The sequence below is a fragment of the Zoogloea sp. GDB6 genome, assembly GCF_056724105.1.
The window spans coordinates 513,623-571,293 of the sequence record NZ_CM161497.1 but is presented as its reverse complement, the minus strand read 5'-3'; the positions used below and the strand labels follow the sequence as shown (position 1 = coordinate 571,293).

48 protein-coding genes and 1 riboswitch (2 of these 49 running past the window's edge) are annotated in these 57,671 nt (G+C 65.4%); of the genes, 30 read left to right on the top strand and 18 right to left on the bottom strand.

What is annotated here, in order from left to right; all coding sequences use genetic code 11:
* The 4 genes from AC1PQG_RS02580 to AC1PQG_RS02565 form a co-directional block, all read right to left on the bottom strand.
* Nucleotides 1-84, bottom strand: the start of a protein-coding gene (locus AC1PQG_RS02580; protein ID WP_481121114.1) for a sensor domain-containing diguanylate cyclase. The gene continues 1,521 nt to the left of window position 1, outside the view; only the first 84 of its 1,605 coding nucleotides appear in the window; its start codon is at nt 82-84; the stop codon falls past the left edge of the window.
* Nucleotides 85-164: 80 nt separating this feature from the next.
* A complete protein-coding gene (gene argA, locus AC1PQG_RS02575; RefSeq protein ID WP_481121113.1) occupies nt 165-1,514 on the bottom strand; it encodes an amino-acid N-acetyltransferase in 1,350 nt (449 codons plus the stop codon).
* A gap of 54 nt (nt 1,515-1,568) precedes the next feature.
* The gene (pap, locus tag AC1PQG_RS02570) at nt 1,569-3,056 is read right to left on the bottom strand and encodes a polyphosphate:AMP phosphotransferase (protein WP_481121112.1); all 1,488 of its coding nucleotides are present in this window, start codon (nt 3,054-3,056) and stop codon (nt 1,569-1,571) included.
* Nucleotides 3,049-3,789 (bottom strand): 16S rRNA (uracil(1498)-N(3))-methyltransferase, encoded by a 741-nt coding sequence (locus AC1PQG_RS02565; protein WP_481122958.1) that lies wholly within the window; start codon nt 3,787-3,789, stop codon nt 3,049-3,051. The genes pap and AC1PQG_RS02565 overlap by 8 nt, the downstream gene beginning before the upstream one ends.
* A gap of 133 nt (nt 3,790-3,922) precedes the next feature.
* Here AC1PQG_RS02565 and AC1PQG_RS02560 point away from each other — a divergent pair, with 133 nt between their 5' ends.
* Together AC1PQG_RS02560 and AC1PQG_RS02555 are read left to right on the top strand one after the other, a co-directional pair.
* Nucleotides 3,923-4,732, top strand: coding sequence for an inositol monophosphatase family protein (locus tag AC1PQG_RS02560; protein WP_481121111.1), 810 nt, complete (start codon nt 3,923-3,925; stop codon nt 4,730-4,732).
* Between the two features lie 141 nt (nt 4,733-4,873).
* Nucleotides 4,874-5,749 carry a phosphoribulokinase gene (locus AC1PQG_RS02555; protein ID WP_481121110.1) on the top strand — a complete coding sequence of 292 codons (876 nt, stop codon included), beginning with the start codon at nt 4,874-4,876 and terminating at the stop codon, nt 5,747-5,749.
* Nucleotides 5,750-5,871: 122 nt separating this feature from the next.
* On the opposite strand, the gene AC1PQG_RS02550 is transcribed toward AC1PQG_RS02555, so the two are convergent.
* Both AC1PQG_RS02550 and AC1PQG_RS02545 read right to left on the bottom strand, forming a co-directional pair.
* Nucleotides 5,872-7,629 carry an MORN repeat-containing protein gene (locus tag AC1PQG_RS02550; protein WP_481121109.1) on the bottom strand — a complete coding sequence of 586 codons (1,758 nt, stop codon included), beginning with the start codon at nt 7,627-7,629 and terminating at the stop codon, nt 5,872-5,874.
* A gap of 4 nt (nt 7,630-7,633) precedes the next feature.
* Complete coding sequence (locus AC1PQG_RS02545) at nt 7,634-9,016, bottom strand: hypothetical protein (protein WP_481121108.1); 1,383 nt, start codon at nt 9,014-9,016, stop codon at nt 7,634-7,636.
* A gap of 169 nt (nt 9,017-9,185) precedes the next feature.
* Between AC1PQG_RS02545 and tkt the strand changes: the two genes are divergently transcribed.
* From tkt to AC1PQG_RS02505, 8 genes are all read left to right on the top strand, one after another.
* Nucleotides 9,186-11,216: a transketolase gene (gene tkt / locus AC1PQG_RS02540; protein ID WP_481121107.1), complete on the top strand. Its 2,031-nt coding sequence runs from the start codon at nt 9,186-9,188 to the stop codon at nt 11,214-11,216.
* Nucleotides 11,217-11,310: 94 nt separating this feature from the next.
* On the top strand, nt 11,311-12,339 hold the full coding sequence (gene gap, locus AC1PQG_RS02535) for a type I glyceraldehyde-3-phosphate dehydrogenase (RefSeq protein WP_481117321.1): 1,029 nt from the start codon (nt 11,311-11,313) through the stop codon (nt 12,337-12,339).
* 67 nt (nt 12,340-12,406) lie between these two features.
* Entirely contained in the window at nt 12,407-13,591 is a 1,185-nt protein-coding gene (locus AC1PQG_RS02530; RefSeq protein WP_481121106.1) for a phosphoglycerate kinase, read from the top strand.
* Nucleotides 13,592-13,765: 174 nt separating this feature from the next.
* On the top strand, nt 13,766-14,926 hold the full coding sequence (locus AC1PQG_RS02525) for a diguanylate cyclase domain-containing protein (RefSeq protein WP_481121105.1): 1,161 nt from the start codon (nt 13,766-13,768) through the stop codon (nt 14,924-14,926).
* Nucleotides 14,927-15,050: 124 nt separating this feature from the next.
* The gene (locus tag AC1PQG_RS02520; protein WP_481121104.1) at nt 15,051-16,388 is read left to right on the top strand and encodes a (Fe-S)-binding protein; all 1,338 of its coding nucleotides are present in this window, start codon (nt 15,051-15,053) and stop codon (nt 16,386-16,388) included.
* 19 nt (nt 16,389-16,407) lie between these two features.
* Nucleotides 16,408-16,977 carry an alpha-ketoglutarate-dependent dioxygenase AlkB family protein gene (locus AC1PQG_RS02515; RefSeq protein WP_481121103.1) on the top strand — a complete coding sequence of 190 codons (570 nt, stop codon included), beginning with the start codon at nt 16,408-16,410 and terminating at the stop codon, nt 16,975-16,977.
* A gap of 217 nt (nt 16,978-17,194) precedes the next feature.
* Complete coding sequence (locus AC1PQG_RS02510) at nt 17,195-18,292, top strand: flavin monoamine oxidase family protein (protein ID WP_481121102.1); 1,098 nt, start codon at nt 17,195-17,197, stop codon at nt 18,290-18,292.
* A 6-nt stretch (nt 18,293-18,298) separates the two neighbouring features.
* On the top strand, nt 18,299-18,784 hold the full coding sequence (locus AC1PQG_RS02505) for a hypothetical protein (RefSeq protein ID WP_481121101.1): 486 nt from the start codon (nt 18,299-18,301) through the stop codon (nt 18,782-18,784).
* 48 nt (nt 18,785-18,832) lie between these two features.
* Here AC1PQG_RS02505 and ubiD read toward each other — a convergent pair whose 3' ends face one another.
* The 9 genes from ubiD to AC1PQG_RS02460 all read right to left on the bottom strand — a co-directional run bounded on the left by ubiD (nt 18,833) and on the right by AC1PQG_RS02460 (nt 31,046).
* Nucleotides 18,833-20,305: a 4-hydroxy-3-polyprenylbenzoate decarboxylase gene (gene ubiD, locus AC1PQG_RS02500; protein WP_481121100.1), complete on the bottom strand. Its 1,473-nt coding sequence runs from the start codon at nt 20,303-20,305 to the stop codon at nt 18,833-18,835.
* 74 nt (nt 20,306-20,379) lie between these two features.
* A complete protein-coding gene (locus AC1PQG_RS02495; RefSeq protein ID WP_481121099.1) occupies nt 20,380-21,696 on the bottom strand; it encodes a TolC family outer membrane protein in 1,317 nt (438 codons plus the stop codon).
* A 21-nt stretch (nt 21,697-21,717) separates the two neighbouring features.
* Nucleotides 21,718-22,041 (bottom strand): rhodanese-like domain-containing protein, encoded by a 324-nt coding sequence (locus AC1PQG_RS02490; RefSeq protein ID WP_481121098.1) that lies wholly within the window; start codon nt 22,039-22,041, stop codon nt 21,718-21,720.
* An 11-nt stretch (nt 22,042-22,052) separates the two neighbouring features.
* A complete protein-coding gene (locus tag AC1PQG_RS02485) occupies nt 22,053-22,706 on the bottom strand; it encodes a protein-L-isoaspartate O-methyltransferase family protein (RefSeq protein WP_481121097.1) in 654 nt (217 codons plus the stop codon).
* Between the two features lie 83 nt (nt 22,707-22,789).
* On the bottom strand, nt 22,790-25,969 hold the full coding sequence (locus AC1PQG_RS02480; protein ID WP_481121096.1) for an efflux RND transporter permease subunit: 3,180 nt from the start codon (nt 25,967-25,969) through the stop codon (nt 22,790-22,792).
* The gene (locus AC1PQG_RS02475; RefSeq protein ID WP_481121095.1) at nt 25,966-27,099 is read right to left on the bottom strand and encodes an efflux RND transporter periplasmic adaptor subunit; all 1,134 of its coding nucleotides are present in this window, start codon (nt 27,097-27,099) and stop codon (nt 25,966-25,968) included. The genes AC1PQG_RS02480 and AC1PQG_RS02475 overlap by 4 nt, the downstream gene beginning before the upstream one ends.
* The gene (locus tag AC1PQG_RS02470; RefSeq protein ID WP_481121094.1) at nt 27,096-27,758 is read right to left on the bottom strand and encodes a TetR/AcrR family transcriptional regulator; all 663 of its coding nucleotides are present in this window, start codon (nt 27,756-27,758) and stop codon (nt 27,096-27,098) included. The genes AC1PQG_RS02475 and AC1PQG_RS02470 overlap by 4 nt, the downstream gene beginning before the upstream one ends.
* Nucleotides 27,759-27,876: 118 nt before the next feature.
* Nucleotides 27,877-29,241, bottom strand: a complete 1,365-nt coding sequence (locus AC1PQG_RS02465; RefSeq protein ID WP_481121093.1) for a sigma-54-dependent transcriptional regulator — start codon at nt 29,239-29,241, stop codon at nt 27,877-27,879.
* On the bottom strand, nt 29,238-31,046 hold the full coding sequence (locus AC1PQG_RS02460; RefSeq protein ID WP_481121092.1) for a sensor histidine kinase: 1,809 nt from the start codon (nt 31,044-31,046) through the stop codon (nt 29,238-29,240). The genes AC1PQG_RS02465 and AC1PQG_RS02460 overlap by 4 nt, the downstream gene beginning before the upstream one ends.
* Before the next feature lie 6 nt (nt 31,047-31,052).
* On the opposite strand from AC1PQG_RS02460, the gene AC1PQG_RS02455 reads away from it, so the two are divergent.
* From AC1PQG_RS02455 to AC1PQG_RS02420, 8 genes are all read left to right on the top strand, one after another.
* Nucleotides 31,053-32,120 carry a hypothetical protein gene (locus tag AC1PQG_RS02455; protein WP_481121091.1) on the top strand — a complete coding sequence of 356 codons (1,068 nt, stop codon included), beginning with the start codon at nt 31,053-31,055 and terminating at the stop codon, nt 32,118-32,120.
* An 8-nt stretch (nt 32,121-32,128) separates the two neighbouring features.
* Nucleotides 32,129-32,602, top strand: a complete 474-nt coding sequence (locus AC1PQG_RS02450) for a type 2 periplasmic-binding domain-containing protein (protein ID WP_481121090.1) — start codon at nt 32,129-32,131, stop codon at nt 32,600-32,602.
* A 204-nt stretch (nt 32,603-32,806) separates the two neighbouring features.
* Nucleotides 32,807-33,505: a thermostable hemolysin gene (locus AC1PQG_RS02445; RefSeq protein WP_481121089.1), complete on the top strand. Its 699-nt coding sequence runs from the start codon at nt 32,807-32,809 to the stop codon at nt 33,503-33,505.
* On the top strand, nt 33,502-35,010 hold the full coding sequence (locus AC1PQG_RS02440) for an AMP-binding protein (RefSeq protein WP_481121088.1): 1,509 nt from the start codon (nt 33,502-33,504) through the stop codon (nt 35,008-35,010). Before AC1PQG_RS02445 ends, AC1PQG_RS02440 begins: the two co-directional genes overlap by 4 nt.
* Nucleotides 34,994-35,653: an iron-containing redox enzyme family protein gene (locus tag AC1PQG_RS02435; protein WP_481121087.1), complete on the top strand. Its 660-nt coding sequence runs from the start codon at nt 34,994-34,996 to the stop codon at nt 35,651-35,653. The genes AC1PQG_RS02440 and AC1PQG_RS02435 overlap by 17 nt, the downstream gene beginning before the upstream one ends.
* On the top strand, nt 35,650-36,456 hold the full coding sequence (locus tag AC1PQG_RS02430; RefSeq protein ID WP_481121086.1) for an SDR family oxidoreductase: 807 nt from the start codon (nt 35,650-35,652) through the stop codon (nt 36,454-36,456). The genes AC1PQG_RS02435 and AC1PQG_RS02430 overlap by 4 nt, the downstream gene beginning before the upstream one ends.
* A 9-nt stretch (nt 36,457-36,465) precedes the next feature.
* On the top strand, nt 36,466-37,128 hold the full coding sequence (locus tag AC1PQG_RS02425) for a tetratricopeptide repeat protein (RefSeq protein ID WP_481121085.1): 663 nt from the start codon (nt 36,466-36,468) through the stop codon (nt 37,126-37,128).
* Nucleotides 37,125-37,265 (top strand): hypothetical protein, encoded by a 141-nt coding sequence (locus AC1PQG_RS02420; protein WP_161493228.1) that lies wholly within the window; start codon nt 37,125-37,127, stop codon nt 37,263-37,265. The genes AC1PQG_RS02425 and AC1PQG_RS02420 overlap by 4 nt, the downstream gene beginning before the upstream one ends.
* A 13-nt stretch (nt 37,266-37,278) precedes the next feature.
* Here AC1PQG_RS02420 and AC1PQG_RS02415 read toward each other — a convergent pair whose 3' ends face one another.
* Nucleotides 37,279-38,499: an MFS transporter gene (locus tag AC1PQG_RS02415; protein ID WP_481121084.1), complete on the bottom strand. Its 1,221-nt coding sequence runs from the start codon at nt 38,497-38,499 to the stop codon at nt 37,279-37,281.
* A 292-nt stretch (nt 38,500-38,791) separates the two neighbouring features.
* On the opposite strand from AC1PQG_RS02415, the gene AC1PQG_RS02410 reads away from it, so the two are divergent.
* Together AC1PQG_RS02410 and AC1PQG_RS02405 are read left to right on the top strand one after the other, a co-directional pair.
* Nucleotides 38,792-41,392, top strand: coding sequence for a response regulator (locus AC1PQG_RS02410; RefSeq protein WP_481121083.1), 2,601 nt, complete (start codon nt 38,792-38,794; stop codon nt 41,390-41,392).
* Between the two features lie 401 nt (nt 41,393-41,793).
* Nucleotides 41,794-43,071 carry a putative O-glycosylation ligase, exosortase A system-associated gene (locus tag AC1PQG_RS02405; RefSeq protein WP_481121082.1) on the top strand — a complete coding sequence of 426 codons (1,278 nt, stop codon included), beginning with the start codon at nt 41,794-41,796 and terminating at the stop codon, nt 43,069-43,071.
* A 264-nt stretch (nt 43,072-43,335) separates the two neighbouring features.
* Here the strand turns inward: AC1PQG_RS02405 and AC1PQG_RS02400 are convergent, their stop codons facing one another.
* A complete protein-coding gene (locus AC1PQG_RS02400) occupies nt 43,336-44,730 on the bottom strand; it encodes a carbonic anhydrase (RefSeq protein ID WP_481121081.1) in 1,395 nt (464 codons plus the stop codon).
* Nucleotides 44,731-44,979: 249 nt separating this feature from the next.
* Nucleotides 44,980-45,081: riboswitch (TPP riboswitch) on the top strand.
* 39 nt (nt 45,082-45,120) lie between these two features.
* Between AC1PQG_RS02400 and thiC the strand changes: the two genes are divergently transcribed.
* From thiC to AC1PQG_RS02375, 5 genes are all read left to right on the top strand, one after another.
* Nucleotides 45,121-47,037, top strand: coding sequence for a phosphomethylpyrimidine synthase ThiC (thiC, locus tag AC1PQG_RS02395; RefSeq protein ID WP_481121080.1), 1,917 nt, complete (start codon nt 45,121-45,123; stop codon nt 47,035-47,037).
* A gap of 115 nt (nt 47,038-47,152) precedes the next feature.
* Entirely contained in the window at nt 47,153-47,536 is a 384-nt protein-coding gene (locus tag AC1PQG_RS02390; protein WP_374487221.1) for a DUF6394 family protein, read from the top strand.
* Between the two features lie 5 nt (nt 47,537-47,541).
* Entirely contained in the window at nt 47,542-49,278 is a 1,737-nt protein-coding gene (locus tag AC1PQG_RS02385) for a potassium channel family protein (protein WP_481121079.1), read from the top strand.
* A 33-nt stretch (nt 49,279-49,311) separates the two neighbouring features.
* The gene (locus tag AC1PQG_RS02380) at nt 49,312-49,680 is read left to right on the top strand and encodes a VanZ family protein (protein ID WP_481121078.1); all 369 of its coding nucleotides are present in this window, start codon (nt 49,312-49,314) and stop codon (nt 49,678-49,680) included.
* Between the two features lie 2 nt (nt 49,681-49,682).
* Nucleotides 49,683-50,072 carry a cupin domain-containing protein gene (locus tag AC1PQG_RS02375; RefSeq protein ID WP_481121077.1) on the top strand — a complete coding sequence of 130 codons (390 nt, stop codon included), beginning with the start codon at nt 49,683-49,685 and terminating at the stop codon, nt 50,070-50,072.
* A 110-nt stretch (nt 50,073-50,182) separates the two neighbouring features.
* Here the strand turns inward: AC1PQG_RS02375 and AC1PQG_RS02370 are convergent, their stop codons facing one another.
* On the bottom strand, nt 50,183-50,638 hold the full coding sequence (locus AC1PQG_RS02370; RefSeq protein WP_481121076.1) for a hypothetical protein: 456 nt from the start codon (nt 50,636-50,638) through the stop codon (nt 50,183-50,185).
* 258 nt (nt 50,639-50,896) lie between these two features.
* Between AC1PQG_RS02370 and AC1PQG_RS02365 the strand changes: the two genes are divergently transcribed.
* From AC1PQG_RS02365 to AC1PQG_RS02345, 5 genes are all read left to right on the top strand, one after another.
* Nucleotides 50,897-51,529 (top strand): glycoside hydrolase family 19 protein, encoded by a 633-nt coding sequence (locus AC1PQG_RS02365; protein ID WP_481121075.1) that lies wholly within the window; start codon nt 50,897-50,899, stop codon nt 51,527-51,529.
* Between the two features lie 116 nt (nt 51,530-51,645).
* Nucleotides 51,646-52,050 (top strand): VOC family protein, encoded by a 405-nt coding sequence (locus tag AC1PQG_RS02360; protein WP_481121074.1) that lies wholly within the window; start codon nt 51,646-51,648, stop codon nt 52,048-52,050.
* A gap of 622 nt (nt 52,051-52,672) precedes the next feature.
* Entirely contained in the window at nt 52,673-55,558 is a 2,886-nt protein-coding gene (locus tag AC1PQG_RS02355) for a tetratricopeptide repeat protein (protein ID WP_481121073.1), read from the top strand.
* A 592-nt stretch (nt 55,559-56,150) separates the two neighbouring features.
* Nucleotides 56,151-57,008 (top strand): hypothetical protein, encoded by an 858-nt coding sequence (locus tag AC1PQG_RS02350; protein WP_481121072.1) that lies wholly within the window; start codon nt 56,151-56,153, stop codon nt 57,006-57,008.
* Between the two features lie 172 nt (nt 57,009-57,180).
* A protein-coding gene (locus AC1PQG_RS02345; RefSeq protein WP_481121071.1) for a primase-helicase family protein crosses the window boundary here: on the top strand, nt 57,181-57,671 show its beginning. Its footprint extends 883 nt past the window's final position; 491 of the gene's 1,374 nt are visible here — the first part of the coding sequence; it begins with the start codon at nt 57,181-57,183; its stop codon lies beyond the right edge, outside the window.

The window sequence follows — 57,671 nt, the reverse complement described above, 5'->3', positions numbered from 1 at the left end:
CAGCCCCGCGGTCAATGTCACCACCGGCGACTCCATGCCCGGCGGCAACGCCGCATGTACAGGCAGTGCAGCCATGCCGAGCATGAGAGCCAACCAATGCCGTGCAGGCCGCAGACCTAGCAAAGGACGGATTCGAAGCTCGATCCGCGGCATCGACCGCATCGTCACAGGGCCTTCATGAAAACCTTGGAGCGGCGGCTGACGTCGTACATTTCAAGTTTCGGTCGCGGCAACTCGGCCGGAGGCGCCTCGTGGAAGCCCCGCTCGCGGAACCAGTCCGCAGTCCGCGTCGTCAGCACGAACAAGCGCTCAACGCCAAGCGCGCGCGAGCGCATCTCGATCCGGCGCAACAGCATTTCACCCAGCCCCGCGCGCCGATGCTCCGGCACCACGGCAACACAGGCCATCTCGGCCGCGCGTTCGTCCGTGAAGGGATACAGCGCAGCACACCCCACCAGCACGCCGTCGTACTCGACGACGGTGAAGCGCTCGATCTCCTGCTCCAGCCGCTCGCGGCTGCGCCGTACCAGCGTGCCGTCGGCTTCCATCGGCGCGATCACGCTGCCAAGCGCCCCCACGTCCTCGATGGTCGCCTCGCGCAGACGGAACAGGGGGTCGCGGGTCAGCACGGTGCCTACCCCCTGGGGCGTGAAGAACTCCAGCAACAAGCCACCGTCCTTGTCCCGGTCGATCAGGTGCGCCCGCCCAACCCCCTGGCGCACCGCACGGATCGCGCAGGGCAGGTAAAGGTCGAGATCCTCGGTCAGCCCTTCACCGGCGTTCAGCATGGCTTCCGCATCATCGGCAGTGATGGCCTCGATGAGCCCGCCCTTCGCATCGAGCAGGCCGGGCGCATCACACAGGTAGATCAGCTTCTCGGCCTTGAGGGCGATCGCCACCGCTTCGGCCACCGCTTCCATGCTCATGTTGAAGATCTCGCCGGCCGGCGACACGCCGAGGGACGACATCAGCACCACGTTCTGCTGGTCCAGGTCGGCGGCGATTTCCTCGGCGATCACCTTGCGCACCGCGCCGGTGAAGCCGTAATCCACGCCATCGACGACGCCGACCGGCTTGGCGGTGACGAAATTGCCACCGGTCACGCGCATGTAGCTCCCGGCCATCGGGGTGTTCGGCAAGCCCTGCGAGAGCTGCGCCTCGACCTCCAGGCGCGTTACCGCCACGGCTGCCTTGACGCACTCCAGCGCTTCCCCGTCGGTGACGCGCAAGCCCTTGTGGTAGCGCGGCGTCAGGCCGCGCCGGAGCATCTCGGCCTCGATCTGCGGACGCGCACCATGCACGAGCACCAGCCGGATACCCAGCGCCGCAAGCAGATTGCAGTCGTAAGCCAGCTTCTCGACCAGGTGGGCGCCTGCCACCTCGCCACCGAAGCCCAGCACGAAAGTCTTGCCGCGGAAGGCATGGATGTAGGGTGCCGCCGCGCGCACCCAGGCGACGAAACGCTGGGAGAGCTGCTCGGCGCGCTCTGCGGAAACGGTATCAGGGGAATTCACGGACACTCCAGCCCATCGGGGTTGAGCAATGCAACATTTTATTTTGCACTTCTTTCATTTCTGCAATGCGACCTCCAGCTTGTCCACCAGGGTCTGCAGCACTTTTACCCTAGCGTAATATTTATTATCCGCTTCGACCAGAGTCCAGCCAGCATTTTCCGTACTCGTGCGATCGATCATGTCGCATACCGCGGGTTCATAAAGCGGCCATTTTTCCCTGTTCCGCCAGTCCTCCTCGGTGAGCTTGTAACGCTTGAAGGCCTGCTCTTCACGGGCCTTGAAACGCCGCAGCTGCTCCTCGTCGCTGACCGACAGCCAGAACTTCACGACGATGGCCCCTGCCGACACGAGCTGATCCTCAAAATCATTGATCTCCGCATAGGCACGCATCCAGTCCGCCTCCGAGCAGAAACCCTCGACACGCTCCACCAGGACCCGGCCATACCACGAGCGATCGAATATCGCGACCCGCCCCTGCCGCGGCAGATGGCGCCAGAAGCGCCACAGGTAAGGCTGCGCCCGCTCTTCCTCGCTCGGTGCGGCAATCGGCGTGATGTGGTACTGGCGCGTATCCAGGGCCTGGGTAACCCGGCGGATCGCCCCGCCCTTGCCCGCCGCATCCATGCCTTCGAACACCAGCACCAGACTTCGGTTCGCGAAAGCCTCGCTGCGCATGGCCAGGGCCAACCGCCCCTGCAACCTTTCCAACTGCTTGTCGTAGTCCTTCTTGTCCAGCGGCTGGTTGAGTACCAACGCATTCAGCAGGTTCCGTTCATCCACCGGCGCGGCCAGCGGCGCCGCCGTCTGGCGGGTCCGATAGCCCCGCGCGGCGTGCTCGCAGCGGCGGCGCAGGCCTTCCAGCAGCGTCCGACCGACCTGCACTGCACGGTATTGCGGATCGGAGCCGTCCACAATCACCCACGGCGCGATGCCGGTGCTGGTCTGACGCAGCACGTGCTCCGCCACATCCTTGTAGCGGTCGTATTCCTTGTAGACCTCCCGGTCCGTGTCCCGCACCCGCCAGCGGGTTTCCGGATTCGCCTCCAGCGCGTTCAGGCGCTTTTTCTGGGCCTGCTTGGACAGATGGAACCAGAACTTGACCAACAGCACGCCCTCGGCCGCCAGCATCGCCTCGAAGCGGTTGAATTCGGCCAGTTGCTGATCGAGACGTGCCTTCTTGATACGCCCGAACGCGCGGTCCCCGATGGCCTCGGAATACCAGTTGCCGAACAGCACACCGATCTTGCCGCGCGGCGGCAGCGCCCGCCAGAAGCGCCACAGGAAGGGGCGCTCACGCTCCTCGTCGGTGGGCTTGTCAAAGGCATGCACCTCGATGTGGCGCGGGTCCATCCACTCGTTGAGAAGATTGACCGTCTCGCCGCGCCCGGCCCCGTCGATGCCGTTGATCAGGATCACTGCGGCAAAGCCCTTGTTCTCCAGTAACTCGAACTGCACGTCCAGCAGGTCGGTGCGCAGCTGCGGTTCGATCGACTCGTAGTCGGCCTTCGACAGCTTGTGGCCCAGCTCGGCGGATTCAAACATCGCCCTCTCCCGGGAAATCACCCCACAGGGTCTGCAAGGCGGCCATTGCCGCCAGCCCGGCGGTCTCGGTACGGAAGACGCGCGGCCCCAGCGCCAGCGGCTCGCAGCCGGCCCGTTCGGCGAGGATCAGCTCGGCGGGCGACCAACCGCCCTCCGGGCCGATCAGCACGCTCAGCGGCCCGTCCGGAGGGGACTTACGGGCCAATGCGCCCGCGGCGCCCGGTGCCAGGATCAGCCGACGCCCTTCCGCCGCCTGCGCCAGATACTTGTTGAGAGGCAGGATCTCGGCGATCTGCGGCACGCGGTTGCGCCCGGACTGCTCGCAGGCCGACACCGCCACCTGCTGCCAGTGGGCCACCCGCTTGGCGGCCCGCTCGCCGGACAGCTTCAGCACCGAACGCTCCGCCGCCACCGGCTGCACCGCCACCGCGCCGAGCTCCACCGCCTTCTGCACGATCCAGTCCATCTTGTCCCCGCTTGCCAACGCCTGCACCAACGTGATCGCCAGCGGCGACTCCCGCTCCACCTCCAGGCGCGGGCCGAGACGGGCCACGGCTTGCTTGCCGAGGGCCAGCAGGGTCGCGGCGCATTCACCGCCACGGCCGTCGAAGAGCACGATTTCATCGCCGACGCTCAGCCGCAGCACGCGCTCGGCGTGATGGGCAACATCGGCAGGCAGGGGCATGTCGCTGTTGGGAGCGAGCCCGTCGGGGCAGAAGAAGCGTGGATTCATCATGCTATTATCCGCAAAACCGCGTGTTTAAACGGGATTGAAACAAAATGCCGATCCGTCTCTCCACGCTTCCGATCATTGCACTGCCCACCTTGCCGGGCAGTGGCACCCTCACCATCCGACGGGCCGCCCGATGACCACCAGTGCCCAACGCCTCGAACTCGCCCGCTCCCTGGCCACCCTGGTCCGCCAGATGGCCGGCGAAACGATCCTGCCCCGCTACCTGCGTGCCGTACGCGAGCACAAGGCCGACGGCAGCGTGCTCACGGAAGCCGACCTGGCCTCCCAGGCGGCCCTCGTCGAGCGTTTGCCGCAGCTCATCCCGGCTCCGGTGCTCGGCGAGGAGATGACCGCTGAGGAACAGGGCCGCGTATGGCAGGCCGGCGTAGACGGTCTGTGGGTCATCGACCCGATCGACGGCACCACCAACTTCGCCAACGGCATCCCCTTCTTCGGCGTGGCCGTAGCCTACCTGGTCAATCACAAGACCCAGCTCGGCGTGGTGTACAACCCGGTCACCGACGAAGCCTTCTACGCGGGCCGCGGTGCCGGCGCGTGGCTCAACGACGTGTCGTTGCCACTGCGCAGCCCGACCACCCGCCTCAAGGACGCGGTGGCCGGCGTGGACTTCAAGCGCATCAGCCACCACCTCGGCGACGAACTGGCCGTCCGCCCGCCCTATTACTCCCAGCGCAACTTCGGCTCCAGCGCCCTCGAATGGTGCTATGTGGCCGCCGGCCGCCTGGACGTTTACATCCACGGCGGCCAGATGCTGTGGGACTATGCCGCCGGCCGGCTGATCCTCGAAGAAGCCGGCGGTTGCTACAGCACCCTCGGCGGCACACCGCTGACCGCCGGCCCGGCCATCAAGCGCTCCGTAATCGCCGCCGCCAGCCCGGCCCTGTTCGACCAATGGCGGGTCTGGCTCAACACCCATTCCTGAGCCGAGCCGGACCTCCTGAAAGGAGGCCCGGTTTTTGCTGCAACACCGCTGAATTAGGCTTCACTCCGGAAACTGAGCGCTTTTGGCACAGGCCATAGCCCCGTGCCCTGTGCCAAAACCATTCACTTTCGAGAGCAACCCATGTCCATGAAGCACCCGATCATCGTGGTGACCGGCTCGTCAGGCGCCGGCACGACCACGGTGAAGCACACTTTCGAAGGCATCTTCTGGCGGGAAAAGGTCAATGCTGCGGTCATTGAGGGCGACAGTTTCCACCGCTACACGCGGGAGGAGATCCGCGACCTCATCATCGAGGCGGAAAGCCAGGGCCGGCGCGGCATCAGCCACTTCGGCCCGGAGGCCAATCTGCTCGAAGATCTGGAACAGTTGTTCCGCACCTACGGCGAATCGGGCGGCGGCAAGCGGCGTTTCTATCTCCACAGCGCAGAGGAAGCCGCCCGCCGCGCCCTCAGGATGGGCGACTTCACGCCTTGGGAAGAACTTCCGCCGGACACCGACTGCCTGTTCTATGAAGGACTCCACGGCGCGGTGATCACCGACAAGGTCAATACCTGCCGGCACGCCGACCTGCTGATCGGTGTCGTTCCAATCACCAACCTGGAGTGGATACAAAAGATCCACCGGGACACCAAGACCCGCGGCTACTCACTGGAGGCCGTGCAGGAGACCATCCTGCGCCGCATGCACGACTACGTGCATTACATCGTGCCGCAGTTCTCCCACACCCACATCAACTTCCAGCGGGTGCCGATGGTGGATACCTCCAACCCCTTCATCGCCCGCGACATCCCGACCGCCGACGAGTCGATGGTGATCATCCGTTTCCGCGACCCGCGCGGCGTGGACTTCCCCTACCTGCTGCGCATGATCCACGACAGCTTCATGTCCCGCGCCAACACCATCGTGGTGCCGGGTGGCAAGCTGGATCTGGCGATGCAGCTGATCCTCACGCCGCTGATCTGGAAGCTGATGGAACGCCGCCGCCAGTGGGTTTGAGACTGTGAGCTGAAAATGGGCCAGGCTCGGCGGACGCATCACGTCGCCCCTGCAAGCCGCCCACAAGACCAGCCCCGCAGACGATTAACCATGGAGCCAGCCTGGAACGCGCTGGCCCCCGCTCAATGCGCGGCTACTGCGATGTTCTGACCTGATTCAGTCTTCAGGTCGTCGCGGAACTCGCCCTCCCAGGCGTCACCGGAAGCCCAGGTCAGGCGGCCGCGGCCATGCTTTTTGCCGAGGTTCCACGCGCCGTCGTAACGGTTGCCGTTTTTCCACGCATAGCTGCCCTGGCCGTGGAAGAGGCCACGCACGAAGTCACCGGTGTAGCGATCCCCCGACGCGAAGACCAGCGTACCGCGACCAACCGGCTCTCCATCCACCACCGCACCTTCATAGCGATTGCCGCCCGGAAACTGGATGATGCCGTAGCCGACCGCCCGGTCGTCGGCCCAGTCACCGTCATACCACTGGCCGCCCACCCAGTTGAAGCGCCCCTTGCCCTGACGTCGCCCGTCGACCAGGGTGCCGCTGAAGCGCTCGCCATTGGCCCATTCGACGGTGCCCGTGCCACTCACGATGCCGCTCTTCGGATCCATCGCGAAATGGCCCTTGTAGGTGGTATCGCCGGCGACCAGCGTGGCTTCGGTCGGTGCTTCCTTGCGGACGGTTGCCGCCGGCACTTCGGCCACTTTGCCAACCGGCGCCGGAACGACGGGCACCAACGCGGTCGTTGCAGCTCCCGCCTTGATCGCGTCCTTGACAACCGGGAGCGCTGCAGCCGCAGTTGCCGTCGCGGCAGTCGCCGCGGACGTCTTGACCGCCACCGGCTCGACAACCGGTGTCGGCCTGCGCGTCCCGTACAAAGCCTGCGCGTTCGCCGGCAGCGGCGTGCCCCGCTCCCGGGCCAGCGCATCCGCGTTGCTGCGCGCCAGATTCTGCGGACTGCCATGACACTGGCCGGCCGCATCGCGCCAGGCCACCTCGGCCCTCATCGACAGCTGGTCCTTCTCTGTCGCCGACACACCATTGCCGGCGCTCTTCACGCGCTGGCTCAGATCCGTCGCGCTGTCCCACAGCGGACCACAGAACTCGGCGTTGTGCGCATCGATCTGGGTTTGCTCCACCTTGCGCTGGGCCTGCAGCTGCCTCGTGCCGGAACACTTGTCGGCAGCACCTTCCCAGGCCATCACGGCCTTGCCGTAGAGCATTGCCGCATCGTCCCAGCGCTTGTCCCGCCACGCGCCCTTGGCGTAATCGATGAGCGCTGTCGCGTTCTTCCAGGCCGCATCACAGGCCGGGCCGGCGCTGAGCAGCTCGGCGTTGGCGGTGCGAACCTTGACCGTCGCGGCCAGACTCTTCTCGGCCTTCTCCCGATGCGGCGACTGACACACCGCCACCGCCTCCCGCCACGTCGTCTCGCCCTCGGCGAGCAGGCGCTCGACTTCCGCCGGGTCCCCCTTGTCCGACTTGGCCGCGGCGGCACGGAGATCCAGGTCCAGTGCCTTGTCGAAGCGCGGCAGGCATTCGCTCTGGTGGCTGATGGCAGCTTCGACCAGCTTCAGTTCCGTCGTGGCCCGGTCCCCTTGCCGGTTGGCCTGCGCGGCAACGGTCGGACAGGCCGCCGCCACCTTCAGGAATTCGCCACTGGCGCTGTGCAACAGCGGCTGCGCCTCCTTCCAGCGTTTGGCTGAAGCTGCCTGGTGGCCCTGCTCGAAATGCGCCTCGGCCTCCTGCAGCAACACCGGGCAATCTGCTGCGGGGCCACCCGACGTCTCAGGCATGCCACCGGACGCTTCCGGCATGGCCTGCTGGGCGCCAGCCCCGCCAACTAGAAAGAGCAGGCACACAGCCAGCCCGCGACGATGCATCGTATTCATCAACTCAGTCCCCGCCCGATTCCAAAGGCATTCTCAGCATCGCATCGATCAGCCCACCCTGCCCTGCACCGCCAGCAAGCGGCACATCATCGCTGGCCATCTGCAGGGCCATCTGCCCGCTCTCATCCGAGGCGCTCTGCAGGTCGCCGATCTTCAGCGCAAACACATCCAGGGATTCGCCCTTCAGCACTGCCGCCAGCATCTCCTCCCGCTGGGTCTGGCGGGCCAGTGCCGCGTAGCGCTGCAGACGGTCCTCATCGAAAACGAAAGGGTTGGCAATCGCATTGGCATCAAAAAGCTTCTGATGCAGCGTCGCGCCGGCAAGCGGATCACCACCGAGTTTCCCAATGCGGTCATAGGCCCAACGGTCCGCATCGTCGAACGCCGTCGTCGCCACCCACGACAGGCTGGACACCGACATGCCGACCCGCGCCATGAAGCTGTCCCGCAACACGCCGCCGAGCTGACGCCCTGCCGACTTGGCGATCTCCTCACCCACTTTCTGCGCGTATTCCTTGCCGGCCTGCTCGGCGATACTGCGGGCTGCGTCCTGCAGAGCCTGCTTCGCGATCGCCTCACCCGCCGATTTTGCCGCCGCCGCGGCCGCGGCCTGCGCCGCCTGATCGACCGCCACCTTGGCGGCCTGCGCCGCGGCGTTGAGGCCGGTTGCCAGCGTGGCGATCTCAAACAGCGTCGACACGATCTCTTTGGTGTAGTGATAGGCCTTCATCCGCCCCCCGCCCTCCTCGGACAGCCCCTGGGTCCACAGCACGATCCACAGGGCTTCATCCGGGGTGATCTGCGGGCCGAACACATTGAGCGGATAGATGCTCATCAGCCAGTGGTAATCCTGGTAGGTCGGCGTGACTGGCGGGGCCAGGCGTGCATAGCCGCGGCACACCTGCAGCGGCTTGACCGTCACGGTCTTGCCAGCCGCGGTCTTGACCGGGAAGGGCTTGCCGTCGTCGCGCAATTCGGCCAGTTCGGCCAGCATCTTGTTGGCGTCCCGGCGGCTGTAGCCCTTCAGCTCGACGAGCTTGTCGCCGACCTGAAGCCCGGAATCCGGCGCGGCACCGACGACGGTGAGACGCTCGTCCACCTGCAGCGCCCGCACCCACGCCACCCGGTCGTCCTCAGCCCATTCATAGCTGGTCGCCACGCTGAAGGGCAGCTCCCACTGATGGCTGCAATCCGGATCCTTCAGCGCAGCCGTGCGCACGATGGCCGGCCGCAACGCGCGTTCGCCATGGCCGAGCAGGCGCAGGTTGGCGAGCAAGGTTTCATTCACCTTGCGGCCGTCATCGACGGTGTATTTGACCGAACTACATCCGCTCAGGGTCAGCGCCACCCACGACAGGGCAGCCACGGCAAGGAGGCGCAAGAACATCGACGAGACGAATGTAAGTAAATGTGGGCGCCCGATTATGCCGCAGTTTTCACGCCCCCGTACGCCCCGCCCCGGATCGCACTTATCCCCCCGCGAGGCTACCCAAGTGCCCGGAAATCAAAGATAATTACGGTCTTTGCGCGCCGCTCCCCCGGCCGAAGGTTCTTCGATGTCTTCTACGCGTAACGTCAAGCTGCCCGTCTTCAACCCCCTGACTGGCGCTATCCGCGCGCTGGCCATGGATGCTGTCCAGAAGGCCAACTCCGGCCACCCGGGCGCCCCGATGGGCATGGCCGAAATCGCCGAGGTACTGTGGCGCCGCCACCTGCGCCACAATCCGGCAAACCCGAAGTGGGCTGATCGCGACCGCTTCGTGCAGTCCAACGGCCACGGCTCGATGCTGATCTACGCCCTGCTGCACCTGACCGGCTACGACCTGTCCATCGACGACCTCAAGAACTTCCGCCAGCTGCACAGCCGCACCCCGGGTCACCCGGAAGTCGGCTATACCCCCGGCGTCGAAACCACCACCGGTCCTCTGGGGCAGGGCATCACCAACGCGGTCGGCATGGCGCTGGCCGAGAAGATCCTCGCCGCCGACTTCAACCGTCCCGGCCACGAGATCGTCAACCACCACACCTACGTCTTCCTCGGCGACGGCTGCCTGATGGAAGGCATCTCCCACGAAGCCTGTTCGCTGGCCGGCACCTGGGGCCTGGGCAAGCTGATCGCCTTCTACGACGACAACAACATCTCCATCGACGGCCACGTCGACGGCTGGTTCACCGACGACACCCCGAAGCGCTTCGAAGCTTACGGCTGGCACGTGGTGCGCGACGTACAGGGGCATGACCCGGTCGAGATCGAGGCCGCCCTCAAGGCCGCCCAGGCCGAAACCGGCCGCCCCAGCCTGATCTGCTGCAAGACCATCATCGGCGCCGGCGCCCCCAACAAGCAGGATAGTCACGACGTACATGGCGCCCCGCTGGGCAACGCGGAAATCGAGGCCGCCCGCGCCTACATCGGCTGGAACCACCCGCCCTTCGAAGTGCCGGCCGACGTTTACGCCGCCTGGGACGCCAAGGAAAAGGGTGCTGCGCTGGAAGGCGAGTGGAACACCCGTTTCTCCGCCTACGCCACGGCCTTCCCCGAACTCGCCGCCGAATTCACCCGCCGCATGGCCGGTGAACTGCCCTCCGACTGGAGCGCCCACGTGGACGCGGTACTGGCCAAGGTCGCCGAGAAGGGCGAGACCATCGCCACCCGCAAAGCCAGCCAGAACAGCATTGAAGCCTTCGCACCGAAGCTGCCGGAACTGCTCGGCGGCTCCGCCGACCTGGCCGGCTCCAACCTGACCCTGTGGTCCGGCGCCAAGGGCGTCAGCAAGACCAGCGGCGGCAACTACGTGTACTACGGTGTGCGCGAGTTCGGCATGGCTGCCATCGCCAACGGCATCGCCCTGCACGGCGGCCTGGTGCCCTACACCGCCACCTTCCTGATGTTCAGCGAATACGCCCGCAACGCCCTGCGCATGGCGGCGCTGATGAAGGTGCGTCAGATCTTCGTGTTCACCCACGACTCCATTGGCCTTGGCGAAGACGGCCCGACCCACCAGCCGGTCGAACAGACGGCCTCCCTGCGCCTGATCCCCAACATGGACGTGTGGCGCCCCTGTGACACCACTGAATCGGCGGTGGCCTGGGCTGCAGCGGTCGAACGCACCGAGGGTCCGAGCTCCCTCGCCTTCTCCCGCCAGAACCTGCCCTTCCAGCCGCGCAATGCCGAACAGGTCGCCGATATCCGCCGCGGCGGCTACGTGCTGTCCGATTCGGGCACTGGTTCACAGGCCGGCGGCGCGCAAGCCGTTATCATAGCGACCGGTTCGGAAGTGGCGCTGGCACTGGCCGCCCAGAAGCAGCTTGCCGAAGAAGGCATTGCCGTGCGGGTGGTCTCCATGCCCAGCACAAACGTCTTCGACCGCCAGGATGCCGCCTACCGTACTTCCGTGCTGCCCAAGGGCCTGCCGCGGGTTGCGGTGGAAGCTGGTGTGACCGATGGCTGGCGCAAGTACGTCGGGCTGGAAGGCGAAGTCATCGGCGTAGACCGCTTCGGCGAATCCGCTCCGGCCGGCGAGCTGTTCAAGTATTTCGGCGTCACCGCCGACGCCGTGGTTGCCGCGGTCAGGAAGGTCCTCGCCTGACCGGCTGCGCGCCCCAAACGATACATGCGGTGCCGCAGGGCACCGCATGTCAGTGATTTTCGGTTTCGTGCATTTACACTAGGGAGAAGAGTCGATGAGCATCAAAGTTGCCATCAATGGTTTCGGTCGTATCGGTCGCTGCACGCTGCGCGCCATTTACGAGCAGGGTCTGCAAAACGAGTTCGACGTGGTCGCCATCAACGCCTCCGGCGATCTGGCCACCAATGCCCACCTGCTCAAGTACGACACCACCCATGGCCGCTTCGCCACCTCCGTGGAAACCGAAGGCGACAACGTCATCATCATCGACGGCAAGAAGATCCCGTTCTACTCCACCAAGGATCCGAAGGGCGTGAACTGGGGCGCCCACGGCGTGGACGTGCTGCTGGAATGCACCGGCGCCTACACCACCAAGGCCAAGGCCGCCGCGCTGCTCGAGCAGGGCGCCAAGCGCGTGCTGATCTCCGCCCCCGGCGGTGACGACGTGGACACCACCATCGTCATGGGTGTGAACGAAGAGGTCCTGAAGGGCGACATGACCGTCGTCTCCAACGCCTCCTGCACCACCAACTGCCTGGCCCCGGTCGCCAAGATCCTGGCCGACAGCGTCGGCATCAAGCAGGGCCTGATGACCACCATCCACGCATACACCAACGATCAGGTGACCGTGGACGTCCGCCACAAGGACCTGCGCCGCGCCCGCGCTGCTGCCGCCAACATCATCCCCACCAAGACCGGCGCCGCCAAGGCCGTCGGCCTGGTGCTGCCGCAACTGGTCGGCAAGGTCGACGGCTTCGCGCTGCGCGTCCCGACCATCAACGTGTCGCTGGTGGACCTGACCTTCACCGCCGAGCGCGCCACCACCAAGGAAGAGATCAACGAGCTGATGACCGCTGCGGCCAACGGCCCGCTGAAGGGCATCCTGGCCGTCAACACCGAGCCGCTGGTGTCCTCCGACTTCAACCACACCACCGTATCCTCCACCTTCGACGCCACCCAGACCCGCGTCATCAAGGGTGAAGACGGCTCCGTGCTGGTCAAGGTGCTGGCCTGGTACGACAACGAGTGGGGCTATTCCTGCCGCATGCTCGACGCGGCCCGCGCCTTCGTGAACGCCAAGTAATTCCGCCGTATCGACGCCCCGCCCCGTGCGGGGCGTTTTCACATCCGACGACACGTAGAACATCATCATGCAAGTCAAGAAACTCACCGACCTCGACGTCAAGGGCAAGAAGGTCTTCATCCGCGCCGACCTCAACGTGCCCCAGGACGACGCCGGCAACATCACCGAAGACACCCGCATCCGCGCCTCGATCCCGTCCATCGAGTACGCCCTCAAGGGTGGCGCCGCGGTGCTGGTCACCTCCCACCTGGGTCGCCCGACCGAGGGTGAGCTGAAGGCCGACGACACGCTGGCACCGGTGGCCGTACGCCTCGGCCAGTTGCTCGGCAAGCCGGTTCGCCTGATCCAGAACTGGGTGGACGGCGGTTTCGACGTCGCCCCCGGTGAGGTCGTGCTGCTCGAGAACTGCCGCTGCAACAAGGGCGAGAAGAAGGACAACGAAGAACTCGCGCGGAAGATGGCCGCCCTGTGCGACGTCTACGTAAACGATGCCTTCGGCACCGCCCACCGCGCCGAAGCCACCACCCACGGCATCGCCAAGTTCGCGCCAGTCGCCTGCGCCGGCATCCTGATGGGCGCCGAGATCGACGCCCTCGGCAAGGCCCTGCACGCCCCGGCCCGTCCGCTGGTAGCCATCGTCGGCGGTTCCAAGGTGTCCTCCAAGCTGACCATCCTCAAGTCACTGGCCGACAAGGTTGACCAGCTGATCGTCGGCGGTGGCATCGCCAACACCTTCCTGCTGGCCTCCGGCAAGCGCATCGGCGAATCCCTGGCCGAACCCGAGCTGGTCAAGGAAGCCCAGGCCATTATGGACATCATGAAGGCCCGCGGCGCCGAAGTGCCGCTGCCCGAAGACGTCGTCGTTGCCGACGAAGTCTCCGCCATGGCCCGCGCCAACAAGGTCTCCGTCGATGAGGTCGGCCCCCACGACCGCATCCTCGACGTCGGCCCGAAGGCTGCCGCCAAGCTGTCCCAGATCATCGCCAACGCCGGCACCATCGTCTGGAACGGCCCGGTCGGCGTCTTCGAACTGCCCCAGTTCGCCGGCGGCACCAAGATGATGGCTTCGGCCATCGCCCACTCGGAAGCCTTCTCCATCGCCGGCGGCGGCGACACGCTGGCCGCCATCGCCAAGTTCCACATCGCCGACGACGTGGGTTACATCTCCACCGGCGGCGGCGCCTTCCTGGAGTTCCTCGAAGGCCGGACCCTGCCCGCCATCGCGGCGCTGGAAGCCCGCTTCAACGACTGAACGGTTCTTCCCCGGCACACCAGAATGCGGCCCATCCGGGCCGCATTTTTGTTTTTTGCCGCCAGTGGTCGCCTTCCCTGATGACACACGTCAGAATGGGCACTCATTGACAATAATTCATCCACTACCCATTTGTATTGACGCCCCTCCCTGCATAGACGAAAGACACGATCCATGCCCATTCCGGTAAGCGCCCTGCTCGGATCGCCCCGCCGCCTGGTGGCAGCCATCGTGATGTTCGTTGCCCTCGACCTGACGGTGCTGCTGATCAACCTGTGGATCGCCGACCAGGTTGCCCGCGACGCGGTAGCCATCAATCTGGCCGGCCGCCAGCGGATGCTGTCCCAGCAGACTACCAAGGCCCTGCTGCTGGCCACCGCTCCCAACGCCAGTTCCGACACCGCACACCAGGAGTTCAACGAGGCCTTCGGACTGTTCCGGCGGACGCTGAACGCGTTTGCAGAAGGCGGGGACACCCTCGGCGGCGATGGCAATCCCCTGCGGCTGGACAAGGTTGGCGACGCCGGAGCCCCAGCGGTGGAAACGGCCCGCAAGCTCATCGCTCCAGTCGAAGGCATCGCCTTTCAGGCCGCCCAGCCCCGCGCCGATGCGAGCGAACTCTCCTTAGCGGCGGACTACATGGTGCGCCACAACCGCGAGATCCTGGATCTGATGAACACCCTGACCTCGGTGCTCGAGCAGGAATCCGTGCGCCGCACCCACGAACTGCGTGCGATCCAGACCGGCGCCTTCGTACTGGCGCTGGCCAATTTCCTGCTCATCATCTTCGGCATGCTGGATAAGTATCGCAGCGTAGAGGCCGACAGCCGCCGTTGGCGGGAGATGGCTCGCCACGATCCACTGACTGGCATCGCCAACCGCAAGGCGTTTGTCGAAGCCGCCGAAGGCATCCTGTCGCGAGCCCGCATCGACAGCCAGGCCGGCACGCTGCTGCTGCTCGATCTGGACGGCTTCAAACCGATCAACGACAGCTTCGGCCATCTCGCCGGTGACCAGATCCTGATCAGCCTGGCCGACAGCTTCGAGAGCGCAGCCCGCGCCACCGACATCGTGGCGCGGATCGGCGGCGACGAATTCGTGATGCTCTGCCCCGCACTGCACGGGAACCGAGATATCGCGCTGTTCTGCGAACGGATCATCGCCAGCGTGGTAGCAGTGCCCGGCAACGACTTCCCCAGCTGCCGGCTCGGCATCAGCATCGGCGTATCCTGCTACCCGGACAACGGTTACGACCTGAACCATCTACTGGCCCTTGCCGACCAGGCCATGTACAAGGCCAAGGGCGCGGGCGGCAACCGTTGGCATACCGCCTGAGTGCCGGCCTCGCCATGCCTCACTTGTCGCAGATGCGACACAAGCATCCAAGACAACCCATTGATCCATAAACAAAAGAAGCCTGGCACCCAGCTTGCTTGCTCTCTCCGGTACGGAGAGAGCAATGAAACATCAACTGGACTGGTCATCCTATGAGACCGCCGGACAAGGCGACGCCTATGCCGGGATTCCGGCCAGCGGCGGCAATTTTGCCAAGGCCGTCGCGGTCTGCATCAGCGACCGCCTGTGCCAGCGCAAGCCGAAGGGCGTCATGTGCCCCAGCTTCCGCGCCACCGACGCCCCTGGCCAATCTCCCGGCGGGCGCGTCCTGCTGCTGAAGGCCACCCTCAACGGCGAGCTGGGCGAAGCGTCGTTCACCGATCCCCGCCTGGCCGCCGCAATGGACCTGTGCGTCGGCTGCAAAGGCTGCAAACGCGAATGCGCCAACCAGGTGGACATGGCGGCGATCAAGATCGAATATCAGGCCCAGCGCAACCTGGCCCTCGGCACACCGCGCCGCGACAGGCTCTTCGCCGCGCTGCCGCGGCTGCTGGCGCAGCATGGCGGGCTGCTCCGCCAACTGGTGAAGCTACGCAACCGCCTGCCGCTGCTGGCCCGTCTCGGTGAACGCTGGCTGGGCATCTCGGCCCGGCGCACGCTGCCCGAGCCCAGCCCGGAAGCCTACCAGCCACCTGCCGCCGGCAATGCCGAAGGGCGGGAGGTCATGCTCTTCGTGGATACCTTCGCGCGCCACTTCGACCCGGCCATCGCCCGGGCCGCCCACGCGGTCCTCAGCGCCGCCGGCTATCGCGTCATCAGCCTGGAGCCTTCTGCCGACGACGTCGCCCCCTCACGCCCCCTGTGCTGCGGCCGCACCTACCTGTCCCTGGGCCAGATCGAGGCAGCCCGCGCCGAAGCCCAGCGCATGCACACGGCCCTGCGGCCAGCCCTGGAGGCGGGAATTCCGATCGTCGGACTGGAACCCTCCTGCATCCTGTCGCTGCGTGACGACCATCTCAAACTGGGCCTCGGCACCGACGCGGAAAGGCTCGCCAAGCAGGTTTACCTCTTCGAGGAATTCATCGCCCGCGAACACGATCGCAAGCAGCTGCAGCTCAAGCTCAAGCCCCTGCCGGCCGGCAAGACCCTGGTGCATGGCCACTGCCACCAAAAGGCCGTCGGCGCGATGAAGTCCCTGCGCAAGGTACTGCGCCTGATCCCCGACTTCGAATTCGAGTTCATCGAAGCCAGCTGTTGCGGCATGGCCGGCAGCTTCGGCCTCGATGCCGAGCACCGGGACATCTCCTTTCAGATGGCCGAACTCGACCTCCTGCCGGCGCTGCGCAGGGCCCCCGACGCGATGGTGCTCGCCAACGGCTTCTCCTGCCGCCACCAGATCCTTGAAGGCGTGGAGCGGCAGGCGCAGCACGTGGCGCTCCTGCTCGAACGCGCACTGGCCTGACCGCATGCTGCTCACCGCGATGCGGACGCTCCCGCTGCTGCGTATCGGCCGCCTGTTCGACGAGGCGCAGGCGGATCAGCGGTTCCACCAGCTGCTCGCCGAAACCTCGTGGAACGACGGCTACTACCTTGCCGCCGGCCGGCGCTTCGCGCTGCCCCGCCTGCAGGCCTGGTATGCCGATCCCGGCATCGACTATCGCTACGCGGACAACCTGCACAACTCCCACGCCTGGACACCCACGCTGATCGCCCTACGCGAGCAAATCGAACGGGTTTCCGGACTGAGTTTCAACGCCGTCCTGCTCAACCTCTACCGCAACGGCCAGGATGCCGTGGGCTGGCATGCCGACGACGAGCCCGATCTGGGCCCCTCTCCGGCCATCGCGTCCCTGAGCCTGGGCGCCACCCGCAGCTTCTCGGTCCGCCCCCGCCCGCTGGGTGAGGCGCAGCATGTCCCGCTCCCCTCCGGCACCCTCCTGGTCATGGACCCGCCTTTCCAGCAGGACTGGGAGCATGCTGTCCTCGCAGATCCGCTCGTCATTCCGCCGCGCCTCAACCTGACATTCCGCCTGGTACGCCCGGAGGCATGACATTCGCGCACCAATCGCAGAGGCAGATCAACCTACAACGGTGCGGAAATGTCATCTGAAGGCACAAACCCGACACAATAAAAGGGTTTTTAAAAATATCAGCCCTTGAAACAATAATTATTAGATTCATGTACTTAACAATAAATCGCAATTTTTTCAAGGACATGGAACAAAGCTTGCTGCACGTTTGACCATAACGATCATCCGGAGCAGCAGCATGTTGGATACGGTCATAGTTGGCGGTGGTTTATGCGGGCTGGCGATTGCCAACGGCCTCGCGTCGCGCGGCGAAGAATTCGCCCTGTTCGAAGCCCGCACGCGCCTCGGTGGTCGCATCATGTCCAGCGACAACGCCACGCCAGGCTTGCCCGCCGATCTGGGCCCCACCTGGTTCTGGCCGGATACCCAACCCCGCATCGCCCGGCTGATCGCCGACCTGGGATTGCGCCAATTTGCCCAGGCCGACGGCGAGACCGTACTGCACCTCAAGGAGCCCAGCGCCGGCCCGGTCACCCTATCCGCCGGACCGGTGCACGGCGGTGCTCGACGGGTCTCCGGCGGCGTCGGTGCGCTGATCACAGCCCTCGCCAAACGCCTGCCGCGGCATAGCCTGAATTTCGGCCACGTGCTGATGGCCGTCCGTAATTGCGACAATCACGTGGAACTGCACTTTCTCCGCGGCTACGAACCGATCACCGTAAAGGCACGCCACGTGGTGCTGGCCGTTCCACCGCGCCTGCTCGAAGAGAGAGTGGATTTCTCGCCGGCCCTCTCCGCTCCGCTGCGCCAGATCCTGCGCGACACGCCCACCTGGATGGCGGGCAGCGCAAAGGCGATATGCGGTTTCGAACGCCCTTTCTGGCATGACGCCGGCCACACCGGCAACGCCTTCGTCACCCATCCGCAGGCGGTGCTGGCCGAGGTCTTCGATGCCAGCGACGAGCCGGCCGGTCGCGCCGCCCTAGGCGGTTTCGTCGCCATGCCACCGGCGCTGCGGGAGTCCTTCCGCAGCGGCCTGCCGATGCTGGTGCGCAGTCAGCTCGTGCAACTGTTCGGCGCCGCAGCGGAGCGCAGCACGCCGTTCATCCAGGACTGGGCATCGGAAGCCTACACCTGCAGCCTCCTCGACCACACCCCGCCGGATGGCCATCCGGAATACGGGAACCGGGCGCTGCGCCTGTCCCACTGGAACGACAAGCTCTACTTCGGCGGCTCGGAAACGGCCAGCTACGGCGGCGGCTACATGGAAGGCGCCCTCGAGGCAGCCGGCCGCATCCTCAAGGAACTGGCCCTCGACCGGGCCCTGATGAACTGAAACATCATGAGCATCGGAACCAACGACCTGTGCATCGCCCGCTTTTCGGCCTGGGTTGCCAAACAGCGCAAGCAGAGCTTCGACCGCTACCGGATCACCCTGCATCGGAACCTGTCGGCCCAGCGGCGCCAGCACCTGACCCAGCAAGCCATTCTCGACACGGCCGCCGTCCTTTTCCGCGAAGCGCTGGAAATGCTCTACGAACTGCCCTTCGACAGCCGCGGGGTCCGCGTGGAACGTGGCTGGTCGGCCCTCACGCTGCGTATCCTGGAGCCCTTCCAGGGTTTCTGCGAAGCCCTGCTGGACGACGCGCTGCGCTTCAACCGCAGCTCCTGCGCAATCTCCAACTTCGCCGAAGAGCACCTGCCCAGCGTGGATTACCAACTGGAAATGCGCCGGGAACTGGCCGCCGCCTGGAAGGATTTCGCGCTGACCGCCAACGACCTGCTAGTGGATACCGGCAGCCACGCGATGGCGGGCGTGGCCGCCTGAACGCGAGCGGCACACGCACCATGGAACCATTGGCGGAATCCCCGGCCGTCAGAGCCCCAGCTCGCTCCACATCGCATCGACCCGCGCCTTGACGGCCGCGTCCATGACGATGGGCGTGCCCCATTCCCGCTGGGTTTCGCCCGGCCACTTGTTGGTCGCGTCGAGGCCCATCTTCGAGCCCAGGCCTGCGACCGGACTGGCGAAGTCCAGGTAATCGATCGGCGTGTTGTCCACCAGCGTGGTGTCCCGCGTCGCATCCATGCGGGTGGTCAGCGCCCAGATCACTTCCTTCCAGTCACGAATATTCACATCGTCGTCCACGACGATGATGAACTTGGTGTACATGAACTGGCGCAGGAAGCTCCAGATGCCGAACATCACGCGCTTGGCGTGCCCCGGGTACTGCTTCTTGATGCTGACCACGGCCAGGCGGTAGGAACAGCCCTCCGGCGGCAGGTAGAAATCGACGATCTCGGTGAACTGCTTCTGCAGCAGCGGCACGAAGACTTCATTGAGGGCCAGGCCCAGCATCGCCGGCTCGTCGGGCGGCTTGCCGGTGTAGGTGCTGTGATAGATCGGGTCGCGCCGGCTGGTGATGCGCTCGATGGTGAACACCGGGAACTCGGCCTGCTCGTTGTAGTAGCCGGTGTGGTCGCCGTAAGGCCCTTCGAGGGCCGTTTCTCCGGGATGGATCACGCCTTCCAGCACGATCTCCGCCGAGGCCGGCACTTGCAGGTCGGAGCCCAGGCATTTCACCAGCTCGGTCTTGGCACCGCGCAGCAGACCGGCGAACTGGTATTCGGACAGGCTGTCCGGCACCGGCGTCACCGCGCCGAGGATGGTCGCCGGGTCGCAGCCCAGCACCACCGCCACCGGGAAGGGCTGGCCCGGGTTCGCCAGCTGGTGGTCGCGGAAATCCAGCGCGCCGCCGCGGTGGGCCAGCCAGCGCATGATGACCTTGTTGGATCCGAGCACCTGCTGGCGGTAGATACCCAGGTTCTGGCGGGTCTTGTTGGGGCCGCGGGTCACTACCAGGCCCCAGGTGATCAGCGGCGCCACGTCACCCGGCCAGCAGTGCTGGATCGGCAACTCGGCGAGGTTCACGCCCTTGCCTTCCTTCACCACCTCCTGGCAGGGCGCCGACGACACCGTCTTCGGCGACATGTTGAGCACCTGACGGAACACCGGCAGCTTGTCCCAGGCATCCTTCAGGCCCTTCGGCGGCTCCGGCTCCTTCAGGAAGGCCAGCAGCTTGCCGACCTCACGCAGAGCCCCCTGCCAGTCCTCCCCGCTCACGCCCATGCCCAGCGCCACCCGCTGCGGCGTGCCGAACAGATTGGCCAGCACCGGCACGCGATGGCCCTTGGGATTTTCGAAGAGGATCGCCGGCCCGCCGGCGCGCAGCACGCGGTCGCAGATCTCGGTCATTTCCAGGTGCGGATCGACTTCCGCCTTGATCCGCTTGAGCTCGCCGAGACGCTCCAGTTGGCTGATGAAATCCCGCAGGTCTGTGTATCGCATGGAAGGAATGGCTGGAATGGTTGAAAAGCGAACGGCCGCTGCTGCGGCCGTTCCTCGCCCGGATGCCGGGTAGTTCAGTCCAGCAAGGCGTTCACCGCCTTGATGTCCTCGTCACCGAGGGTACCCGCCGCCGCCTTCAGACGCAGCTGGGCGAGCAGCGTATCGTAGCGGGCCTTGGCCAGCCGCTGCTGGGTATCGTAGAGCTGGCTCTGGGCGTTCAGCACATCGATATTGATGCGCACACCAACGTCGTAGCCGAGCTTGTTGGCGTCGAGAGCAGAGCTGGACGACACCAGCGCCGCCTCGTAAGCCTTCACCTGGGCCAGGCCGCTGGTCACACCGAGATAGGCCTGACGGGCGCTCTGTGCCGAGTTGCGACGCGCGTTGTCGAGATCGGCACCGGCCTTGTCACGCAGCGCCATCGTCTCGCGGACGCGGGAGCTGGTCGCCCCGCCCTGGAACAACGGCACCGCTACCTGCACGCCGACCACCGTCGAATCGATGTCGTAACGCACCGGCGCAGTGGGCAGGATGGCCGCCGTCGAGGACACGGTATTGCCATGGCTGGCCACCAGGTCCACCGTCGGCAGATGGCCGGCGCGATTGCGCTCCACCTCCCGCCCAGCCAGTTCCGCCCCCAGCTGGGCCGCCTGTACGGACAGGTTGCTGCCTTCCGAGGCCGTGACCCAGGACTGGATGTCACCCGGCTCCGGCCGGCTCAGCGTGACGCCCTTGCGCATACCCTTGAGGCCATCGGTGTCCTTGCCGGTCAGCACCGACAACGCATGGCGCTTGACGGCCAGATCGCTGTCGGCTGCGATCATCTGTGCCGACGACAGGTCGGCCCGGGACTGGGCCTCGTGGACGTCGGTGATGGTCACGGTGCCGACCTCGAAGCTCTTCTTCGCCAGTGCGAGCTGCTGGCTGTTCGCTTCGTGCAGCGCGGTTGCCGCGGCCAGGACATCCTGGGCGGACAGTACGTCGAAATAGGCCTGGGCAGCACGCAAGGCGAGATCCTGACGCGCCTGGCGATATTGCACTTCGGCCAGCGCCACCTGGATTTCACCCTGCTTGAACTGCACCCAGTTCTGCCAGCGGAACAGGGGCTGGGTCAGCTGCACCTGCCAGCCGTGGCTGTTGAAGCCAACCGAGGAGCCCGCCGGACGGCGCGGATCCATGTCGTTCCAGGTGGTGTTGCCGGACAGGCCGATGGACGGTAGCAGCCCGGCACGCCCCTGCGGCAGTTTTTCCTGCCCCGCAGCGAGGGAGGCCCGGGCCGCGGCCAGCGGCGCATCGTAGGCCAGCGCATCGCGATAGACCTGTTCCAGATCTGCCGCCGACGCACCTGCCGCCAACAGCCCCGCTACCATCGCCACCGCCAGACGCTTCATCCCGTGCTCCGTCCCTGTTGCTCAGTACTGGGGCATGCTCGGGTTGACCTGGGCCGCCCACTGGGCCACGCCCCCTGCGAGGTTGATCAGATTGGTGAAGCCCTGGCGTTCCAGGAACATCGCCACCTGCATGCTGCGGCCGCCGTGATGGCAGATCACCACGATCTCCGCATCCGGCTCCAGTTCCTGCATGCGCGCCGGCACGCTGGCCATCGGCATCAGCACCGAGCCCGGAATGGCGCAGTACTGGAATTCGGAAGGCTCCCGGACATCGAGCAGGAAGGGCGACGGACGAGTCTCGTCCTGCAGCCATTCGGCCAGTTGCGGAGGGGTGATGTGATTCATCGCGGCTGTGCTCAGAAAGTGAAGTGGCTCTTCTGCGGCGCGTTGCGCATCATCGGAACCAGGTTTTCAAACAGGGACTCGGTGCGGAACTGGCTTTCGGACACACGGGTCACCAGCGTCGCGGTCATCAGCGGGGCTTCGCCGACGAAGGCAAACAGACGGCCGCCGACCTTGACCTGCTCCAGCAGGGAGTCGGCAATCCGCGGCACGCCGCCGGACACCACGATCAGGTCGTAAGGGGCATTGCCGGCCCAGCCGCTCACCGCATCGCCTTCTTCGACGATGACGTTCTCGACGCCATAGCGCTTGAGGTTGTCGTGGGCCATGTTGACCAGCGCCGGCTCGATGTCGACGGTGCGCACCCAATCGGCCTTGGCGGCGAGCAGTGCGGCGAAGTAACCGGAGCCGGCGCCGACCTCGAGCACCTTGTCGGAACGCTTGACCTGGATGGCCTGCAGGATCTTGCCTTCGATCACCGGGACCAGCATGCTGCCGCCGTGTCCGAGGGGGATCTCGGCTTCCGACAGGGCCAGAGACTTGTACGCTTCCGGCACGAACTCTTCACGGCGAACGCTCATCAGCAGGTCGAGGACGCCGAAGTCCAGAACCTCCCAGGGGCGGACCTGCTGCTCAACCATGTTGAATCGTGCTTGTTCGAAATTCATTGTGTGACTCCCGGATAAATATTAGCACAAGCTAATATTGATGATCTGCATGCCTGAATTGGTTGCGAAAAAACTTTCGAATTTTAGCTCAGTTGTGCACTGCGCAGATCATCCGTAGCACTCCCGCCCGGCGGCACCGGCTTCACCCGGTACCACGCGGCGTACAGCGCCGGCACGAACAGCAAGGTCAGCAGCGTGGCAACGATCAGGCCACCCATGATCGCCACCGCCATCGGCCCGAAGAAGGCGCTGCGGGTCAGCGGGATCATCGCCAGCACCGCCGCCGCTGCGGTCAGCGCGATGGGGCGCAGACGGCGCACCGCCGATTCGACGATGGCGTTCCAGGCCGGCAGGCCCTTGTGCATGTCCTGCTCGATCTGGTCCACCAGGATCACCGAGTTGCGCATGATCATGCCGAACAGGGCAATCGTACCGAGCATCGCGACGAAGCCGAAGGGCTGGTTGAACAGCAGCAGGAACAACACCACCCCGATCAGCCCCAGCGGCGCGGTCAGCACCACCATCGCCGTCCGCGAGAAGCTGTTGAGCTGCACCATCAGCACCGTAAGCACCACCCCGAGGAACAGCGGGAAGCCGGCATTGACCGAACTCTGCCCCTTGGCGCTCTCCTCCACCGCGCCGCCGGTCTCGATACGGTAACCGGCCGGCAGGCGCGCCTTGATGGGCTCAAGCAGCGGCTCCACCTGGGCGGTGACGGTCGGCGCCTGGACACGGCTGTCGTAGATCTGGCCACGCACGGTGATGCTCGGCTCCCGGTTGCGCCGCCACACCAGGCCCTGCTCGAAGGCGTAGCTGACCGTCGCCACCTGCCCCAGCGGCACCGACTTGCCGGTCCGCGTCGGAATCGACAATTCGGCGACAAGGGATAGCTTGTCGCGTTCGAAAGCATCGCCGCGCAGTACCACGTCGATGGACTCGATGCCTTCCCGATAACTGGTGGCCGCCAGGCCGCGCGACGAAGTGTTCAGGAAGTTGGCCACGTCCTGCGTGGACAAACCCAGCAGGCGCGCCTTGTGCTGATCCACCTCGACCTTCAGCACCTTGGACTGCTCGTCCCAGTCGAGTTGCACGTCGGACAGGCTGGCATTGCCGCGCATCACCCCGGCCACCTCGGCCGCGTAGTGGCGCACCGTCGCGATGTCCGGCCCGTTCACACGGAACTGCACCGGGAAGCCCACCGGCGGACCGTTCTCCAGACGCGTGATGTTGGCGCGCAGGTTGGCGAAATCCCGCTTGAAGAGTTCGATCATGCGCTCCCGCAGCGCCTCCCGGGCCGGGATGCTGTCGGTCAGGATCACGAACTGCGCGAAATTGGCGGCCGGCAGCTGCTGGTCCAGCGGCAGGTAAAAGCGCGGGCTACCGGTACCTACATAGGCCACGTAGTTCTGGATGCCCTCTTCCCTGTCGAGGATGCGCTCCAGCCGCTCCGCCTCGGCCTGGGTCGCACGCAAACTGGCACCCTCAGGCAGGCGCAGGTCGATGAGCAGCTCCAATCGCGTGGAGTTCGGGAAGAACTGCTGCTGCACGAGGCCGAAGCCGACGATCGCCACAATGAAGATCCCCAGCGTCGTGGCGATCACCACCCAGCGCTTGGCCACGCACCAATCCACAACGGCGCGGAAGCGGTTGTAAAACGGCGTGCGGAACACCGCGTCCTCGTCCCCTTCCACGTGCGGGTCGCCAAGGCCGATACGATCCTTGAAGCGTTCCAGGCGCGGAAAGCGGCGTGCAAACCAGCTGGTGTTCTTCGGCGCCCGCGGATCGGGCAGCAGCACGTAGCCCAGGTAGGGCACCACCACCACCGCGGCCAGCCAGGACGCCAGCAACGCGATCGCATTCACCTGGAAGATCGAGCGGGTGTATTCGCCGGTGGAAGACTGCGCGGTGGCGATCGGCAGGAAACCGGCCACGGTCACCAGCGTACCGGACAGCATCGGGCCGGCCGTGCTGGTATAGGCGAAGGCCGCCGCCTTCGAGCGCTCCCAGCCCTGCTCCATCTTCACCAGCATCATCTCGACGGCGATGATCGCGTCATCCACCAGCAGGCCCAGCGCGAGGATCAGCGCGCCCAGGGAGATCTTGTGCAGGCCCACGTCGAACAGGCGCATGCCGAAGAAGGTCACGCCGAGCACCAGCGGGATCGACAACGCCACCACCAGACCGGTGCGCAGACCCAGCGAGAAGAAGCACACCACCAGCACGATGATCACCGCCTCGGCCAGGGAGTGCACGAACTCGCTGACCGAGCGCTGCACCGCCTCCGGCTGGCTGGCCACCTCCTTCAACTCAAGGCCGACCGGCAATTGGGACTGGATGCGCGCCACGGTGGTTTTCAGATCGTCGCCCAGCTCGATGATGTCGCCGCCCTTGGCCATCGACACGCCCAGGCCCAGCGCATCCTGGCCCCTGAAGCGGAAGCGCGGCGCCGGCGGCTCGACGAAGCCCCGCGCAACGGTGGCGATGTCGCCGATGCGGAACTCCCGCCCGCCGGCCTGGATGCGCGTCTCGCGGATCGCCTCGACGGTGTCGTAGGCGCCGCTCGGGCGCAGGTAGATGCGTTCGTTCTTCGTCTCGAAGTAGCCGCCGGGGGCCACCGCGTTCTGGCGCGCCAGCGCATCGGTCACCGTCTGCACGTCCAGCCCGAGAGTGGCGAGCTTGGTGTTGGACAGCTCCACGTAGATGCGCTGTTCCTGCTCGCCGATCAGGTCCACCTTGGCCACGTTGGGCACCCGCAGCAGCTCGGCGCGGATCTTGTCGCTCTCGGCCTTCAGGCGGGCGTAGTCGAAGCCGTCGCCGGTCAGCGCGTAGATGTTGCCGAACACGTCGCCGAACTCGTCATTGAAGTAGGGCCCGCGGATGCCCGCCGGTAGCGTGCCCTTGATGTCGCCGATCTTCTTGCGCACCTGGTAGAAGATGTCCGGCACGTCCTTGGCGGGGGTCGAATCCTTGGCGACGAACAGCACTACCGACTCGCCTGGCCGCGAATAGCTGCGCATGTAGTCCACGTTGGGGACCTCCTGCAGCTTCTTCTCGATGCGGTCGGTCAGCTGTTCCTCGGTCTCCCGTGCCGACGCCCCCGGCCATTCGGTGCGCACCACCATCACCTTGAAGGTGAAGGGCGGATCCTCGGACTGGCCGAGCTGCTGGTAGGACAGGATGCCGACCAGCGCCAGCGCGACGATCAGGTAGCGGACCAGGGGCTGGTGGCGCAGCGCCCATTCCGACAGGTTGAAATGCTTCACGCGCCGCCCCCCGCCGCTTTCACGCTCACCGGGGCTGGTGCGGGCGCGGGCTGATTGGACGCCACCGGCTGCAGCAGCTGGCCGGCGACGATCTTGTGCACGCCGGCCGCGGCGATGGTCTCGCCGGGCTTCACGCCGTCTGCGATCAGCACGCCATCCTCCCGGTACTGGCGCACCGTCACCGGCCGCAGCACCGGCTTGACCAGCGCGCCCTCGGCCTGCATCACCCACACCGCGCTGCGGCCGTCGTGTTCAAATACCGCCGTTGCGGGCACCAGCAGGACGCCGGCCGCAGCCTGGGCGTCCGGCAGCACCACATTGGCGGTCATGCCCAACTGCAGTGTTGGGGTCGGATCGACGATGCTGACCCGCACGGCGTAGGTACGGGTCGCCGCGTCGGCGCTCGGCGCGATCTCGCGGACCTTGCCATGCAACACCGCATCGGGCTGGGCCCACAGGCGGATCTCGATATCCTTCGCCGCGCGCAGCGCCGACAAACGGCTTTCCGGCACGGCGATCAGCACCTCCCGCTCACCATCGCGGGCCAGCTTCATGACGACAGCGGAATCCTTGACCACCTGCCCGACTTCCGCGCTGACCGCGGTGATCACGCCGGCCTGGTCGGCCACCAGTGTTGTGTAGCCGCTCTGGTTGCCGGCCACGGTCGCCTGCGCGCGGGCCTGGGCGACACGCGCCTCAGCCGACTTGAAGGTGGACTCCTTGGCATCCAGCACGCTGCGGCTGACGAAGTTCTTGCCGACCAGATCCCGGTAGCGCTCGACCTCGGCTTTCGCAAAGGCATACTCGTTCTGCGCCGCCGCCAGCTGGGCACGGGCCGCTTCCGCGTTGAGACCGGCGTCGCTCGGGTCCAGCCTGGCCAGCACCTGACCCGGCTTCACTGTCGTCCCCACGTCCACGCGGCGCTCGATGATCTTGCCGGTGATACGGAACGCCAGGTCCGACTCATAGCGCGCCCGCACCTCGCCGGCATACAGCGCACCGGCTGCCACCGGCGCCAGGGCCAGCTTGTGGACGAGCACCGGACGCGGCGCCTCAGCCACCGGGGCCGGCTTCGAACAGGCAGCCAACACCGCTGCAGCAAGGAAACTCAGGGCCAGACTGCGCTTCATCGGGGGGACTCCTCGCGGGGCGCGACCAGCAGGCCGCGGAAGATCATGTCGAAATAGGTATCGAAATAGGTGTCGGACGCCAGACTCGGCGCAGCACAGCCCACCACGCAGCTGGCCATCGAGTTCTTCCAGACGGACAGCATCAGCAACGGGAAGAACACCAGCTGGCGCAGGGTCGGCACGTCCAGCGGACGGAACACACCGCGCTCGATACCGATGTCTATGGCATTGCCGAGCAGCGCCATCCAGCGCACGATGACGGCCTCGTGGTGATAACGGGCGACCTCCGGGAAATTGCCCGCCTCGGCGATGATCAGCTTGGAAATGCCGCCCAGGTCGGTCTGGCCGACCTTCTGCCACCAATCGAGCAGAATCTCCCGCAGCAAACGCTCCGGGTCGTCCCTGAGGGTTTCCAGCTTGGCCTCCATCTCATCGAAGAGCGGCAGCACGCCTTCTTCGATGACCGCCTTGAAGAGCGCTTCCTTGCTGTCGAAATAGAGGTACAGCGTGCCCTTGGATACCCCCGCGCGGGCCGCCACCTCATCCAGGCGCGTCGCTGCGAAGCCCTTTTCGATGAACAGGGACAGTGCGGCAGCGGCGAGTTCGGAGGGGCGGGCCTCCTTGCGGCGTTGACGGCGGATGGGGTCGTTGGGACTCATGGCATCGAATTACTGACTAACCGGTCAGTAATTTAGCCAAAGCGCCGCGCGGAGTAAAGGACAAATGAAAGAAGCTGGACGCGCGCATCAAGCCAGCGGCTTGCGGCCCCTGTCCGACCTATTCCTCGTCGTCGCTCCGGAGCTTCTTGAGCTTGTACCAGAGGGTTCGCTCGCTGATCCCCAGCTGCGCCGCCGCGCGGGTCTTGTTGCCGTCGCAACGGCTCAGGGCCGCTTCGATCATGCGCCGTTCGAGAGCCTCGACGACCTCATGCATAGGGCCTTCGGGCAAGGCCACGTCAGAGGCACCGACGGCCGGCACGACCGGCTGCGTATCGAAGACGAAATGCACCTGCCGCAGAGTGCCGCCGCCGGCCAGCACCAGCGCCCGCTCGACCATGTTCTCCAGCTCCCGCACGTTGCCGGGCCAAGCGTAGGTGGCCAGATGCTCGTAAAGCCCCGGCTCCGCCAGCGGCGTGGCACCGCTACGCCCGTGCTTGGCGGCAAAGTGGGCGACCAGGCCGGGAATGTCCTCCTTGCGCTCACGCAGCGGTGGCAGCGCGATGGCGAACACATTGAGGCGATAGAACAGATCCTCCCGCAACTGCCCGTCGGCAATCGCCTGCCGCGGGTCCCTATTGGTGGCGGCAATCATGCGCAGGTCGAGGGTGATCGTCCGGTTGGAGCCTAGGCGCTCCAGCGTGCCCTCCTGCAGCACCCGCAACAGCTTGGCCTGCAGGGCCATCGGCATCTCGGTGAGTTCGTCGAGGAACAGGGTGCCGCCGTCGGCCAGTTCGAACTTGCCGACCCGCTCCTTCACCGCACCGGTGAAGGCCCCCTTCTCGTGGCCGAACAGCTCACTCTCCAGCATCTCGGCGGGAATCGCCGCGCAATTGATCGGTACGAAGAGCCGCTCGGCCCGCGGCGAGGCCGCGTGGATCGCCCGCGCGGCGAGTTCCTTGCCGGTGCCGGTCTCGCCGGTGATCATCACCGTCGCCTTGCTCGGTGCCACCTGGCGGATTTGCTGGTAGACGGCTTGCATCGGCGCGCTGGTGCCAACGAAGCCCTCCCAGCCGCGGTTCAGCTCCTCCCGCAAGAAGGCGTTCTGGCGGCTCATGCGGGCTGAGCCAAGCACCCGCTCGATGGCCAGTTCCAGGGCCTCCAGGTCGAAGGGCCGCAGCAGATAGTCGCTGGCGCCGCGCTTCATCGCATCCACCGCCGACTCCACCGTGCCGTGGGCGGTGATGACGATCACCGGCACCGCCAGCCCTTCCTCGCGCAGGCGCGACAGCAGCGTGATGCCGTCCATGTGCGGCATGCGCATGTCGGTGATGATCAGGTCGAGGGGGTTCTCGCGGGCCAACTCCAGCGCTTCCAGGCCGTCACCGGCGGAGAAGACCGTGTGCCCCATCTGGCGCAGCATGATCTCCAGCACGCGGCGCATGTGGGGTTCGTCGTCGGCGACGAGGATGTAACTCGGGTTCATGAGCTGTGCGGCCCCGCATGACGGGGTAGGCGAAGGGTGAACAAGGCACCGCCAAGGGGGCTCTGCCCCGCCACGATGGTGCCGCCATGAGCCTGGACGATCTGCTGCACGATGGCGAGGCCGAGGCCCACGCCGCCTTCCCGGCGAAAGAAGAACGCCTCGAAGATGCGCTCGCGCTCCTCCGCCACGATGCCCGGCCCGTCGTCGCCGATGCCGATCTCCAGCGCATCGCCGAGATCCACGCTGAAAGCCTTGACGGTGCCACCTTCCGGCAGGATCTGCAGCGCGTTGAGGATCAGGTTGAGAAAAACCTGACTCATCTGCTCCGCGTCCAGTTCAGCAACCGGATCCGTCGCATCCAGGGCTTCGGCGAAGACCACCTGTTTCTTGGACGCCTGGCCCGCAAGCAGCGCGAAACAGCGGCGGATCAGACCGTGGACATCGGTCGGCACGAACACCGGCGCCCGCGGCCGGGCGCTGTCGAGCATCGTCGATACCAGCCGGTTGAGCCTCTCGGTCTCGCTGTCGATGAAGCCGGTCATCTCCCGCCCTTCCGGCGACAGACCCGGCTCCCGCCGCAGCATCTGCGCCGATGAGCGGATGATTCCAAGCGGCGTACGCACCTCGTGGGCAATCACCGAAGCCATCTCACCGACCATCGCCAGCTTGGAGGCCCGCACCAGGTTGCGCTGGGATTCGTCGATGTGGCCGACCATTTCCACGAAAGCCGTCGACAGTTCGCCGACCTCTCCGGCCCCACCGGGCGGCGCGCCGGCCAGACGACCATCGCGCCGGTAACGGCGGGTGAACTCGGTCAACGCAACGATGGGCCGGGCGATCGCTCCGCTGACCCACGCTGCCAGCAGCAGGGTCGCGCCCACCAGCGCCCCGAGCAGCAGCAGCGCGATCGCCACCATGCGGTGAATCGGTGCCAGCGCCTCGTCGAGGGGCTGGATCACCAATGTGCGCCAGCCCAGGCCTTCGAAACCGCCAAAGGCCGCAGCCCGGCCAACGCCGACCGCCACCGTCGCGCCATAGGCCGGCGTCGCATCGAGCACGTAAGCACCGGCCGCCGTCGGGATGCGGGCCCATCCGCTCGCCAGCCCGGAGTCTGCCGACAGGCCGTCGCGCAGGCGGCGGGATGCCGCAATCAGACGACCGCTGCCGTCGATGATGGCCAGCGTGCGACCGTCGCCGGCGGCCCGGTCGAGCATCGCATCCACCTGTTGCCAGTCGAACTCCAGGCGCAGTTCGCCAAGGGGCGCATCGTCGAAACGGGACAGGATGGGCGCGCCGATCGACAGGCTGGCCGCCGGTCCCACAGCCCCCAGCGCCGGCAGGCTGAGTGCCAGCGGAGTGCCGGACAGGCTCACTTTCCGGTCAGATCGATCATGCTTGATCACCTGGCCTAAAGCGGCTGGCCGACTACTGGCGACGATCCGCCCGGCTGTGTCCAACGCCGACAGATCCCGATACACCCCGCCGTAGCCTTCCTGCAGGCGGGCGAGGAACGCGGACAGGCGGCGATCCACGTCCTGCACCTGCAGATCCTGCATGACCTCCAGGCGACTCCAGATCGCGGCGTTCTGCAGACGCTCGAACAGGACCTTGTCCAGGTCGGCGGCAATCGCCCCCGCCTGGCTGGCCAGGCTTTGCTCGATCTCGGCCTGCAAGGCCTGGCGCGCCTTGACAAACGCCAGGCCGGCCAGAAGTATGGCGGGCGCCAGGGCCACCACGACGAAGGCCTTGAGCAGGGTGCTGCGGATCGTTACCGGTCTGGGCACGTTATCGACGGAGAACCGCATCGGGACATGGACTGCCGAGTATACGAAAAAGCGCGGGCCTGCCTGTACGTCCTGCTGCCGGCCCTGCTTCTGCTGAACACCCAGGCCCGGGCCGACGACGGGGATGAAGCCCCGACGCCGATCCGCCTCGGCAACTACGAACTGGGGCGTGGCCTGCCCCTCGGCGACAGCGGCTTCACCGTCGGCGGCTACGCCACCGCGCGCTACGACGACGTTCGCGGCCGCGATCCACGCGTGACGGCCGACCACCTGAGCCTGATGCTGTGGTGGGAAGGCGGCGGGCGGCTCAAGTTCTTCTCTGAGACCGACTTCGAGGAAAGCCTGGCGACCAAGCGCACCGGCCCGGACGAAGAGCGCTTCCTGGCTCTGGAGCGTTTCTACTTCGACTACACCGTCAACGACACCGCCACCGTACGCGTCGGCAAGTTCCTGACCCCGATCGGGCGCTGGAACCCGATCCACGCCGACCCGCTGGTGTGGACCACGTCCCGCCCGATGGTGACCCACGCGGTCTTCCCCGGCTACGCCACCGGCGTGATGCTGCAGGGCACGACCGAAATCGGCGAGCGGGAGATGGACTACTCCGTTTACGTTTCGTCCGGCACCGAACTGCGCCGCAAGCCCGCCGAAGACCCGTTCACCGAAGCCCGCGGCGTGCACTTCAACCTGCCGGTCAGCAGCAAACTGCAGGTCGGCCTGTCCCTCGTCGATTTCGAGCAGGACCAGACCCGGGGCGAGCGCAAGCGCCTGGCCGGCATGGATTTCCTGTGGACCCACAATCGCTGGGAGATCTCCGGCGAAGGCATCTACCGCGGCTCCAGCGCCGGCGCACCGCATACCGAGAAAGGCGGCTTCGTGCAGGTGGTGGCGCCACTGCGAGGCCGCCTCTACGCCGTCGGCCGCTTCGAGCAAATGCGCCTGGACGGCACCGACCACCCGGCCCGCAACTGGGTCGCCGGCCTCAACTACCGCTACGACCGGGCCCTGTCCCTGAAGGCCGAGGTCACCGGCGGCAGTCACTTGCCCGACGGCACGCCGGAAGGCCTGCTGGCCTCCATCAGCGTGCTGTTCTGAGCCCACTGATGTCCTTCGTCCCCATCCTGCGCCGCGGCATCGCAGCGTGCCTCGCACCGCTACTGCTCGGTGCCGCCGGCCTGGCCGACGCCGCCGAGTTGTCCGGTATCGCAGTGATCGTCACGCCCGGCTACCCGATCCGCGACCTGGACAAGCACGAGCTGGCACTGATCTTCAAGCGCAAGAAACGCCTGTGGCCGGACGGCCGCCGGATTGCACCGGTCAATCTGCCGGCCGGCCAGAACATCCGGCGGGCCTTCTCCGTCGCCGTGCTCGGCCATACGCCGGAGGAAATGGACGACTACTGGCGCGACCAGTACTTCCATGGCGAACTGCCTCCCTTCGTCGCCAGTTCCGAGGAGGCCGTGATCCGCCTCATCGCCACCACGCCGGGCGCCATCGGCTACGTGCCGGTCTGCCTCGCCGACAAGCGGGTGAATGTGGTGCTGACGATAGACGACGGCCTGCCCTGCCCGCGCTGACGCCTGCAATCCCTGTCTACCTTTTTTGCAGTACTGCAAGTTCTTGCAGTCCTTTCGCAAGGCCCTGACGCCCCCGCAGAAAGCCAATTTTCCTCATCACATCAATCACTTGATCCCCCTTTACGGCACATGGCACCCCTCTTGCGGTAGCGACTGCAAAGCCGGCGAAGCCCGTCGGCCCCATCGCCATCGAAGGGAGTCGCCGTGTCGGCACAGCAAATTCCGTTCAGAACCCCGCTTGTCGGCCCGCAACCGGCCAGCACCCAACTATTCCCGCCCTTCGAGCAGGCCGCCAGCGGCCAGCCGGCCCTCACCCAGGACGATGCACAGCGCCTGATCGAACACTGTGGCGACGGCCGGCAGGCCGCCGAAGCGATGATCAGCAGCCGTTTCGCCGCCGCCTACGAGGCGCGTATCGGCCATTTCATGCCGCGCCTGCTCAGCCTGCAGACGCCGTCGGGCCTGCCGGTCGGCGTCTGCGGCCTGCGGGAAGCCACCGCGCAACCGCTGTTCCTCGAACGCTACCTGGCCCAGCCGATCGAGCAGGCGATTGCCGCAGCCATCGGACAGACCGTGGAGCGCCACAGCATCGTCGAGGTCGGCCAACTGGCCGGACGCGGCGCCGGCACTTTCCGCACCCTGATCCTGCGCGTCACCGAACGCCTGCATGAAGAAGGCCACCGCTGGGTGGTGTTCACCGGCACCACGGCCTTGCGCAACGCCTTCGCCCGCCTCGGCCTGACACCGCGGGAACTCGCCCCGGCCGACCCGGCCTGCCTGTCCGCCGCCGAAAAGGCCGCTTGGGGCAGCTACTACCAACACGGCCCGCGGGTGATGTTCGGCGACATCCAGGAAGGCTTTGTGGCCATCGCCGCACATCAGCGCACGGGCGGCAAAGCATGAGCGGCCCCAGCGCAATCATCGCCGCCCTCACCCGCCACGCGGCAACGAAGCCCGAGGCTCCTGCGCTGGAAGGCGCACAGCACAAACTCGATTACGCCTCACTCGCCGAAGCTGTCGCGACATTGGCCGAGATCCTGCAAGCCCTGCGCCCACGCGTCGTCGGACTGCTCGCCGACAATGGCCCCGACTGGGCGGTGGCGGATCTGGCCTGCCTTGCCGCCGGCATTCCACTCGTCCCGCTGCCAACCTTCTTCACGCCGGCCCAGCACGCCCACGCAGTCAGCCAGGCGGGCATCGACCTGCTACTCAGTGACCGCCCGGAGGCCATGAGCCCGCTCGCCCGCCGGGGCGCCCCGCGCCTGTTGTACGGCAGCCTGTACATGCGCCGGCTCGACTCGGCACCGGCGAATCTCCCCACCGGCACGCTCAAGATCACCTTCACATCCGGCACCACCGGTACGCCGAAGGGCGTCTGCCTGGGGCGCGAGGCCATCGAAAGCGTGGCCGCCAGCCTGCAGCAAGCCAGCGCGGCCCGACCGGACGACCGCCACGTGGCCCTACTGCCCCTGGCGACGCTGCTGGAGAACATCGGTGGCCTGTATGTCCCGCTGCTGGCCGGCGCAACGACCCGTTTGCTCCCCGGCGAACAGGTCGGCCTGAACGGCAGCGCCGGCGTCGATCCGGCCCGCCTGCTGGCCGCCCTCGGCGCCGCCCGCGCCACCTCGACCATTCTCGTGCCGCAACTGCTATTGGCCCTCGTCGCGGCGATCCGCACCGGCGCAGCGCGCCCGTCCGCGCTGCGCTATGCCGCCGTTGGCGGAGCCCCGGTCTCGCCGCGCCTGCTGGAAGCCGCCACCGCGCTGGGCCTGCCGGTCTTCGAGGGCTACGGTCTGTCGGAATGCGCGTCGGTGGTCGCAGTCAATCGCCCCGGCGACAACCAGCCGGGCTGCGTCGGCCGCCCCCTGGCCCATGTGGCGCTGACGGTAGGCCCCGGCGGCACCATCCATGTCGGTGGCGCCGGCTTCCTTGGCTACCTGGGTGAAGCGCCGCGCCACGACGAATGGATCGATACCGGCGACGTCGGCCATCTGGACGCCGACGGCCGGCTGCACATCACCGGCCGCCGCAAGAACATGTTCATCACCGCCTTCGGCCGCAACGTGGCACCGGAATGGGTCGAGCGGGAACTGCTGCTGCAGGCGCCGATCGCCCAGGCCGCGGTGTTCGGCGAGGGCCGCAGCAGCAACGTCGCGGTGATCGTGCCGCGCGGTGCAGCCAGCCAAGCCGACATCGACGCGGCCATCGCCGCCGCCAACCGGGATCTGCCCGACTACGCCCGCGTCGGCACGTGGCTCCACGCCACGACGCCCTTCAGCCCCGACAACGGCCAGCTCACTGCCAACGGCCGCCCGCGCCGCGACGCGATCGCTGCCGCATATGCCGACGCCCTGACCGAACCCCGCACCCTCGACACCCCGAAAGAGCCCCATGGACTGCTTTGCTGAACTGGAACAGGCGACCCGCGACGAACGTGCCCGCCTGCTTTCCGCGCCGATCCTCGCCGATGCCTTCGGCGGACGCGTCGGCCGCGCCCAATACCTGGCGTTCCTGACCCAGGCCTACCACCACGTGCGCCACACCGTGCCGCTGCTGATGAGCTGCGGCGGCCGCCTGCCGGCCCGCCTGGAATGGCTGCGCGACGCCACGGCCCACTACATCGAGGAGGAGCTGGGCCACCAGGAATGGATCCTCAACGACATCGCGGCCGCCGGTGGCGACGCGGAGGCGGTCCGCCACGGCCAGCCTGCCTTCGAGACCGAGCTGATGGTCGCCTACGCCTACGACACCGTACAGCGCGGCAATCCGGTCGGCTTCTTCGGCATGGTTTACGTACTGGAGAGCACCAGCGTCGCGCTGGCCAGCCAGTTGGCCAGCACCCTCGGCCCCGCCCTCGACCTGCCCCCCCGCGCCTTCAGCTACCTGAGCAGCCACGGCAATCTGGACATCAGCCACATGGAGCACTTCCGCGCGCTGGTGAGCCGCCTCGACGACGCCGCCGACAAGGCCGCCCTGATCCACGCCGCCGGCCGCTTTTTCCGCCTGTACGGCGACCTCATCCGCAGCCTGCCCACCGGAGACGCCGCATGAAAGACAAGACCATCCTGATCACCGGCGCCAGCGGCGGCATCGGCCGCGCCCTGGCCCGCAGCTTCGCCAGTGCCGGCGCCCGCGTCGTGCTGCTCGGCCGCCAGTCCAGGCCGCTGATCGAACTCGTCGCCACCCTGCGCGCCGAAGGCCACGAAGCGCGCCTCGTCATCGCCGACCTGCTCACCACGCCGCCGACGGACGTCGCCCGCAAGGCCATCAACGCCTTCGGTAGCCTCGACGGCGTCATCAACTGCGCCGGCGTACAGCACTTCGGCTTGAGCGCCGACCAGTCGGCTGCCGCCACCGCCGAAACCTTCGCGGTGAATACCGTGGCACCGATCCAGCTGATCCAGGCCCTGCTACCCCACCTGCAGGGCCGTCCGGAAGCCCATATCGTCAATGTCGGCTCCATCTTCGGCTCCATCGCCTTCCCGTGCTTCGCCACCTACTCCGCCAGCAAGTTCGCGCTGCGCGGCTACTCGGAAGCCCTGCGACGGGAACTGGCCGGCGGACCGGTACAGGTGCACTACGTGGCCCCGCGCTATACCCGCACCGCGATCAACAGTGAAGCCGTCGCCCACATGGCCGACGCGCTGGGCATGCATCAGGACAGTCCCGAGGCCGTCGCCGAGCAGGTCCTCGCCGCCGTGCTGCACAAGGCAGCCGACACGTACCTGGGCTGGCCGGAGAAGCTCTTCGTCCGCCTCAACGCCATTCTCCCGCGCCTGGTGGACCGGGCGCTGATCCGCCAGGGGCGCCAGATGCGCCCCTTCGCCCGCCGCCATCTGGCCGAATCCAACTAGGAGCCCCCCATGAAGAAACCCCTCGCCGCCCTGCTGCTCGCCCTGCTGTCCGCCACCGCCATGGCCGATGACGGCAAGCTCGAACCTGCCGTCGCCGACATCGCCCACCGCTGGGCACGCATCAACTACCAGGCGCCCGCCAAGGAGCACGCAAAGGCCTTCAAGGAACTCGCCGAACAGGCCGACAAGCTGGTCGTCGCCGAACCGGGCAAGCCCCAGCCGCTGGTCTGGGAAGCCATCGTGCTGGCCAGCTACGCCAAGGCCAACGGCGGCCTCGGGGCGCTGTCCGCCGCCAAGCAGGCCCGCGACCTGCTGCTGGCAGCCGAGAAGATCGACCCGCAGACCCTCCACGGCTCGGTCTACACCAGCCTCGGCAGCCTGTACGGCAAAGTGCCGGGTTGGCCGATCGGCTTCGGCGACAAGGATCAGGCCCGCAAGTACCTGGAAACGGCGCTGAAGATGAACCCGAAGGGCATCGACGCCCACTACTTCTACGCCGACTACCTGGCCGACAAGGGCGACTACGCTGGCGCCGTCGAGCACCTGCAGCAAGCCCTCGCCGCCCCACCGCGCCCCGGCCGCGAAGATGCGGACGCCGGCCGCCACAAGGACGTGCAAGCCCTGCTCGACGAGATCCGCAGCAAGCACGCCGACAAGCTGGCCGCGAAATGAACACCCCGTCCGAAGCGGCTTCCGCCCCGCCCTGGCGCAGCCGCCTGGTGGATTACGCCCTCTGCGCGCTGACCGCGGCCTGCGGTGTGGCCGGCTACGACTGGCTGTACCGGGAAATCCTGGGCATGTGCTTCTGATGCCGATACGCCGTCAGCCGGCCTGCGGCCGGCGGCGCAGCAGCGGGACGGCACCCAGCAGCGCCAGCGCCGCACACAGGGCACCGGCCATGAAGGTCGCGCGGGAGCCGAAGACGTCCCACAGGCCGCCGGCAATCACGCTGGCGGCCAGCAGCGCAACGCCGCCGACCAGATTGAAGAGGCCGAAGGCCGTGCCCCGCAGTTCGGCTGGCGCCGCATCGGCTACCAGCGTCGCCAGCAGACCCTGGGTCATGCCCATGTGCAGGCCCCACAGCACCAGCCCCAACACAAAACCGGGCAAGCCATCGACCACGCCCAGCGCCAGATCGGCCAGAACCAGCACGGCCAGGCCCAGCGTCAGCAGCGTGCCCCGGTGGCAGCGGTCAGCCAGCACGCCGATCGGGTAGCAGGACAGGAAATACACCACGTTCATCACCACCAGCACGGCCGGCACATAGACCAGCGCCACACCGACCTCCTGCGCGCGCAGCACGAGAAAGGCCTCGCTGAAACGGGCCAGCGTGAACACCGCGGAGAGCGCCACGATGCCCCAGTAGAAGGCCGGTAGTCGCGCCAGTTCGGCCCGCGACAGGGGCATCCGCGGAGTGACCGCCTCAGCCGGACGCGGCGCGTCGTGCACGGCCAGCAGGATCACCACAAAAGAGGCGAAGGCCGGGATCACCGCAAACCAGAACACCAGTGGAATGTTGTCGGCGGTCAACCCCATCAGGCCGATCGCCAGCAGCGGGCCGATAAAGCCGCCAGCGGTGTCGAGGGACTGGCGCAGGCCAAAAGCCGCCCCGCGCAGCTCCGGCGGCGCCAGGTCGGCGATCAGCGCATCCCGCGGTGCCCCCCGGATACCTTTGCCAACGCGGTCTACGAAACGGGCAGCCACTACCCAGCCCAGTGTCCCGGCCAGCGGGAACACCGGCTTGGTAAAGGCCGCCAGGCCATAGCCAAGCGCTGCCAGCAGCTTGCGCCGCCCAAGCCAGTCGGACAACGCCCCCGAAAACACCTTGGTGATTGCCGCGCTCGCCTCTGCAATGCCTTCGATGAAGCCGACGGCGAGCATCGACGCCCCCATCACCGACACCAGGTAGACCGGCAACAGCGCGTGGATCATCTCGGACGAGATGTCCATCAGCATCGACACCAGCCCCAGCGCCCAGATACCGCGCGGAATCCGTCCCGCCACTGCGCCGAATGTCATCGCCGCCTTGTCGCCGCCTCCCATGCGAACCCCCTTTATCCAGTCCGACCGCCAGCACCTTGCCTCATGCCAAGTGCCGACGTCCAGCCCCATAAATCCCGCAGACGGGAAGCTCGGAAAACAACATCAGCATCGCCACCCACCCCAGGCATCCAAGCCACCACGACACCCATTTTGAGCATTCAAATTTTCCCACCTTATGCAGTGATTTCCTTCCTCCGCAAGCCTTCACCCTTTCTGTATATTCCGAACAGTTTTCAACTTGGGCCATGGCGCCACCCGTGCCCGGCCGAGCCCCACCCCGGAAGCATCCACAGTGAACAAGAATGTCTCGATGATCCTGCTGATCGTCACCTGCTTCATCCTGTTCCTGATGGGGAGTCTGGTTGCGTCGCGGGACACCATCTGGCATCAGACCGAAGATCGGGCAACGACCCTCGCCCGCATGATCGAGCAGCACGCCTCTGGCAACATCGATCGGGTCGACGACATGCTGCAGAGCATCGCGGAGCGCGTTACGGCCACCGATCTGGGCAATGCCCGGCAACTCCTGGCCAGCCGCCGGGATGAGCTGACCGCCCTGCTCGTCGCCCATCAGCATCGCACCAATGGCGTGGTCTCCATCTCCCTGACCGACGCGGCCGGCCACGTCTACGCCAACTCGGTCGGCAGCCCACCCGGCAGCACGCTCGAAGACCGGGACTATTTTCTTGAATTGAAGAACAGTGGGCGGCATCAACCCGTGGTGTCCGGCGCGATCAAGGGCCGCGTATCGAAAAAATGGGGTATCCAGATCGCCCGCCGCATCGACTTGCCGGACGGCAGCTTCGGCGGCATGGTGGTGGCCAACTTCGGACTGGCGGAAGGCTTTCTCGATTACTACTCCACCCTCGGCCTGTCACCGCGCACGCGCATCAGCGTAGTGGATGGGATCGGCCGCATCATCGTCCGCCAGCCGACGGTCGAAAACGCCGTCGGACAGGCTCGCACCACCCCGGTGGTCGTCAATGCAATTCGCAGCGGCAGTACTGACGGCCTGGAGATCGGGATCTCTCCGATCGATGGCATCGAGCGCATGAACGCTTACCGCAAGGCGGTCCGCTACCCCCTCTACGTGGTAGTTGGCATTCCCACCGACGAAGCCTTTGCCGAATGGAACCGGGGTCTGCTCCTGAGCCTGCTGGGAGGGGCGGTACTGGTCACCCTTGGCCTGTTGGTGGCCCGGGCCATGCATCACCAGAGCCAGGCCGACGCGCTGCTCGCTGAACGCACACGGCAGCTCGAGGAGAGCAATCGCCGCCTCGCCGAGCGCTCCACCGAGCTGCTTACCGCCCGTGATGCCGCCGAGCAGGCCAGCCAGGCCAAGAGTGCCTTCCTGGCCAACATGAGCCATGAGATCCGCACCCCGATGAATGCCATCATCGGCGCCAGCCATCTCCTCAAGACGGGGAACCCACGACCGGACCAGCAGGACTGGATAACGCACATTTCCACCGCCGCCACCCACCTGCTCGCCCTCATCAACGACATCCTCGACCTGTCCAAGATCGAGGCCGGCAAACTCCAGCTGGAGACGGTCAGTTTCCGGACCGCGACAATAGTCCAGCAGGCCGTCGAGATGATTGCCACCCGGGCCCGGGCCAAGGGCCTGCGCATCGGCGTGGACATCGCCGCACTACCACCAATCATGCACGGCGACGCCACCCGCATCGGTCAGATCCTGGTCAACTACCTAGGCAATGCGGTGAAGTTCACCGAGCGCGGACACATCACGCTACGCGGTTTCGTCACGGCAGAGCATCCAGACGGCTGGACAGTACGCTTCGAAGTCAGCGACACCGGCATCGGCCTGGACTCCACACAGCAGGCCCGCCTGTTCGAGGCCTTCGAACAGGCCGACCCAGGCACCACGCGCAAGTTCGGTGGCACCGGACTGGGACTTGCGATCACCCGCCACCTGGCCTGCCTGATGGGCGGTGACGTCGGCGTTGAGGGCAGTCCCGGCCACGGCTCCACCTTCTGGGTCACGCTGCGCCTGGCACGCACTGACGACTTTCTCCCTGGCGACACCACCCCCCATACGGCCGACCCGGGCATTGCCCCTCGTCTGGCCACCGAGTGCGGTGGCTGCCGCATCCTGCTGGCCGAAGACATGGAAGCCAATCAGCAGGTCGCCCTGGCCCTGCTCGCCCAGGCAGGCCTCAGTGCCGACCTCGCCCGCACCGGCAACGAAGCCGTCGCGATGGCCACCGCACAGCCCTACGACCTGATCCTGATGGACATGCAGATGCCCGAACTGGACGGCGTCGAGGCCACCCGGGCAATCCGCGCCCTACCCGGCTACGCACAGATCCCAATCCTGGCGATGACTGCCAACGCCTTTGCCGCAGACCGCCAGAACTGCCTGAATACCGGCATGAACGACCACATCTCCAAGCCGGTCAATCCCGAAGCTCTGTACGCCATGCTGCTGGCCTGGCTACCCGCCAAACCACGTATCGAGACAGACAGCGTGCAGGCGTTGGCGAATACGACGCCAAAACTTGCAGCGGCCGCCCCGCTGAGCTCCCTGGCCGATATCCCGGGGTTGGACATTCCTGCCGGCCTGCGCAACACGGGTGGCAAGCCGGCAGCCTACCGGACCTTGTTGCAGAGCTTCCGGCGCAGCCTCCCCCAAGAACGCATGCAACTGCGCCAAGCCCTCGACGAGCAGGACAATATTGCGCTTTCCCGCCGCGCCCATGCCCTCCGGGGCACAGCCGCGACTCTTGGCCTGACCGGAATTGCCGACGCCTGCCTGGCGCTCGAAGGCGCCCTTGCGCCTCCTCTTTCCGCCCCAGCCATGGCCGGCCACTGGCAATTGCTCGATGAAGCCTTGCTACGCTTCGAAACCTGCTCGCAACACTTGGCAACATAGAGATGCCAACCGCCCCGCGATGCCGTTGGCAATGATCGGCAAGAGGGCATTTTTTCGCAAATGCGTAGCGCCGAGTCGGCTAAACTTGGCGCCCCGACTGACCGTATATTCGCCGGTAATTCCCTTGTCCGCTCGTAGAACTATCGCCTTCCCGCTTCTCGATTACCATACCGGCAGTATGGCTTTTTCGATGAGAGTGGCTGTGCCGGCCTTCCTCAGTACGGCCCGCAGTCTAGGCGCAGAGGAATACCCGCCCCGGAAAAGAAAACCGTCTCCCGTCGGCCCTGTAAAGGCGCTTCGGCCGGACCCGCGCAGGCCCCAGCGGCTGCGCCCCTGGCCCTTTCGCGACAAACTCATTTCTGCATTGACTCAATGCACTACGCTATCCCGCGAGGCATCCCGTGCGTGACCTGCTGCTGGTCCTGATCCTGCTTTGGGCCCTCCCCAAAGCAGTAAAACATACCTACGTGGCGGTCAATCTGTGGTCCTGGATAAGCCTCATGAACCCGCATCGCCTGGCGTACGGTTTCGCCTTCGACATGCCATTTGCGGCCATCGCCGCCGCGGCTGCGTTGATTTCACTGGCCGTCACCAAAGACACACTCGCCATACCTAAGGAACGCCCAGTCATCTTCCTGGCCCTGTTCATCATCTGGATGTCCATCACGACAGCAGCAGCGATCTATCCTGGGGATTCAATCGTTCAACTCAAGAAGATCCTCAAAATCCAGATAATGACTGTTGTGGCACTGGCCGCCTTGCATGAACGCCGACACATCCAGCTATTCCTGTGGATCAACGTACTTTCGATCGGATTCTTCGGGCTGAAAGGGGGATTCTTTACCGCTCTCACGGGTGGTGGAGCACGTGTCTGGGGCCCGCCAGGGAGCTTTATCGAAGATAACAATGAGCTCGGCACCGCGCTCATCATGACCATCCCACTGATGAACTACCTGCGCCTGGTTTCGCCGCAGAAGTGGGTCAAGCGCGGCTTGCTCACACTGACGCTACTGTCAGCGGCAGCTGCATTGGGCACTCAATCCCGTGGAGCCCTCCTGGCAATCGCAGCGATGGGATTCGTGCTATGGCTACGCTCTGAACGTAAGGCGCTCACGGGCATTTCAATCGTCCTGGTCGGCACACTGCTGATCAGCTTCATGCCCTCCACCTGGGAGTCCCGGATGAGTACCATCCAGGACTATCAGAACGATGGGTCGGCCATGGGGCGTATCAATGCGTGGCATCTGGCCGTCAATATCGCCAACCATCGCCTCACCGGTGCTGGTTTTGAAGCGTATACGCCTGAGACTTTCGCCTGGTACGCCCCCAACCCCGTCGACATCCATGTCGCCCATAGCATCTATTTCTCGGTCCTGGCCGAGCACGGCTACATTGGCTTGTTCCTTTTCCTCGGCGTATGGATGAGCTCGCTAGGCATTGCAAGCCGCATCCGGAAGGAAACCAGGCATGATCCGGAATTGCTCTGGCTATTCCATCTGGCCGGGATGTGCCAGGTCTCCCTCATCGGATATGCGGTGGGCGGCGCCTTCTTGAGCCTGGCCTACTTCGACCTTCCGTACAACATCATGGTGATTCTCGTCACCTCATGGCGCTGGCTGAAGACTTATCGAAAAGAAGCCGAGAGCAAAGAACTGGCCGGCAGGGCTCAAGTTGCATGATCCATCGGCAATGCGCCTCCACCGATCAACGCAAGACCACCAGGGATGCCCTGAACAGGGTCACCGGGAGGCCGCCTGCGGGGCCAGCACCGAGTCCACGCAGGCGCGGCCAGGTACTGAGCGACGCGGGCAGCTCACATCGCACGAGCAAATCAAACAGCCGTCGCCACAAAAGCCACGGGCCAGCCCCACAGGGGCCGGCCCGCACATCCGCACTACCACCGGGAGACACGTCCCGTGCGCCAGAGGCGCCGCAGACATCGATCAGCGCGACTCCTTGATCAGGCGACTGCGTACGGACTGGATCGGCCGTGCGTTCATCGGGTACAGACGCGAGAAGATCGCGATCTGTTCGGCCGCGATCGGCTGGGGCTGTTTCATGACCATCCACAGCACGCCCTCACTGCACGGCGGCGTGGTCAACGATCCCATGTAAGTGTAGTAACTACGATTTTCCGGCAGGAACTGGTTCAGATCGATGCTGACCCCGTCCGGCGAATAGTCTGCGTCCTTTTCAAGCGGCAGGTTGTTCCACAAGGTCTGGATCAACGCATTCGCCTTGCCGCGCTCCAGCAACACTGCGACCACCGCCAGCCGGCCATCCAGGTCCTTGTGCACCAGATGCACGACCATGTCGAAGCCGCGCCCATTGACCCGCTCTTCCGACGGCCGGTGAAAATGGAACTGGACGAGGTCGTAGACGCGCCCCATCACCGACATCGTGTTGCCCTGGCCGAGGTTCACCTGGATGGTGTGGCCATTGTCCACGATGCGGAAGTTGGACGGATGGTAGTCGAACTGGATGGGCTCCAGATCCACCTTGATGCCTTCGCGGATATCGATCGGCGACTGCCGCTCGCCACTGCCGCAAAGTTGCCACTCGGGCTTGAGGGAGCCCCAGTTCGGTGGGCCGTTGTCACCCTCATAACTCCAGTGAATCTCGTGATGTGCCAGCGCGACGGGGCGCGGAGACTCGGCATACTGCACCGGAGCCCTCGCGACGCGCGGCCGCGGACGCGGCGCCGGGATATAGACCGGCACACGTTGCACCTCCGGTGGCGGTGCCTCGGCACGCACCGGCTTTTCGGCCGCCTCGCCCTTGGGTGCAGCAGGTTTCTCGATGAAATTCTTCTTGATCGGCAGCGTGATCTCGTCCGCACGCTCGCCCTTGCCTTCCGCGACCTGGGTCGTCACGGGTTTGTCGGTTCCCTTGGTTGGCCGATAGTCTGCCGACCGCAGTTCAGGCTTGCCGGCCTGGGCCGTCTGGGCAGCCCTGGACGCAGTCTTGGCGAGTTGGGAAATATCAGCCACTCCGCCTGCGGGCTTGCAGACGTCGCGCCACAACCGCTCGTCCACACTACCCGGCGCGACCGGCATATCCTTCTCGACCTTGACCTTCTCATCCTTGATGACCATCGCATCGGCATCCAGATAGACGCGCTTGACGGTGGCGAAGGTCTGGTTGCGGCAGTCGTAGCGATTCAACGCCTTCACCGACACATAGCCTGCCGCAACAGCCTCCGCGTCGGACAGCACGATCCGCCCCCACGCCACCTTGGTGCCGGGATCGGATTGCAGGATGCTGGCGCGGTCGAGTTCGATGGTCCGCTTCTTGTCGGACGCGACAGTCTGCCAGTCGGCCGCCAGGGCGGACGTCATGCAGGAACAAGCCAGCAGGGCTATAGCAAGGGGTCGCATGCGTTGGCGCATGGTTGCGTCTCCGGGAAATATGCGTGGCCACTGGATGGCCGATTGCTACCTATTTCGGCCGCAATGACCCAAACCTTTAGGCATGGCGCCATTCCCGTCGAATTTCACCCCCTGGAGCCCACTGTCCACAACGCCGCGGTATCGACAGAAAATCCCGCCAAATCTTGCGTTTACCTGTGGCTTCCAGTACTTTGCCGGCACAAACGTTAGGGGTGCCGCGGTGCTTGATCGCCCGGCTGAGACTTACCCTCCGAACCTGATCCGGGTCGTGCCGGCGTAGGGAAACGTGGCTCCTGCCGCCTTTCCCTCTTCCGGCGGCCCTCCCCCAAAGGAGCCTCCATGAACGCCACCGACAAATTCCTCGCCGCGTCCGCCCATGTGGACGAAGCGGCCGTTGCGCCGCTACCCAATTCCCGCAAGATCCACGTCGAAGGTTCCCGCCCGGACATTCAAGTGCCGATGCGCGAGATCACCCAGGCCGATACGCCCACCGGCTTCGGCGGGGAAAAGAACCCGCCGATCTTCGTCTACGACTGCTCCGGCCCCTACACCGACCCGACCGCCCGCATCGACATCCGCTCCGGCCTGCCGGCCCTGCGCCAGGGCTGGATCGAGGAACGCGGCGACACCGAGGTGCTGCCTGACCTGTCCTCCGAATTCGGCCGCGCCCGCGCTGCCGATCCGAAACTCGACGAGCTGCGCTTCCCCGGCCTGCACCGCAAGCCGCGCCGTGCGCTGCCCGGCAAGAACGTCTCGCAGATGCACTACGCCCGCCAGGGGATCATCACGCCGGAGATGGAGTTCGTCGCCATCCGCGAGAACGTGAATCGGGCCGCCTACCTTGAGAGCCTGCGCGCCACCGGCCCGCAGGGCGAGAAGATGGCCGCGCTGCTGACCCGCCAGCACAAGGGCCAGGACTTCGGCGCCGCCATCCCCGGCGAAATCACCCCCGAGTTCGTGCGTTCCGAAGTCGCCCGCGGCCGCGCCATCATCCCCAACAACATCAACCACCCGGAAAGTGAGCCGATGATCATCGGCCGCAACTTCCTCGTGAAGATCAACGCCAACATCGGCAACTCGGCCCTCGGCTCCTCCATCAACGAGGAAGTGGACAAGATGACCTGGGCCACCCGCTGGGGCGGCGACACGGTGATGGACCTGTCCACCGGCAAGAACATCCACGAAACCCGCGAATGGATCATCCGTAACAGCCCGGTGCCGATCGGCACCGTGCCTATCTACCAGGCCCTGGAAAAGGTGGACGGCAAGGCCGAGGAGCTGACCTGGGAGATCTTCCGCGACACGCTGATCGAACAGGCCGAGCAAGGCGTCGACTACTTCACCATCCACGCCGGCGTGCTCTTGCGCTACATCCCGATGACCGCCAACCGCATGACCGGCATCGTCAGCCGCGGCGGCTCGATCATGGCCAAGTGGTGCCTGGCGCATCACAAGGAGAGCTTCCTCTACACGCACTTCGAGGAGATCTGCGAGATCATGAAGGCCTACGACGTGGCCTTCAGCCTCGGCGACGGCCTGCGCCCCGGCTCCATCTACGACGCCAACGACGCGGCGCAGCTGGGCGAGCTGGAAACCCTCGGGGAGCTGACCGACATCGCCTGGAAGCATGACGTGCAGACCATCATCGAAGGCCCGGGCCACGTGCCGATGCACCTGATCAAGGAGAACATGGACCTGCAGCTGAAGCACTGCAAGGAAGCCCCGTTCTACACCCTTGGCCCGCTGACCACCGACATCGCCCCCGGCTACGACCACATCACCAGCGGCATCGGCGCCGCGATGATCGGCTGGTACGGCACCGCCATGCTCTGTTACGTGACCCCCAAGGAGCACCTGGGCCTGCCGGACAAGAACGATGTGAAGGAAGGCATCATCACCTACAAGCTGGCCGCCCACGCCGCCGACCTGGCCAAGGGCCACCCGGGCGCGCAGATCCGCGACAACGCCCTGTCCAAGGCGCGTTACGAGTTCCGCTGGGACGACCAGTTCAACCTGGGCCTCGACCCGGACAAGGCCAAGAGCTTCCACGACGAAACGCTGCCGAAGGAGTCGGCCAAGGTCGCCCACTTCTGCTCCATGTGCGGCCCGCACTTCTGCTCGATGAAGATCACCCAGGACGTGCGCGACTTCGCCGCCAAGCAGGGCATCGGCGAAGACGAAGCGCTCAGCAAGGGCATGCAAACCAAGGCCGTCGAGTTCGTGAAGAGCGGCGCGGAGATCTACCGGAAGGTCTGATCCATCCGGAAACGGCTTGAACAGGGCCTGACCCGCGCTCCCAAGCTGCGGGCCAGGCCCTTATTCCATCCCGGCGGTGTAGCATCCGCGCATTCCCTCTCTCCGGACGCCTGCGATGAACCTGGAAAAAGTCATTTTCGGCTTCTTCATCGTCTTTGCCGCCACGCTGAACTTCGGCTTCTTCATCGGCGAACTCGACAACCCGGTTCACCACGACCTTTACGAGCTGTTCGCGGCGATCGTCGTGAACCTGATCGCTACGGTACTCAAGTTCGGCGACCGGACGCAGATCGGCGCCGTGCACCTGGCCACCAGCCTGGTGGCCGACCTGCAGTTGCTGGCCGCCGCCATGGTGTGGGGCTACGCGACCCACGTGGCCGGCACGGGGGTTACCGCCGCCAGCATGTCGAGCATCGTTTCCCTGTCCGGTGGGGCGCTGTTCGCCAACGTGGTGTCGGTGATCATCCTCATCGCCGAAACGATCATGCAGCGGCGCTGACTCAAGTGCTGGACCGCACGCCCGCCAGCACGATCTTCCTGGTCCTGCGCCGCCTGCGGGCGCCGCTGCTGACCCTGATCGTGATCTTCGCGGTGTCGGTCCTCGGGCTGACGCTGGTCCCCGGCCCGCTGGACGCGCAGGGCCTGCCGCAGCGGATGAGCTTCTTCCACGCCACCTATTTCCTCAGCTACACCGCCACGACGATCGGCTTCGGGGAGATTCCCTACGCCTTCTCGGAACAGCAGCGGCTGTGGGTGACCGTCTGCATCTACCTGTCGGTCATCGGCTGGGCCTACACCCTCGGCACCGTGTTCGCGATGCTGCAGGACAAGAACTTCCTCAACGCCCTGGCGGTACAGCGCTTCGCGCGCCAGGTGCGGCGCCTGCGGGAAGCCTTCTTCCTGGTCTGCGGCTATGGCGAAACCGGCCATCTGATCTGCCAGGCCCTCGACGAGATGGGCTACCGGGCGGTCGTCATCGACAAGGACGAAGGCAAGATCGCCGACCTGGAACTACAGAGCTACTCCGCCGACATGCCGGCCCTGTGCGCCGATGCCGGCGTGCCGGACACCCTGGTCTTCGCCGGCCTCACCAAACCCCAGTGCCGCGGCATCATAGCGCTGACCGACCACGACCCGACCAACCTGGCGATCGCCATCTCGTCCCGCCTGCTGGCCCCGTCCATCCCCGCCCTGTGCCGGGCCGAACATGCGGACACCGCGGCCAACATGGCGTCCTTCGGCACCCGCCACATCATCAACCCCTTCGAGAAGTTCGGTGAGTACATGGCCCTGGCCCTGCGCTCCCCCTCCGCCTACCACCTGCTGCTGTGGCTGACCGGCCTGCCCGGTACCACGGTGACGCGCCACCGGGAACCGCCGCGGGGCAAATGGGTGCTGTGCGGCTACGGCAGTTTCGGCAAAGTCATGGCGACCACCCTCGAGAAGGCCGACCTGCCACTGACGATCATCGACAAGAAGGTCTTCGTCGATCCGCCCCGCATCGGCGTGAAGGGCGACGGTGCCTGCGGCGACGCGCTGGACAACGCCGGCATCGGCGACGCCGTCGGCATCGTGGCAGCCACCGGCAACGACATCGACAACCTGTCCATCGTCGTCACCGCCCGCACGCTGAACCCCGGCCTGTTCACGGTGCTGCGCCAGAACCAGGTTGCCAACCGAACCTTGTTCAATGCCGTGGGTGCGGATTTCTCGGTCGTCCCCAGCGAGATCGTCGCCCATGAATGCCTTGCCACGCTGACGACCCCCCTGCTGTCTCTGTTCCTCGATGCGGTCCGGCAGGCTGGTGACGCATGGGCCAGCGCCGTACTGGGACAGCTCACCGACAAGCTCGGCTGGACCGTACCCGCGGTATGGAGCGTGAAGCTGAACCTCGTCCAGGCCCCTGCGCTGCACCGCCTGCTGATGCATGGCGGCGCGGCCCCCAGCCTGGCCGATATCCTCAAGGCGCCACTCACCGACCGGCCGGAGCTGGGCTGCATCCCGCTGCTGCTGGCCCGGGACGGCCAGCCCCCGCAGTTGCTGCCGGATCTCGGCCAGACCTTGCAGCCCGGCGACCATCTGCTGTTCGCCGGCCGCGAAAACGCACGCAAGGAACTCGGCCTCACGCTGTTCAACGAACACAGCCTGCGCTTCGTTCTGACCGGACGGGACAGCCCCGGCGGCCTGATCTGGGAATGGCTGGCCGGCCGACGTCACCCGGATTCCGCGGAGACACGCTAGAATGCCGGCCGATAGCACAACAGCATTCTCCGCATGAGTACTACCCCAATCCTCCCGCCGAGCTTGTCGCGCGCGACTTTCATTCTGTCGCTGATCGTCATCTTCACCATGGCGATGATCCCGCTGCCCGAGGCACTCAACGCCTTCTCCTTCCAGGACAAGCTCGAGCACTGCTCCGCCTTCCTGGTGCTGATGTTGCTCGGCTGGAGCGGCTGGCCCAGCCGCCTGTGGTCAATTGCGGCCGGCCTGCTGCTGTACGGCGTGCTCATCGAGTTGGCCCAGCACTTCTTCACGCTCAACCGGGTGGGTGATCCGTGGGACGTGGTAGCCGACGCCAGCGGGCTGCTCATCGGCGCCTGGCTGATCCGCATGCGTGGTCAGCGTGACACCTCCATAGCCTGATCATGCCGTCACGCAAACCTACAGCACCACAGATCCAGCGCTACGAACAGGTCCCGCCCTATGTAACCAAGGACGGCTCCGAGATCCGGGAACTGATGCACCCCGCGGTCCACGGCAACGGGGCCCAGAGTCTGGCCGAAGCCACGGTGCCGGTAGGCTCACGGACGCTGCTGCACCGTCATCACCTGACGGAAGAGCTTTACCACATCACTGCTGGCAGCGGCCTGATGACCCTCGGCAACCATCAGTTCCCGGTAATGGTAGGCGACACGATCTGCATCCCACCCGGCACGCCCCACCGCATCGAAGCCAACGGCGACGAAGCGCTGCGTATCCTGTGCTGCTGCTCGCCAGCCTATACCCACGAGGACACGGAAATTCTCGAGGATTGACAGCCGCCAGCGGGAATCATCGACTCCGCGAACCGGCTTTCCCCTACGTGCCCGCGGCCGATGAACGGGTCGCCAGTCAACCTCATCCACCGGCATCACATCCTGCCCGGCTATTCCGCCAGACCAGCGGCCTTGAACAGATCGATGGTCGCATTTTCGGTCAGGGTCTGCGTTGCATCGGCGCAATCGATGGATGCCATCCTGCCTTGCGGCAGGCGCACGAGGATCGACGTCTCACCTTTCAGATCCTCGCTGATTGCATAGTGGTAGGCCCCGTGCTCGAATTCCAGGCTCGCCCCATGGGCCAGCAGCCCAAACCTGAAATGGCCGCGGGGGTGGATCAGTCTGCCCGGAAAGCGGAACTCCAGCCTCGACGGACTGCCGGCCCGGTACTGGAGATAGCCGTCCTGCGCCCCCAGATTCGTGGATGCACACAGGGAGTAGTACTTCGTGCCGACGCGGCAGGACCAGACCGCGCTCTCCCCTGCACGGCACAGGTTGCCTGCGTCCGCGATGACGCCAGCACTCCACGCCACAGCCGTGACACCCAGCAGGAAAGACAGCATGCGCATCGCTGAAAAGCCCCGGAAAGAGGGCCAGACCCCGTATCGCGGCATCTTATCAAGCGCATGCCATACCGCCACCTCTTCTGCCACCGGACGTCCTCGCAATGGGGATACTTGCGCGGACGCGACCGACGCCATTCCAGCCGTGCGCTTGCAAAGACGAGACCGCGGGCTATAACGGAGAGGCGCTACGCTACTCGCATCGACAGCCCGGCCCCTTGCCACTTGCCCCACGCTTCAACGGGAGACTCACGGAGAATGAGCATGCTGACCGCCGACACGCTGAAGAAGGTCTTCCCTCTCTGTCCCGACCCCGACGCCTGGGCCACAGCACTCGCTCCGGCGCTGGCCAAATACGAGATCAACACCCGCGACCGCATCTGCAGCTTTCTGGCCCAGACCGGGCACGAGTCGGGGCAGTTCCGGAACCTCGTCGAATCACTGAACTACAGCGCAGCAAGACTGGTGAAGGTCTGGCCCAAGCGCTTCCCCACCCTCGACGTCGCGACTCCTTATGCGCAAAACGAGCAAAAACTGGGCAACTTCGTCTATGCCAACCGACTCGGCAATGGTGACGTGAGCAGCGGCGACGGCTTCCGCTATCGTGGCCGGGGCCTCATCCAGCTCACCGGCCGGAGCAACTACGCGGCGGCAGGCAAGGCCATCGGTGCCGATCTGGTCGGCAATCCGGACTTCCTTCAACAACCCGCATATGCCGTGCTGAGTGCCGCCTGGTTCTGGCAGAGCCACGGACTCAACGCCCTTGCCGACGACAAGACGGACGATGACGACCTGGAGGACTTCCGGGAGATCACCCGACGCATCAACGGCGGCCTCGTCGGGGTCCAGGAGCGGTTCGCACTCTACAAGCAGATCGAAGCCCTCATATGAGCGCACACATGCAGGGGCGCACCTGAAAGACGCTCCGGTGCTGTCTATAGTGGGTTTACAGGCCTTGCACCGCGCCTTTCCACAAGGCCCCAGGCCCGCTTCCTGAGGAGTGCATCATGGCTGCTGCAGACTTCGGCTTCCTGCGCATCAAGGTCATCGCACTGGCCGTCACCGACAAACACCGCGCTCACCGCTTCTACAGCGAGATTTTAGGCCTCGAACCGGCTTACGAAGGCACGCAGAAGGTCGGCTATTTCCTCGGCACGACGATCCTGATGCTCAAATCCGGCTGGTACGGTACCCCGACTGACCAGCCCAACCCCCGCATCACCATCGCCACCGCCCACGCGCCGGATACCGCTGCCGCCCTGACCGCCCGCGGTGTCCGCATCGCCGACCCGGTCCAGACCTACGACGATGGTTTCAATGTCGGCAGCTTCCTCGACAGCGAAGGCAACAAGCTGTGGTTCTGCTCGCCGGCCGTAACTAACGAGACAGGCAAGACGTCCGTTGAAGGATGACGCCCGGAATCGAAGCAGACCTGGGCGATCCCCCGAAGCACGCGGAGTTTCGCCGCGTGAACGCAAAAACGCCGACCACATGGATCGGCGTTTTTACTTGAATTTTTTGGTGGCCAGTCGCGGAATCGAACCACGGACACGCGGATTTTCAAGGCAACGCACACATGCCATCGGCACAATTTTCGGTGTCGGCACCGGTTTAGATCTCGCCGTAGATGCACTCACCAGCTCACGCCGCGATCGCCATCATCCTTGAGCCCATGCACGGGGCGCGCCGGGGGCGCCATGCGCTACTGCCCGCCGACGACATCGACCAAGCCAGTCCAACGCACCGAGGAAGGCGATTTTCGCGCCGCACTCCGGCGAAAGACCGGCATTCCGGCTAACGGTCGTCGGGCTACTCCCGTTCAGCGCGAACGGAAGTGACGTGCTGAAGTCCGCTCAACAACCGCACTGAACACAAAAACGGAACCGGCACATCACCGGACGCACCGTTGGCACGCTGGCGTTACGGCCAAGTGCGCGAGATGGCGGCCAAGTTGTGCCATCCTAGTGGGGCAGACAACTTCACCATACTTCCTGCGGCACCTAAAATCTCGTCGTCATCCTCGTTGACCGAGCCATGTCCGAACGCAACGCCATCTTCATCAGTTACCGCACAGACGACGCCCGAGGCGCCAGCGGGCGGCTTTACGACTGGCTGCGCATCGCCTTCGGCCGCGATCAGGTGTTCCGCGACGTAGCGAACCTTGGCGCCGGGCGCTGGCGCCAAAAGATCGACGAGGCCCTTGCCCGTAGTTGCGCAGTCGTCGCGGTAATCGGCCCACGCTGGGGCAATGCCGACAACCTGCCCCGCCTCGCCGCCCCCGCCGATGTGGTGCGCCACGAGTTGCTGACAGCGCTCGGCGACGCGGACCTTGCCCTCATCGTGCCCACCCTCGTCGAAGGTCTCTCCCGGCGCGATGTCGGCCCCCTTACCGCCCAACTGCCCACCGAGCTGCGCCCGCTGTTTGACGAGTGGAACGCCATTGCCCTAACCGAAGAAGGCTGGGAGGATGACACCCGCCGCATCGTTCGTGCCATCGCCAACGAGACCCGACTCCCCGTCGGGCCAGATCTCGACACGCTTTTGCGCGACGCTGTGCGAGCCGCCCAGCGCCTTGCCGAGATGGAGCAGGAACGCAACTTCCAACGCGATCAGATCGAAGCCCTGCGCCACACGGTGGACGAACTCACCGCGAAACTCGCCAACGAACCGGCCAACCGTGCGCGCCTCGCCCAAGCCCTCGCCGCCCTCGCTCGGGGCGACACGCGGCAAGCGGAGGACGCCTTCGAGTCGGAGTACAACCTGCAGTTCAAGCTCGCTGACCAAGTCCGCAAGGCACAGGCCGACGCCGCCCGCAATGTGGCCAATCTGGCCATGTTACGAGACGTGAACAAGGCCGTCGCCTTCTACCGCAAGGCGTTGGAGGTGGAGCCCAAGCACACCGAATCATGGCGACAACTGGGCATCGCCCTAACGCTCGCTGGCAAATTGGGCGATGCCCGCGAGGCACTCAAGCGCAGCTTGACACTGGCAACGGAGACGGACAACGCCTGGGGGCGTATGGCGGCGCTCGACAACATTGGCAACACGGACTACGCTGAAGGCCAACTTTCAAAGGCTACCTTGAACTACCGCGAGGCGCTCGCTATCGCTGAAGTCCTCGCCACCCGGGACCTGGTCGACACCGACTGGCAGCGCGCCCTGTTGGTTAGCCACAGCAAAATCGGTGACGTCCTCGTTGCCCAAGGCGACGGGCCCGGCGCTCTCGCTGCCTATCGCAAGAGCCTTGCCATCGCAGAATCCCTCACCACCCGCACCCCGACCAACACCGAGTGGCAACGCGACCTGTCCGTCATCAACGAAAAGATCGGCCAAGTCCTCATCGCGCAGGGCGACGGCACGGGCGGGCGCGCAGCCTACCGCAAGAGCCTCGCCATCCGCGAAGCCCTAGCGGCCCACGACCCAGCCAACACTCGGTGGCAACGTGACCTGTCGGTGAGCCACAGCAAGATCGGCGACGTCCTCGTCCTACAAGGCGACAGCCCGGGTGCGCTAGCAGCTTACAACAAGAGCCTTGCCATCCGCGAAGCCCTAGCCGCCCACGACCCGGCCAACACTCAGTGGCAACGCGACCTGTCGGTCAGCTACCACAAGATCGGCGACGTCCTCTTCGCCCAGGGAGATGGGCCTAGCGCACTGGCCACCTACCGCAAGAGCCTAGCCATCGCGGAATCTCTCATCACCCGCGATCCAGCCAACACCGACTGGCAACGCGACCTGTCCATCAGCCACAAGAACATCGGCAACATCCTGCTTGCCCAAGGTGACAGGCTCGGCGCTCTCGCAGCCTACCGTGCGAACCTCTCCATCGCGGACTCACTCTCGGCACAGGACCCGGCCAACACTCAGTGGCAACGCGACCTAGCGATCAGCCACGATAAGATAGGCGACGTCCTCCTCACCCAAGGCGACGGGCCTGGCGCTCTCACTGCCTACCGCAAGAGCCTAGCCAGCGCGAAATCCCTCGCTGCCCGCGACCTCTCCAACACCGAATGGCAACGCGACCTGTCAGTCTGCCAAAACAAGATCGGCGACGTTCTCCTCGCCCAAGGAAATGGGTCTAGCGCACTGGCCACCTACCGCAAGAGCCTAGCCATCGTGGAATCGCTCACCGCCCGCGATCCAGCCAACACCGACTGGCAACGCGACCTAGCGGTCTGCCACGACAAGGTCGGCGATACCCTCCTCGCTCAAGGTAACAAGTCGAAGGCACTGACCGCCTACCGCAGGAGCCTGGCCATCCGCGCACGCCTCGCCGTCCGCGATCAGGCCAACACAGAATGGCAACGCGACCTGTCGATCTGTCACAACAAGATCGGCGGTCTCCTTTTCGCTGAGGGCAACGGGCCGGATGCCCTTGCCGCCTACCGCCAAAGCCTTGCCATCTTTGAAACCCTTGCCGCCTGCTCCCCGACCAACACCGAGTGGCAACGCGATCTGTCGGTCAGTCACGAGAGGATCGGCGACGCCCTCCTGGCTCAAGGCGACGTGCGCAGTGCCCTTGCCGCGTACAACAAGGACATGGCCATCATGGAATCTCTCACCGCCCGCGATCCGGCCAATACCGAGTGGCAACGCGACCTGTCGGTCTGCCAAAACAAGATCGGCGACGCCCTCTTCGAGCAGGGCGACAGGCTGGGTGCTCTCGCGGCCTACCGCAAGAGCCTTACCATCCGCGCGCCCCTCGCCGCCCGCGCCCCGGCTAACACCGAGTGGCAGATCGACGTGGCCATCTCCTGCGGCAAACTGGGCAGCCACCCGGCGCTTGGCATTGACGCGCGCCGCGACTACCTGCGCCGTGGCCAGGCGATTCTTCGAGACCTGAAGGACGCCGGCAGACTACTGCCCAGCCAAGACTGGACGAACTGGTTCGAGAGAGAGTTGGCAAAACTACTGAAGTAACCCGTACTGGTGACCTGGTTGAAGGCGATTTGGAGGTACGCCGCCTCTCCAGCCTCTGGGCAAGGGAAGCTTCTTTGCGAGCCGAAGCATGCCCAAGAAGCCCGACAACAGCCCGCCCCCTCGGGACACCCAAACCTCTGCGCAGGGAGGCTGGGTTGGGCTCGCCCGCGCGTCCTTGTAAGTACGCGCCTGGCAGGGGCACCAGCAACGTTCTCGTCTCAGTCTCCTCCGACTTCCCGTCGCACTGTTGAAGCGGCCACGCTGGACGACATCTCTTCTCTTCCCGCACATGGACTGGGACCAGCTCGGCACACCCGACTCCCCTGTCTCAGAAAAAAACAAAATCCGTACTCAGCCAAGAAGGTCCTCCTGCGAAAGCCCCCCAACTTTTCTGTTTTCAGTGAGTCAGCCAAGACAAATCGTCAAACTCCGTTGGAAGAGAACACGACAGGCATGTCTCGGCACACGTTTTGAGGCGAGCCGGCAGTAGGACAGGGAAGCGCTGTCCCCCGTCCAGTTCGAGCACGAGGACGCAATGCTCTGCTAACGTCAGAAGCCTGATTACCTGATTACGACTGCAGAGAGGCACTTGATGAGCTTTCAACTCCTGTCACCCGATTTCCGCAGCACATTCGAGAACGCCAAAGCCACCTTTGCTGACGCACACAACCTCGAGGCGGAGCAATACGAAAACCTGGCGCTCAAGATTAAGGAGACAACCAAGAAACTGCGAAGCCTTGCCCCGGATCTCTCCGACGACTGTCAGTTCTTTACGACAACCCTGGAGAACAACCTCGCAGTGCTGGCAGATGAGCAAATCCACAAAAAAAACATCGCTGCCAACTACGCTGACGATCTTCGCACGTCCTTGCGCAGAGAACTGCGTGCCCTCCACTTCACGGGGGAACTGGTCCTGCTACTGGACTACTTCCGCGAGCGCTACCTGCCTGCACACGAAGAAGGTGAATTGCGCAGAACACTGAACGAACAAGGCCAGGCCGTCGCAAGAGCGATCGAGCGCTTGCTCGGGCACGCGGTCAGTGAACTCTGGTTTGAGGCGAAGGAACGCATTGCACTTAGGCAGGCCGCCCAGACCCTGAGGCACTTCAAGGAAGCCGCTGAAGATGCGGGTGGACTGACCAAAGCAGACCACACCGTCCGACGTCGCCAGTTCATCCGCGTCGTAGGACTGCTCTGTTTACGCATCTACGGGCACTGTACGACCGACTTGATGTGCAAGTTTCTTGAAACGAAGAGCGCCTACCACCTAATACCGAGAGCCGCAAAGGAGGAAGACAAGAACGACCAGCCTACCAGCGACAAGTCCATCAACAACGAACTCCGCACACTCAAGAGAAAAGCAAAGACACGAGCCCGGGCGGAAGGTTGGGAAACGGCAGCACTCGTTGACGCGTTCCTTTCCATGCCTCGCTGGAAGGCTTGGTGCTGATCTGTCAGCAGGCAGAGTCCGTAACAAGCCTACATCTGCGAAGCAAGACTCCCCCCTTACATACCCGACTGACACAACTGCCCACGTTCACTAGGTCCGCAGGGCAGGAACGTGGGCAGTTGAGCATCCGCTCTGTAGGACAATGGAGTTCTTCAATTCACGGAGAACTTCAATGCCCCCCTCGTTCAAGCGGCGTGCGATCGCAAGCAGCATCCCACCTACCCCTCCCTCGACTTTCGACCCCAGCCGCTACGTCCATGTAGCGCAGTCGGATCAGGTCACCGACCTTAGAACCGGCTTGCCCATGACGCCGACAGCACTCTGCCGACGCCTCGACGGCATTCAGCCTGAAGAATGGTCCATCCACGCTTTTCTTTTCGCCAGCGAGCAAGGCATTACCAAGGTCGATGCTTACGGCTACTTTCCGGGCGAGGATCGAATCGTCACCCGCGACGGTGCCAGCTACCTGAACCGCTGGAGCCCGAACGAGATCACACCCCAGGAGGGCGACGTCTCGCCGTTCATCGATCACATGGAGTACTTGTTCGACGCCGACGAAACTACTCTCAAGCACACGCTCGACTGGCTGGCCCACCTGCTTCAGCACCCTGGGCGAAAGCAGGCGACCGCAATCCTGTTGACTAGCGAGGCTGAGGGTATTGG

What these genes read in the sequence shown, in the direction of transcription:
- pap (WP_481121112.1), bottom strand. Translation starts at nt 3,056, where the DNA reads ATGTTTGAATCCGCCGAGCTGGGCCACAAGCTGTCGAAGGCCGACTAC.
- AC1PQG_RS02565 (WP_481122958.1), bottom strand. Translation starts at nt 3,789, where the DNA reads ATGAATCCACGCTTCTTCTGCCCCGACGGGCTCGCTCCCAACAGCGAC.
- AC1PQG_RS02560 (WP_481121111.1), top strand. Translation starts at nt 3,923, where the DNA reads ATGACCACCAGTGCCCAACGCCTCGAACTCGCCCGCTCCCTGGCCACC.
- AC1PQG_RS02555 (WP_481121110.1), top strand. Translation starts at nt 4,874, where the DNA reads ATGTCCATGAAGCACCCGATCATCGTGGTGACCGGCTCGTCAGGCGCC.
- AC1PQG_RS02550 (WP_481121109.1), bottom strand. Translation starts at nt 7,629, where the DNA reads ATGAATACGATGCATCGTCGCGGGCTGGCTGTGTGCCTGCTCTTTCTA.
- AC1PQG_RS02545 (WP_481121108.1), bottom strand. Translation starts at nt 9,016, where the DNA reads ATGTTCTTGCGCCTCCTTGCCGTGGCTGCCCTGTCGTGGGTGGCGCTG.
- tkt (WP_481121107.1), top strand. Translation starts at nt 9,186, where the DNA reads ATGTCTTCTACGCGTAACGTCAAGCTGCCCGTCTTCAACCCCCTGACT.
- gap (WP_481117321.1), top strand. Translation starts at nt 11,311, where the DNA reads ATGAGCATCAAAGTTGCCATCAATGGTTTCGGTCGTATCGGTCGCTGC.
- AC1PQG_RS02530 (WP_481121106.1), top strand. Translation starts at nt 12,407, where the DNA reads ATGCAAGTCAAGAAACTCACCGACCTCGACGTCAAGGGCAAGAAGGTC.
- AC1PQG_RS02525 (WP_481121105.1), top strand. Translation starts at nt 13,766, where the DNA reads ATGCCCATTCCGGTAAGCGCCCTGCTCGGATCGCCCCGCCGCCTGGTG.
- AC1PQG_RS02520 (WP_481121104.1), top strand. Translation starts at nt 15,051, where the DNA reads ATGAAACATCAACTGGACTGGTCATCCTATGAGACCGCCGGACAAGGC.
- AC1PQG_RS02515 (WP_481121103.1), top strand. Translation starts at nt 16,408, where the DNA reads ATGCGGACGCTCCCGCTGCTGCGTATCGGCCGCCTGTTCGACGAGGCG.
- AC1PQG_RS02510 (WP_481121102.1), top strand. Translation starts at nt 17,195, where the DNA reads ATGTTGGATACGGTCATAGTTGGCGGTGGTTTATGCGGGCTGGCGATT.
- AC1PQG_RS02505 (WP_481121101.1), top strand. Translation starts at nt 18,299, where the DNA reads ATGAGCATCGGAACCAACGACCTGTGCATCGCCCGCTTTTCGGCCTGG.
- ubiD (WP_481121100.1), bottom strand. Translation starts at nt 20,305, where the DNA reads ATGCGATACACAGACCTGCGGGATTTCATCAGCCAACTGGAGCGTCTC.
- AC1PQG_RS02495 (WP_481121099.1), bottom strand. Translation starts at nt 21,696, where the DNA reads ATGAAGCGTCTGGCGGTGGCGATGGTAGCGGGGCTGTTGGCGGCAGGT.
- AC1PQG_RS02490 (WP_481121098.1), bottom strand. Translation starts at nt 22,041, where the DNA reads ATGAATCACATCACCCCTCCGCAACTGGCCGAATGGCTGCAGGACGAG.
- AC1PQG_RS02485 (WP_481121097.1), bottom strand. Translation starts at nt 22,706, where the DNA reads ATGAATTTCGAACAAGCACGATTCAACATGGTTGAGCAGCAGGTCCGC.
- AC1PQG_RS02475 (WP_481121095.1), bottom strand. Translation starts at nt 27,099, where the DNA reads ATGAAGCGCAGTCTGGCCCTGAGTTTCCTTGCTGCAGCGGTGTTGGCT.
- AC1PQG_RS02470 (WP_481121094.1), bottom strand. Translation starts at nt 27,758, where the DNA reads ATGAGTCCCAACGACCCCATCCGCCGTCAACGCCGCAAGGAGGCCCGC.
- AC1PQG_RS02465 (WP_481121093.1), bottom strand. Translation starts at nt 29,241, where the DNA reads ATGAACCCGAGTTACATCCTCGTCGCCGACGACGAACCCCACATGCGC.
- AC1PQG_RS02460 (WP_481121092.1), bottom strand. Translation starts at nt 31,046, where the DNA reads ATGCGGTTCTCCGTCGATAACGTGCCCAGACCGGTAACGATCCGCAGC.
- AC1PQG_RS02455 (WP_481121091.1), top strand. Translation starts at nt 31,053, where the DNA reads ATGGACTGCCGAGTATACGAAAAAGCGCGGGCCTGCCTGTACGTCCTG.
- AC1PQG_RS02450 (WP_481121090.1), top strand. Translation starts at nt 32,129, where the DNA reads ATGTCCTTCGTCCCCATCCTGCGCCGCGGCATCGCAGCGTGCCTCGCA.
- AC1PQG_RS02440 (WP_481121088.1), top strand. Translation starts at nt 33,502, where the DNA reads ATGAGCGGCCCCAGCGCAATCATCGCCGCCCTCACCCGCCACGCGGCA.
- AC1PQG_RS02435 (WP_481121087.1), top strand. Translation starts at nt 34,994, where the DNA reads ATGGACTGCTTTGCTGAACTGGAACAGGCGACCCGCGACGAACGTGCC.
- AC1PQG_RS02430 (WP_481121086.1), top strand. Translation starts at nt 35,650, where the DNA reads ATGAAAGACAAGACCATCCTGATCACCGGCGCCAGCGGCGGCATCGGC.
- AC1PQG_RS02425 (WP_481121085.1), top strand. Translation starts at nt 36,466, where the DNA reads ATGAAGAAACCCCTCGCCGCCCTGCTGCTCGCCCTGCTGTCCGCCACC.
- AC1PQG_RS02420 (WP_161493228.1), top strand. Translation starts at nt 37,125, where the DNA reads ATGAACACCCCGTCCGAAGCGGCTTCCGCCCCGCCCTGGCGCAGCCGC.
- AC1PQG_RS02415 (WP_481121084.1), bottom strand. Translation starts at nt 38,499, where the DNA reads ATGGGAGGCGGCGACAAGGCGGCGATGACATTCGGCGCAGTGGCGGGA.
- AC1PQG_RS02400 (WP_481121081.1), bottom strand. Translation starts at nt 44,730, where the DNA reads ATGACGTCCGCCCTGGCGGCCGACTGGCAGACTGTCGCGTCCGACAAG.
- thiC (WP_481121080.1), top strand. Translation starts at nt 45,121, where the DNA reads ATGAACGCCACCGACAAATTCCTCGCCGCGTCCGCCCATGTGGACGAA.
- AC1PQG_RS02390 (WP_374487221.1), top strand. Translation starts at nt 47,153, where the DNA reads ATGAACCTGGAAAAAGTCATTTTCGGCTTCTTCATCGTCTTTGCCGCC.
- AC1PQG_RS02380 (WP_481121078.1), top strand. Translation starts at nt 49,312, where the DNA reads ATGAGTACTACCCCAATCCTCCCGCCGAGCTTGTCGCGCGCGACTTTC.
- AC1PQG_RS02375 (WP_481121077.1), top strand. Translation starts at nt 49,683, where the DNA reads ATGCCGTCACGCAAACCTACAGCACCACAGATCCAGCGCTACGAACAG.
- AC1PQG_RS02370 (WP_481121076.1), bottom strand. Translation starts at nt 50,638, where the DNA reads ATGCTGTCTTTCCTGCTGGGTGTCACGGCTGTGGCGTGGAGTGCTGGC.
- AC1PQG_RS02365 (WP_481121075.1), top strand. Translation starts at nt 50,897, where the DNA reads ATGAGCATGCTGACCGCCGACACGCTGAAGAAGGTCTTCCCTCTCTGT.
- AC1PQG_RS02360 (WP_481121074.1), top strand. Translation starts at nt 51,646, where the DNA reads ATGGCTGCTGCAGACTTCGGCTTCCTGCGCATCAAGGTCATCGCACTG.
- AC1PQG_RS02355 (WP_481121073.1), top strand. Translation starts at nt 52,673, where the DNA reads ATGTCCGAACGCAACGCCATCTTCATCAGTTACCGCACAGACGACGCC.
- AC1PQG_RS02350 (WP_481121072.1), top strand. Translation starts at nt 56,151, where the DNA reads ATGAGCTTTCAACTCCTGTCACCCGATTTCCGCAGCACATTCGAGAAC.